Origin of the sequence: Pseudomonas sp. PDM28 (assembly GCF_019219115.1) — a bacterium.
GTDB lineage: Bacteria > Pseudomonadota > Gammaproteobacteria > Pseudomonadales > Pseudomonadaceae > Aquipseudomonas > Aquipseudomonas laurylsulfatiphila.
In genome coordinates, this window is record NZ_JAHUWG010000008.1 from 1 (window position 1) to 56,867 (window position 56,867).

Sequence of the window (56,867 nt, forward strand, 5' to 3'; positions counted from 1 at the left end):
TCAGCCAACACCGATGCTGGCTGTAATGACGCCATCGCGAGCAAGCTCGCTCCCACAGGGGGTGGTGGGTGTACGCAACATCTGCGAGCAACCGGGATTACTGTGGGAGCGAGCTTGCTCGCGATAGCGGTGGGTCAGCTGACATCAATGCTGGCTGTAATGACGCCATCGCGAGCAAGCTCGCTCCCAAAGGGGTTGGTGGGTGTACGCAAAATCTGCCAGCAACCGGGATTACTGTGGGAGCGAGCTTGCTCGCGATAGCGGTGGGTCAGCCAACATCAATGCTGGCTGTAATGACGCCATCGCGAGCAAGCTCGCTCCCACAGGGAAATGTGGTGGATTAGAGTTGAATATCTTTGGCCGGGACCACATCGATCCGCGTCACGGAACCGGTCAGCTTTGCCAAGTCCTTGTTGTGTTCGGCGATGATGTCTTTGGCCGTCAGGTTGCCGTTGTCGACGGTGGAATGTGCGTCGTTCGCCAACACCACGTCGTAGCCCAGTGTCAGGGCCTGGCGCACGGTGGCATTGATGCAGTAATCGGTTTGCAAGCCGCAGATGACCAGGCGCTCGAATTCTTGCACCGGCAACAGTTTTTGCAGGTTGGTCTTGTAGAACGAATCCGGGGTGGTCTTGCGCACGCGATGATCCTTCGGCGAGGTTTGCAGCCCTGCGGCCAGTTGCCAGCCGGGAACATCATGCGCCAGCGGGCTGCCCACTTCTTCGTGCTGGATCAGCACCACGGGCACGCCGGCCTTGCGCGCCCGGGCAGACAGGTCGTTGATGGTATCGATGACTCGTCCGATCTCGAAGCACTCGTACTCACCGGAACACAAGGCCTGCTGGACGTCGATGATTAACAACGCAGTGGTCATGATTTCCTTCCTTGAACGGTCGATGGTTCAGGGGACGAACATAAGCCCGTCCCCCTCCGGACACAACCCTCAGTAACCCAGCGACAACCCGGTGTTACGCCGTGGGTCGTTCGCCCCGTAGAAACGGTTCTTGCCCACTGGCTTGCCACCCAGGGACGGCGCGCCGACCAGGATCGCCGCCAGGTGGTTGGCGTCCTGTGGACCGGCAAACTTGTGCCCCCAGCTTTCGAGGATCTTCACTGTGTCCGGGCTGGTGGTGAAGGCTTCCAGGTTGGTCTCCTCCGGCAGCCACTGCTGGTGGAAACGCGGTGCATCCACCGCTTCCTGGATGTTCATGCCGTAGTCGATCACGTTGAGCATGGTCAGCAAGGTCGCGGTGATGATGCGGCTGCCACCCGGGGTGCCGACCACCATCACCACTTTGCCGTCCTTGGTGACGATGGTCGGGCTCATGGACGACAGCGGCGCCTTGCCGGGTGCGATGGCGTTGGCCTCGCCCTGCACCAGGCCGTACATGTTCGGCACGCCGATTTTCGAGGTGAAATCGTCCATTTCATCGTTGAGGATGACCCCGGTCTTGCTCGCCATCACGCCCGCGCCGAACCAGTCGTTGAGGGTGTAGGTCACCGACACCGCGTTGCCCCATTTGTCGACGATGGAGTAATGCGTGGTGTTGCTGCCTTCATGGGGGGCTACGCCGGGCTTGAGCTCACTCGACACCGCGGCTTTTTGTGGCTTGATCGCTTCGCGCAGCTTGGTCGCATAGTTTTTATCCAGCAGGTGGGCAATCGGGTTCTTCACGAAATCCGGGTCGCCCAGATAGCTGTTGCGGTCCACATAGGCGTGGCGCATCGCTTCGATCTGATAGTGCATGCCCTGGGCCGAGTGATAGCCCAGTTCCTTCATCGGATAGCCTTCGAGAATGTTCATGATCTCGCAGATCACCACGCCGCCGGAGCTCGGTGGCGGTGCCGAGACCACGTGGTAGCCACGGTAGTCGCACTCGATGGGCGCCAGTTCGCGGGTCTTGTATTTGTCGAGGTCGGCCTGGGTGATGATGCCCTTGTTGGCCTGGCTGGAGGTGACGATGGCGTCGGCCACCCAGCCCTTATAGAAACCGTCGGCGCCTTTCTCGGAGATTTCCCGCAGGGTCTTGCTCAGGTCCTTTTGCACCAGCTTCTGGCCGACCTGCATCGGCTCGCCGTTGCTGAGGAAGATCGAGCCGGAATCCTTCATGTCCTTCTTGAACATGTCGGTGGCGTAGTCCAGCAGATCGACGTCGCCTTGCTCCAGCACGAAACCGTCTTCGGCCAGCTTGATGGCCGGGGCGATGATTTCCTTGCGCGGCTTGGTGCCGTACTTGGACAGCGCCAGCTCCATGCCCGAAACGGTGCCCGGCACACCCACGGCCAGGTGGCCACGGGTACTCAGATCGGGAACGACGTTGCCGTCCTTGTCCAGGTACATGTTGGCGGTGGCGGCCAGCGGCGCTTTTTCACGGAAGTCTAGGAAGGTCTTGCGCCCGTCCGCCAACTGAATGGTCATGAAACCACCGCCGCCGAGGTTGCCTGCCGCGGGGTACACCACCGCCAGCGCATAGCCGACCGCGACCGCTGCGTCGACGGCGTTGCCGCCGTTCTTGAGCACATCCACGCCGACATGGCTGGCCAGGTGCTGGGCGGTGACCACCATGCCGTTTTCCCCCGTCGCCGGGGCCACGGAGGCGGCGTGAGCAGTCAGGCAGCTGAGAGCCAATGAGGTCGCAATCAGCGATTTGGCAAAAGGTTCGTACTTCATGAGTCGGTCTCTTCTTGTTATTAACCAGGGGAACGCTTCAAAAGCAGTGAGCAAGTATGGTCGGGATTACGTATTGCGCCTCCTCGTCGAGGCAGTATCCTTAACGCTTGTTCAGCAATTTCCTGCGAGCCCTGGCATGACCTATACCTGCATCACCGTGGCTTCCCCGGTCGGCCAGTTGAAGCTGGTGGCGAACGGTTCGCGACTGGCAGCCATCCTCTGGGAAAACGACAAACCCGGGCGGGTGCGCCTCGGCCCGATGAGCGAGGCGCCGGACAACCCGATCCTGGTGCGCACCGCCACGCAGCTACGCGAATATTTTTCCGGCACCCGCGATCGCTTCGAACTGGAACTGGACTTTGCCGGCACGCAATTTCAGAAAAAGGTCTGGGCGGCGCTGCTGACCATCCCGTTCGGCGAGACCCGCAGCTACAGCCAGATCGCCGAACAGATCGGCAACCCGGCGGCGGTCAGGGCGGTGGGTGCGGCGAATGGCAAGAACCCGATTTCGATCGTGGCGCCGTGTCACCGGGTGATTGGTGCGTCGGGCAAGCTCACCGGGTTTGCCGGTGGGCTGGAAGCGAAGGAGCTGTTGCTCACACTTGAAGGCGGGCAAACGCCCGGCACCGCGCGCCTGCCGGGCTTTTGACCTTGTAGGAGCTGCCGCAGGCTGCGATCTGTTGATCTTGCATTGAAAAGATCAAAAGATCGCAGCCTGCGGCAGCTCCTACGGGGAGATCAGGGTTGATTGAAGAGGTTTTTCATCGCCGCATACTGCAACAGCATGATGGTCTTGGCGTCGCAGATCTCGCCACGGTAGAACGCTTCGAGTGCGTCGTCGAACGCCCACTCCAGCACTTCCAGCTCTTCGGTTTCCGACTCAAGCCCGCCACCGTCGCTGACTTTCGACCTGGCGTCGTATTCGGCAATGAAGAAGTGCAGTTTTTCCGTCACCGAACCGGGGCTCATGTACGCCTCGAACACCTTCTGCACATGGTGCACGCGGTAACCCGTCTCCTCCTCCGCTTCATCGCGGATGCGGTCTTCAGGCGCCGCGCCTTCCAGCAGTCCCGCCGCCACCTCGATCAACAGCCCGTCGTGACCGTTGACGAACACCGGCAGGCGAAACTGGCGGGTCAGTACCACGGTTTTCTTTTCGCGGTTGTACAACAGAATCGCCGCACCGTTGCCACGGTCGTAGACCTCTCGCACCTGGCGTTGCCACTCGCCGTTGTTGCGTTGGTAATCGAAGGTGATTTTCTTCAGCAGGTACCAGTCGTGGGACAACACCTGGGACTCGAGGATGTTGACCCGCTCGGCTGTGTTCGACATGACAACGCGTCCTGTTATTTGTCAGAGAGTGCACATGTTAGGTGAAAACCTGCCTCCTCAAGCAAGCTGCGCCTTGTACTCCTTCTCGTATTGCCCGGCCAACGACTCTTTCTGTTTGTCGTCGAGCAGCTTGCCGGCCATCTGGAAGAACTTCTGCTCTTCTTCCTCGAGGTGGTGATGGACCTTCTCCGAGAGCTTCTTCGCGGTCACCAGCCAGGCGGGGCTGGACATTTCGGTGTCATCGAGCGCCTCCATCATTTCGTCCATTTCGTGGTGTTCGGCGATGCCATGCCGGCTGAGGTCGACGCCGTTGTCGAACTTCATCAGCGGAATGTAGAAATGCCGCTCTTCGGCCGTCGCGTGAGCCTGCAATTCTGACTTGAGTTGCTTGTACGCCTCGACCCGCTCAGGCGTATCGCCGCTGGTATGGATCAGCGCCTTGGCATAGGTCCGTTGGCGTTCGTGGCTTTCGCGCAAGGCTTCAAAAATGTTCACGGGGCGTTGTCCTCATCAGCGGCGTCAGGAGTGACGCGTCTTAAGGAATGACAGCTGTGCATTGGCGACGGTTCAACTTTTCCCGGGATGGAACAATCGCTGCAACCGGGATAGGCTGCGGCTTCACTGCCATATGGATATAGCCATGAACCTGCGTATCGAACGCAAGCACAACCCCAGCACCGAAGAGCGCGAGGCGATCCTCGTGCCGTTGCGCGCCTACAACGCCTCGAAGTCTGCAAGCCCGCCACCGGAACATATCGCATTGCTGATACGCGACGACAACGACGAAATCGTCGGCGGCGTTTACGCCCGGTTGTTTTATCAGTGGTTGTTCATAGACTTGCTGGCGGTGCCGGAACAGGCCCGGGGACAAGGCATGGGCACCAGGTTGATGCAGATGGCCGAAGACCTTGCGCGCGAAAAGGAATGCGTCGGCCTGTGGCTGGAAACCTTCGAATTCCAGGCGCCGGAGTTCTACAAGAAATGCGGCTACAGCGAGATCGGGCACATTGCCGATTACCCGCCGGGGCACAAGCACTTCTTCTTCCAGAAGCGCCTGAGCTAAAAGATCGCAGCCTGCGGCAGCTCCTACAGGTTTCGCGCCCTCTGTAGGAGCTGCCGCAGGCTGCGATCTTTTGATCCTGATTTGCCTACAGGCAAGTCGCCAACGCCGCCAAGCGGCGCTTGGCCACGAAATCATCCTTCTGTGCGTAGAAGCTCAGCACCGTGCCCGACGCATCGGTGGTCACGTCGACGAAGGACTCCGCCGAACGGGTATAAACGGTCGTGACACCCTTCTCGCCAAGCTCCAGATAGGCGGCGGCATCCACGCCGAACACGGCCTCGTCCTGCCAGGAAAACTGCACGCACTGGGCGACGTCCTTTCCCGGTTTATCCGAGTTCAGGGTCTTGTACGGGGCCCTGGCGCGGGCGTCGTTCATCGCCGAGCTGGCGCATCCGGCCAGCAACGTCACGGCCAGCGCCACCATCAGAATTCGCATTGCATTCACTCATCGGGAAAAAGCGGACTTTATCACCCCGGCAGCCCGTATCGTTCTGCTTTACTGCATTTATACCGCGACAGCGCACATCGATTCGCGCACCCTGTCGCGCCAATAACGCCCCATCGCACCCCTGACTGGAAATCCGATGACACCTAATGCCGAGTTCTACAAACCGAGCACTGAATATGCCGACAAGCTGATCAGCCAGATCGGGCAGACGCCGTCCTGGATCGCCAAGCGAATCGGCGTCACCGACAAGCGGATTCGCTACATCCTCGACGGCGAAAGAACCGTCAAAGGCGAAACCACGCCGATCCAGATGACCTACACCGAGCAGTTTGCCCTCGAATGCCTGGCGGCAGCGGCCAAGGCCAGCAAGCAGCAATCCTCGTAATCCGTTCTCAAGGAGCAACCATGGCGGCAACCGAGCAGCAACATGAACAGGCACTGAAGCGGTTTCTCGACGAACGCCCCGAGTTGCGCTACGACCTCGACAACCTCAACCCGTTGCAGGCCCAGGCCAAAGGCGAAACCCCGGCGCAGTACCGCGACGAGCGCTTGCACGAAGCCTTCGAAGCCGAGGCAGAACGGCAAGGATTGTTCGCCTGGGAGCTGACGCTGCAACTGACGGCTGCTACGGCCGAAGACTACGAAGCGCAGCGCCTGGAAGTGCACCGGGAAGTCGCGGAAATGGCCGGTATGGACTGGCTGGAGTATTGCGAGTTGAATGGGATAAAACCCTAAGCCTGTTCAAGGATGCCGTCGCCAATGCTGCCCAACACCGCCAGGACCCACGCCAGCCCCGGTCACTTGCACACGCAGAAATGGCGCGGGCGCATAGGCCTGAGCCTGGTGGCCATGCTCTCGGTACTCGCCGGCATGACCGACGCCATCGGCTTCATGGCCAGCGGCGACTTCGTCTCGTTCATGAGTGGCAATACCACCCGGATGGCTGTCGCCATCAGCGCTGGCGACCTTGGCTTGACCTTGCGCCTGGTGATACTCATCGCGACCTTCATCGTCGGCAACGCGCTGGGCATTATCGTCAGCCGCCTGGGTCGCCGTCGGGCCCTGCCGCTGCTGTTGTCCATCGCCACCCTGCTGTGCGCCGCCGCAGCCTGGCCTTATGAAGCGCAACTGCCGGCCCTGCTGGCGGCGATCATTGCAATGGGCATGCTCAACGCTGCGGTTGAAGAAGTGAACGGCCTGCCGGTGGGCCTGACTTACGTCACCGGCGCCCTGTCGCGTTTCGGCCGCGGACTGGGCCGCTATATGCTCGGCGAGCGCCGCAACGGCTGGCGCGTGCAGCTGATTCCCTGGACCGGCATGTTCGCCGGCGCGGTACTCGGTGCCGTGCTGGAACATCACCTGGGGCTCAAGGCGTTGTTTGCCAGTGGCCTGCTGGCTGCCGCGCTCGGGGTATTGTCGTTGAAGATCCCGCGGCGCTGGCAGTTGGGGTACATGCCGCGCTGAGTCTTGTGTTGTCTGTGCGGGCCTCTTCGCGGGCAAGCCCGCTCCCACAGTGATCTGTGCAATGCCAGAGATTACGGCATGACCACAAATCCCTTGTGGAAGCGGGCTTGCCCGCGAAGAGGCCCGTACAGACAACATCACTTTGGCCGCCCCGCCGATAAAGCATTATCATGGCCGCAGTTTCGCTGATCGAGTCTGTCATGAAGTTCGCCATCGCCGTGTTTTCCGCCGCCCACGCGCCCTCCTCGCGCCGCGCCCTGCTGTTCGCCCAAGCGGCGCTGGCCGGCGGGCATGAGATCGTCCGGCTGTTTTTCTATCAGGACGGCGTCTACAACGCGTCCGCCAGCGTGGTCACGCCCCAGGATGAAGCGGACTTGCCCAAGCAATGGCGCACCTTTGTCAGCGACCATCAACTCGATGGCGTGGTGTGCATCGCCGCCGCCCTGCGTCGTGGTGTCTTGAATGAGGAAGAGGCCCGGCGCTATCAGCGCGAGGCCGTTGCCGTCGGTGAGCCGTGGGAATTGTCCGGCCTCGGCCAATTGCATGACGCGGCGCAGGATGCCGACCGCCTGATCTGTTTCGGAGGCGCATGACGTGGCCAAATCCATATTGATCATCAGCCGCCAGTCGCCATGGTCCGGCCCGGGCGCGCGGGAAGCGCTGGATATCGTGCTGGCCGGCGGCGCCTTCGATCTGCCGATTGGCCTGTTGTTTCTCGATGACGGCGTGTTCCAGCTGGCCGCCAGCCAGAACGCCAGGACCTTGCAACAGAAAGACCTGAGCGCCAACCTGCAAGCCCTGCCGCTGTTCGGTGTCGAGGAACTGTTTGCCTGTGGCGACAGCATCAGCCGGCGCGGCCTCGACCCGAGCGGCCTGGCGCTGGAAGAAGCCCGGGTGTTGGCCGCCGACGAAATCACCGCCCTCATTGACCGTTACGACCAGGTGATCACCCTCTGATGTCGACTTTGCATGTATTGTCTCACTCCCCGTTCGGTGACGAACGCCTGACCAGTTGCCTGCGCGTGATCGGTGCCAACGACGGCTTGCTGCTGTCCGGCGATGCCGCCTATGCGTTGCAGCCAGGCACCGCGCCGTTCACGGCACTCAGCACCCGTGGCCTGAAGCTGTTCGTCCTGGCCGAAGATGCCCAGGCCCGCGCGCTGGTGGTTCCGGACTGGGCCCAGGCGATCGATTACCCGGCCTTCGTCGAACTGTCGATTCACTATGACAAGGTCAACAGTTGGCTATGAATGCATTGACGGTCGGCGCTCGCGCCATCGAGCTGGACAAGGACGGTTTCCTGGTCGAACTGAATGACTGGTCTGCCGATGTGGCCAGTGCCCTGGCCGCTGCCGAAGACATCGAGCTGACGCCCGAACACTGGGAAGTCCTCGACCTGCTGCGCAGTTTCTACGCCGAGTTCCAGCTGTCACCGGCCACCCGCCCATTGATCAAGTACACCGCATTGAAACTCGGCCCGGACAAAGGCAACAGCCTGCACCTGAACCGACTGTTCAAAGGCACCCCCGCCAAACTCGCCGCGAAGCTGGCGGGCCTGCCCAAACCGACGAATTGCTTATGACCGATTATCCAGCACTGACCCTCGAAACACCCGCCGAGCACCCGTTCGCCCAATTCGTGCGGATCCTTGGCAAAGGCAAGCGCGGCGCCCGTGACCTGACCCGGGCCGAAGCCCGCGAAGCCATGGGCATGGTGCTCGATGAAAAGATCGAGGAAACCCAGCTCGGCGCATTCCTGATGCTGTTGCGGCACAAGGAAGAAAGCGCCGAGGAAATGGCCGGGTTCACCGAAGCCTTGCGCGAACGCCTGAACCCTCCGGCGCTGGCGGTGGACCTGGACTGGCCGACCTACGCCGGCAAGAAGCGGCACTTGCCGTGGTACCTGTTGGCAGCCAAGTGCCTGGCGCAAAACGGCGTGCGGATTTTCATGCATGGCGGCGGCGCCCACACCGCCGGTCGCCTGTACAGCGAGCAACTGCTGGGTGAATTGAACATCCCGCTGTGCCGCAACTGGCAACAGGTCGGCTCGGCGCTGGATAACGACGGCCTGGCCTTCATGCCACTGGTGGACTGGGCACCGCAGCTGCAACGGATGATCGACCTGCGCAACACCCTCGGTCTGCGCTCGCCGATCCACTCGCTGGCGCGGATTCTCAATCCGCTGGGTGCGCGTTGCGGCCTGCAGAGCATTTTCCACCCCGGCTATCAGGCCGTGCATCGCGATGCCAGCGGCTTGCTTGGCGATACCGCGATTGTGATCAAGGGCGATGGCGGCGAGATCGAGATCAACCCGGACGCCGACAGCCATCTGTACGGCACCACTGGCGGCGAGAGTTGGGACGAGGAATGGCCGCAGTTGTCGGCGCAGCGTCACGTCAAACCCGCCTCGCTCGATCCCGAGCACCTGAAAGCGGTGTGGCGTGGCGACGTGGTCGACAGCTACCCGCAAATGGCCCTGATCTCGACCATGGCCCTGGCCCTGCGTGGACTCGGCCAGAGCCGCGAACAGGCCTTTGAAACCGCCGAACAATACTGGGCCGCGCGCAACAAATCGATTTAACCGATCATTCGCGCCCGATCTTTGCGCTTTTTGTTCGAACCCATGGGAATAGACTCGACTCCAACGAATATTGGCTTCTGGAGTCTTGAACATGGGTTTGTTAGTCGATGGCCGCTGGCAGGACAAGTGGTACGAAAGCAGCAAGGATGGCGCGTTCCAGCGTGAACAGGCGCAACGTCGGCACTGGCTGACCGCAGACGGCAAGCCGGGACCGACCGGCGTCGGCGGTTTTGCCGCAGAACCCGGTCGCTATCACCTGTACGTGTCCCTGGCCTGCCCGTGGGCCCATCGCACCCTGATCCTGCGCAAACTCAAAGGCCTCGAAAGCCTGATCGACGTTTCGGTGGTCAGTTGGCTGATGCTGGAAAACGGCTGGACCTTCGACAAAGCCCTCGGCTCCACCGGCGACAAGCTCGATCACTTCGACTTCATGCACCAGCGCTACACCGCCGATACCGCTGACTACACCGGCCGCGTCACCGTGCCGGTGCTGTGGGACAAACAGCACAAATGCATCGTCAACAATGAATCATCGGAAATCATCCGCATGTTCAATAGTGCCTTCGACGATCTGACCGGAAACGACCTGGACTTCTACCCAGCGCCGCTGCGCGGTGAGATCGATGCGTTGAACGAGCGGATTTATCCAGCGGTGAACAATGGCGTGTACCGCGCCGGGTTTGCCACGTCGCAACAGGCTTATGAACAAGCCTTCGACGAGGTGTTTGCCGAACTGGACCGCCTGGAGCTGCTGCTGGGCGCCAACCGCTATCTGGCAGGCGAATACCTGACCGAAGCGGACATCCGCCTGTTCACCACGCTGATTCGCTTCGATGCGGTGTACTACGGGCACTTCAAGTGCAACCTGCGGCGGATTGCGGATTATCCGAACCTGTCGAACTGGCTGCAGGAGATTTATCAGTGGCCGGGGATTGCCGAGACGGTGGATTTTGAGCACATCAAGAATCACTACTATGCCAGCCATCACACTATCAACCCGACGGGTGTGGTGCCCAAGGGGCCGGCGCAGGACTTTACCCTGGCTCATGACCGGGAGCGGTTGAGTGGGAAAGGGGTTTGGCGAAAGGCCTGAGTCTGAGCTGAGTTTTGCGGTGGATGTGAGGGCCTCTTCGCGGGCAAGCCCGCTCCCACAGGGGATTTGTGTCGTTCACGAATCCAATGTGGGAGCGGGCTTGCTCGCGAATGGAACAACTCGGTCTTCAGACCTGCCCCTGAGCCCCCTCGAACCACGCCAGTTTCTCGCGCAGTTGCACCACCTCACCGACGATCACCAGCGTCGGCGCATGCACTTCATGCTCCGCCACCAATCGTGGCAAGTCGGCCAGGGTTCCGGTGAAGACTCGCTGATTGACCGTCGTACCCTGCTGGATCAACGCCGCCGGGGTATCAGCGCCGCGACCGTGCTTGATCAGCTGCTCGCAGATGATCGGCAAGCCCACCAGGCCCATGTAGAACACCAGCGTCTGTGCCGGCGCGACCAGATCGGCCCACGGCAAATCGGTTGAGCCGTCCTTCAGGTGCCCGGTGACAAAGCGTACCGACTGCGCGTAATCGCGGTGGGTCAGCGGAATCCCGGCATAGGCCGCGCAACCACTGGCCGCCGTGATCCCCGGCACGACCTGGAACGGGATGCCATGGGCCGCCAGCTCTTCGATCTCCTCACCGCCACGACCGAAGATGAACGGATCGCCGCCCTTCAGTCGCACCACACGCTTGCCTTGCTTGGCCAGGTCCACCAATTGCTGGTTGATCTGATCCTGCGGCACCGCGTGATCGGCACGGCGCTTGCCGACGTAGACCCGCTCGGCGTCGCGACGGCACAGTTCGAGAATCGCCGGAGCCACCAGACGGTCGTACAGCACCACGTCGGCTTGCTGCATCAGGCGCAGTGCCTTGAACGTCAGCAGGTCGGGATCACCTGGCCCTGCGCCCACCAGATAGACCTCACCGGTCGCCACAGGGGCTTCACCATCGATTTTCGCCTGGAGCAAACGCTCGGCTTCAGCACCCTGCCCGGCCAGTTGCCGATCGGCAACCGGACCCTGGAAAACATCTTCCCAGAACGCCCGACGCTGCTGCACATCCGGAAACAGGCCTTTGACCTGATGACGAAAACGCGCCGCCAGGCCGGCCAGTTGACCGTAGGTGGAAGGAATCCAGGTTTCGATCTTGGCGCGGATCAAGCGTGCCAGCACTGGCGCATCGCCACCGCTGGACACGGCAATGATCAGCGGCGAGCGGTCGACGATGGCCGGGAAGATCACGCTGCACAGGGCCGGCGCGTCCACCACGTTGACCGGCACGCAACGCCGATGGGCATCGGCAGAGACTTGTGCATTCAGCGCTTCGTCGTCGGTGGCGGCAATGATCAGCCCGCAACCGTCCAGATCCGCCTCGGCGTAGCCACGCAACAGGCACTCGCCACCGCTGCCGGCAACCAGTTCGCGCAGTTGTGCTTCGATTTCAGGTGCAACCACCCGCAGCTGCGCACCGGCATCGGCCAGCAGGCGGGATTTGCGCAAGGCAATTTCCCCCCCGCCGACGACCAACACACGACTGCCGCGAAGGTTGTGAAACAGCGGCAGATATTTCATTTAGCCGATGACCTCAAGGCCACCCATGTACGGCTTGAGAACCTCCGGCACACGGATCGAACCGTCGGCCTGCTGATAGTTCTCCAGCACCGCCACCAGGGTGCGACCCACTGCCAGGCCGGAGCCGTTCAGGGTGTGTACCAGTTCCGGCTTGCCGGTTTCCGGGTTGCGGAAGCGCGCCTGCATGCGGCGGGCCTGGAAGTCGCCACAGTTGGAGCACGACGAGATTTCGCGGTACTTGTCCTGGCTCGGGATCCACACTTCCAGGTCGTAGGTCTTGACCGCGCTGAAACCCATGTCGCCGGTGCACAGCGCCAGGGTGCGGTAAGGCAGCTCCAGCAGTTGCAGGACTTTCTCGGCGTTGGCGGTCAGGCCTTCCAGCGCTTCCATCGATTTCGACGGCTCGACGATCTGCACCATTTCAACCTTGTCGAACTGGTGCTGACGGATCATGCCGCGGGTGTCGCGGCCCGAAGCGCCGGCTTCACTGCGGAAGCACGGGGTGTGAGCGACGAACTTGATCGGCAACAGTTTCGAATCGACGATTTCGCCGGCGACGATGTTGGTCAGCGACACTTCGGCGGTCGGGATCAGGTACAGGTCGGCCTCGCCTTCGCGAGCGATCTTGAACAGGTCTTCCTCGAACTTCGGCAGTTGGCCGGTGCCTTGCAGCGCCGGGGCCTGGACCAGGTAAGGCGTGTAGGCCTCTTCGTAGCCGTGCTCGGTGACGTGCAGGTTGATCATGAACTGCGCCAGGGCACGATGCAGACGGGCGATCGGGCCACGCAGCAGGGCGAAACGGGCGCCGGACAGCTTCGCGGCGGTTTCGAAGTCCAGCCAGCCGAACTTCTCGCCCAGGGCCACGTGGTCCTGAACCGGGAAATCGAAGGTAGTCGGCGTGCCCCAACGGCGCACTTCGACGTTGCCCTCTTCGTCTTCGCCAACCGGCACGGATTCGTGCGGCAAGTTGGGAATGCCCAGCAGGATCGAGTCCAGTTCGGTCTGGATCGCGTCCAGTTCGACTTTACCGGCGCTCAATTCACCCGCCATGCGCTCGACGTCTGCCATCAGCGGCGCGATGTCTTCGCCGCGCTGCTTGGCCTGACCGATGGATTTGGAACGCGCGTTACGGTCAGCCTGCAGTGCTTCGGTGCGGGTCTGGACGGTCTTGCGCTGTTCTTCCAGCGCTTCGATGCGCGCAACATCCAGCACAAAGCCACGGGATGCCAGGCGGTCCGCTACGTCCTGAAGGTTGCTACGTAACAGTTTGGAATCGAGCATGTCGGTTTCTCGTTTATCAAAGTTTGGTCAAGGACAGGCCGGCCCAGGTGGCAAGCAGCCCGCCGAATACGCTGAGTGCCGCATAACCCAGGGCCAGCGGCACTTGCCCGCTTTCCAGCAGGCGCACCGTATCCAGTGAAAAGGATGAAAAAGTCGTCAGCCCCCCGAGGAAGCCGACCATCAACCCGGCGCGCACCTCGATGGGCACTTCCGGGCGTATCAAAAACAGACCGTATAGAACGCCGATCAGCAAACAGCCCACGATATTAACGGCCAGCGTCGCGGTATAGAAGTGCCGCGGCCAATTCGCGTTGATCCAGTTACCCGTGGCAAAGCGCAACAGCGTGCCGGCCATCCCGCCGACGGAAACCGCAACGATCAAGGGAAGCACTATTTTCTCCGCTGCCGGGGGCTTAAACGGTCGAGTTTTGCCAGGTGGTTGAGTTTTTCGCCGATCTTCAACTCCAGGCCACGGGGCACGGGCTGATAGAACGGAATCGGGTCGAGTTCTTCGGGGAAATAGTCTTCCCCGGCAGCGTAAGCATCCGGTTCGTCGTGGGCATAGCGGTATTCGTCGCCATAGCCCAACTGCTTCATCAACTTGGTCGGCGCGTTGCGCAGGTGCAGCGGCACCTCCAGCGAGCCGTGTTCGGCGGCCGCGCGCAATGCAGTCTTGAAGCCCATGTACACCGCGTTGCTTTTCGGCGCGCAGGCCAGATAGGTGATGGCCTGGGCCACCGCCAGTTCACCTTCGGGGCTGCCGAGGCGCTCCTGCACTTCCCACGCCGCCAGGCACAGGCTCAGGGCGCGCGGATCGGCGTTGCCGATGTCTTCGCTGGCCATGCGCACCACACGCCGTGCCAGGTACAGCGGATCGCAACCGCCGTCGATCATGCGCGCGAACCAGTACAGCGCGCCGTCGGGGTTGGAGCCGCGCACCGATTTGTGCAGCGCGGATATCTGGTCGTAGAACGCTTCGCCACCCTTGTCGAAGCGTCGACGGGTGTCGCCGAGCAGGCTTTGCAGGAGTTCGGTGCCGATCTCGCTGTTGTCTTCGGCCAGGTCCGAGGCGTTTTCCAGCAGGTTGAGCAGGCGTCGACCATCGCCGTCCGCGGCCGACAGCAGCATCTGGAAGCCTTCATCGCTGAGGGTCAGGTTGCGCTTGCCCAGGCCCCGCTCTTCGGTCAGCGCGCGCTGCACCAGTTTGCGCAGGGCCGCTTCGTCGAGGCTTTTCAGCACGTAGACGCGGGCGCGGGACAGCAAGGCGTTGTTGAGTTCGAACGAAGGGTTTTCCGTGGTCGCGCCGATGAAAATCAGCGTGCCGTCTTCGACATAAGGCAGGAACGCGTCCTGTTGGGACTTGTTGAAACGATGCACTTCGTCGACGAACAGAATGGTGCGGCGACCGTACTGCGCGGCCTGCTGCTTGGCGATTTCCACCGCCTGACGGATCTCCTTGACCCCGGCCAGCACCGCCGAGACCGTTTCGAAGTGTGCGTCCGAGACTTCCGCGAGCAATCGCGCCAGGGTGGTTTTGCCCACACCCGGTGGGCCCCAGAAAATCATCGAATGCAGGGCACCCTGCTCCAGCGCTTCGCGCAAGGGCTTGCCGCGAGCGAGCACGTGTTCCTGACCGACGTACTCGTCCAGGTTGGCCGCGCGCAGGCGAGCAGCCAGGGGCTGGGCGATGGGGGTGCTGCGAAACAGGTCCATCACGTACGTTTAAAACCTCGTCTTGTTACGTAGCTTTCATGCCTGGCAAAAATTCTGTGGCGAGGGGGCTTGTCGGATCGCCGCACCGCCCCGTTCGGCTGCGAAGCAGTCGTAAAAACTCTGCATGCGGTGTGCCTGATACAACGCAATAGCAGGTTTTGGGGCCGCTTCGCGACCCAACGGGGGCAAGCCCCCTCGCCACACAAGCCCGTTCCCACAGGCTGCGTGGTTATTCCTGGATCACGTCCGCCCCTTTAGGGATGTCGAACTTGAACTTGGACGCCGGGATTGGCTCGTTGGCCTTCACCCCGGTGAACAGGATATTGGTGCGCTGGCCGACACTGTCGATCAGTTGCATGTCGTTGACCAGACCATTGCGGAACGACAGGCGCAGGCTGTCGAACAGGGTGTCCTTGGTCTTCGGTTTCAGAGTGAAGTCGATCACGCCGCCGGCTTCCTTGGCGCTGATGTCGAAGCTCTGGCTGATCTTGGACACGTCACCGGACAGCAGCAAGGCCGGCGTCTGGGTCAGGCGCTGGTCGAGGTTCTTGATGGTGGCCTGTTCCAGGTCCGGGTCCCACAGGGTGACCTTCTTGCCATCGGACACCATGGTCTGTTCGGCCGGTGCATCGGTGTGCCAGTAGAACAGGCCCGGACGCTGCAGGGACATGTCGCCGGCGGTTTCCTGCAACTGGGTGCCGGTGCCATCAAGGGTCAGTTGCGAGAAACGCGCAGTCAGGGTCTGGGATTTTTCCAGCAGTTGGGTCAGGCGTGCCACATCCTTGTCATCGGCGTTAGCCTGGAGCGTGGTCAAAGCCAGTACCGGCAGCAACAGCATGCGGATCAGACGCATGGGAGTCCTCATAACATTCGTGGGAGTGCGAGCGGCGCCAAAGGGCGCCACCCTTTCATATTCGGGTCAGTCGCGCACCGGGCCCGGGGCCAGGACTTCACGCGAACCGTTGGTGTTCATGGACGTCACGACCCCGGCCATTTCCATGGCTTCGATCATGCGCGCGGCGCGGTTGTAGCCGATCTTGAGCTTGCGCTGAACCGCGGAAATGGAGGCGCGACGGCTTTCCAGCACGAACTGGACCGCTTCGTCGTACAGCGCGTCGGCCTCGGGATCATCACCGTCGCCGCCCCCGCTGCTGCCTTCGAAGCCGCTGCCCGCCTCTTCGACGCCATTGAGGATGTCGTCGTTGTATTCCGGCGCGCCCCGCAGCTTCCAGGCCTCCACCACGCGGTGAACCTCATCGTCGGACACGAAGGCACCGTGGACACGAATCGGCAGACTGGTGCCCGGCGGCATGTACAGCATGTCACCGTGGCCCAGCAGTTGTTCGGCGCCGCCCTGGTCGATGATGGTCCGCGAGTCGATCTTGCTCGACACCTGGAACGCCATGCGCGTCGGAATGTTGGCCTTGATCAGACCGGTGATCACATCCACCGACGGACGCTGGGTCGCAAGGATCAAGTGGATGCCGGCCGCACGCGCCTTCTGGGCGATACGCGCGATCAGCTCTTCAACCTTCTTGCCGACGATCATCATCATGTCGGCGAATTCGTCGACCACCACCACAATGGTCGGCAGCTTTTGCAGGAGCGGCGCTTCGTCGTGGATGCTTTCGCGCTTGTACAGCGGATCGCTCAACGGCTCGCCAGCGTCCTGGGCTTCCTTGACCTTGGCGTTGAAGCCCGACAGGTTGCGCACGCCCATCTTGGCCATCAGCTTGTAGCGTCGCTCCATCTCGGCAACGCTCCAGCGCAGGGCGTTGGCGGCGTCCTTCATGTCGGTGACCACCGGGCACAGCAGATGCGGAATGCCCTCGTAGATCGACAGTTCCAACATTTTCGGGTCGATCATGATCAGCTTGGCGTCTTCCGGGCCGGACTTGAACAGGATCGACAGGATCATCGCGTTCACGCCCACCGACTTACCGGAACCGGTGGTACCGGCCACCAGCAGGTGTGGCATCTTCGCCAGGTCGGTGATGACCGGCTTGCCGCCGATGTCGTGGCCCAGGGCCAGGGTGACCGGGGATTTGAAGTTGTCGTACTCGGGGGTCGACAACACCTCGGAGAAACGCACGATCTGCCGGTCTTCGTTGGGAATCTCGATACCGACCGTGGTCTTGCCCGGAATCACTTCCACCACGCGCACGCTGGTCACGGCCAGGGAACGGGCCAGGTCCTTGGCCAGGTTGGCGATGCGGCTGACCTTGACGCCGGCGGCGGGCTGGATTTCGTAACGGGTAATCACCGGGCCCGGGTGGATCGAGTCCACGTTCACTTCGACGCCGAACTCCTTGAGCTTGATTTCCAGCAGGTGGCCGACCGCCGCCAGGGATTCGGGCGAGTAATTGAGCTGTTTCTTTTCCGCGGGATCGAGAATCGAGATCGGCGGCAAGGTGCCTTCCACGGCGCTGTCGACGAACAGTGGCGCCTGTTTCTCTTTTTCGACGCGTTTGCTCGGCGCGGCCGGTTTTGGCGGCGCGGGTGCAATCACCGGCGGCACCTGCTTCTCGCGCTCGGACATGTGCTTGCTCAGGGCCTGCTCACGCTCGATCAACCGCTCCTTGACCTTGGCCTGCTCGCGCTTGTCGGTGACGGTCGGCGCAACCACTTCATCCATGCGGTCATCGACTTCACGCAACTGGGCGACCAGTTGTTTGCGCTCGGTACGGGCCGCCCACCAGCGATTGGCCGCGCCCTGGAACAGTTCGAACAGGTCGAGGGTGATCTTGCCGGTGATGTCCATCACCTTGAACCACGACAGGTCGGTAAACACCGTCAGGCCAAACAGGAACAACGCGATGAACAGCAGCGTACTGCCCTGGATATTCAGGGCGTTCCTCGCCAGCTCGCCGAGGCTTTCCCCCAGCGCACCGCCCGCACCGGCCGGCAGACCGGTCGCGGCATGGAAATGGATATGGGCCAGCGCGGCCCCCGACAGCACCAGGAACACCAGGCCGATCAGGCGCCAGGAGAACAGCCAGCCGCTCCACTGCCACGGTTCGTGACGCTGGCGGAAGATCTGGTACGCCTTGACCGCCAGCAGCAACGGGAAGATGTAGGCGAAGTAACCCAGCACCATGAACAGGATATCGGCGCTGTAGGAGCCCGCGGGCCCGCCGAAATTCTGCACGTCGTCGATCTTGCTGTTATGGCTCCAGCCCGGATCATCCTTGCCATAGGTCAGCAAGGCCATCATCAGGAACAGGCACAGGGCACCGATGGCGATCAGCGCACCTTCCTTGAGTCGGTAGTGCAAGTGCTGGCGCCAGAGCGGAACGACGGCTGGTTTAGGTGCTGCGGTGGATTTCTTCAAAACGCTACTTTTCCTGCGCCAATGGCGCGTCCATCTGTTGAATGTCTAAAAAACTGCCCAATCCAGGCAGGTAAAAAAGTTAACACACGTAACCGGGACTACTTTTAACACTGCGTCCCGGTTTTTATAAACACGGTGCGCACTGAATATATGTAACACGCAGGGCATTGTACGGGTTTGTACGCACGACGCCATGCTTGAGACCCTTGGGTGTAGCATAGTCAACAGCACATGACATGCTATTCAATTTGAGCATGCATTGTCTTTTGTGACAAAGGCTTATGAGGTGTTTTTATGAGCGAAGCGAAGCATTCCCGCTTGATCATCCTGGGCTCCGGCCCTGCCGGTTACAGCGCAGCCGTTTATGCCGCCCGCGCCAACCTCAAGCCCGTTGTCATTACCGGCATACAGGCAGGTGGCCAGCTCACCACCACCGTCGAAGTCGATAACTGGCCAGGCGACGTCGAAGGCCTGACCGGCCCCGTGCTGATGGAGCGCATGCAAAAACACGCCGAGCGCTTTGCCACCGAGATCGTTTACGACCACATCCATACCGCCAAGTTGCAACAACGGCCATTCGAGCTGATCGGCGATGGCGGCACCTACACCTGCGACGCCCTGATCATTGCCACCGGCGCCTCCGCGCAATACCTGGGCCTGCCGTCGGAGGAAGCCTTTGCCGGCAAAGGGGTGTCGGCGTGTGCGACCTGTGACGGGTTCTTCTATCGCAACCAGGTGGTCGCCGTGGTCGGCGGTGGCAATACGGCGGTAGAGGAAGCGTTATACCTGTCGAACATCGCCAGGGAAGTGCACCTGATCCATCGACGCGACAAACTGCGCTCGGAGAAAATTCTCCAGGACAAACTCTTCGAAAAAGCCGCCAACGGCAATATCCGGCTGCATTGGAACCAGAACCTGGACGAAGTGCTCGGCGATGCCAGTGGCGTGACCGGTGCCCGCCTGCGGGACAGCCAAACGGGTGAAACCACTGAGCTGCCGCTGGCCGGGGTGTTTATCGCCATCGGCCACAAACCCAACACCGACCTGTTCATTGGGCAACTGGAAATGCGCGACGGCTATCTGCTGGTCAAGGGCGGCAGCGAAGGCGATGCTACCGCCACGGCGATTGCAGGCGTGTTTGCCGCCGGCGATGTGGCCGATCATGTTTATCGCCAGGCCGTTACGTCTGCCGGGGCCGGTTGCATGGCCGCGCTGGACGCCGAAAAATACCTCGACGACATTCCTGCCGTTTGAAGGCAAACTTTATGGCGGGCCAATGCCCGCCACTGCCCTCCCCTTCTGCAAGCCCGGATGCCATGCTGACTTGGTTACAACGCAACACCTTGCATTTCCCACCGCTGGAAAAGGCCATGCGCGACCCCAACGGGCTGCTGGCTGCCGGTGGCGACCTGTCCGCCGATCGGCTGATCTCGGCTTATCGCCATGGCTGCTTCCCATGGTTTTCCGAAGGCCAGCCGATTCTCTGGTGGTCGCCGGACCCGCGCACGGTTCTGTTTCCCGACGAATTGCACGTCTCGCGCAGCCTGAACAAACTGCTGCGCCAGAAACGCTATCAAGTGACCTTTGACCAGGACTTCGCCGCCGTCATTCGCGCTTGTGCGGCTCCCCGGGATTACGCCGACGGCACCTGGATCACCGAAGCGATGCAAGAGGCCTACATCGAGCTGCACAGGCGGGGTCACGCGCACTCGGTGGAAGTGTGGGACGGGGACGAACTGGTCGGCGGTCTGTATGGTCTGGCGATGGGGCAGTTATTTTTTGGCGAGTCCATGTTCAGCCGCGCTGACAACGCCTCGAAATTCGGCTTTGCCACCCTGGTCCGGCATCTGAAAGACTCGGGTTTTGTACTGATCGATTGCCAGATGCCCACCGATCACCTGCACAGCCTGGGCGCCCGAGCGATACCCCGCCGCGAATTTGCGAGCTATCTGGTCAGGCACCTGGACCAACCCAACACCGCCACCTGGGTTTGCTGAGCGACTTTCTCCCGTGTGGCTTACACTTATTCAAAAGCATTATCCCGAGGGTTGATCATGACCGAGTTGGCGCGTTTGAAGTTCTATGCCACTCAGCCGCACTCTTGCAGTTATCTGCCCGATGAGCAGGCCACAACCCTGTTCCTCGACCCTAGCCAGCCCATGGATGTGCATGTCTATGCAGACCTGTCGGAGATGGGGTTTCGTCGCAGTGGCGATCATCTCTACCGGCCGCATTGCCAGAATTGCAATGCCTGCGTTCCGGCGCGCATTCCCGTGGGGCCGTTCACGCCCAACCGGCAACAGAAACGCATCTTCAAGCGCAACGCGGACTTGCAGGTGCGTCCGGCCAAGCCCTGCTTCAACGAAGAGTACTTCGAGCTTTACCAGCGCTACATCGAACAGCGTCACGCCGATGGCGACATGTATCCGCCAAGTCGCGACCAGTTTTCGACCTTCCTGGTGCGGGACCTGCCGTTTTCACGGTTTTATGAGTTCCGCCTGAATGGCCAGCTGCTGGCCGTCGCCGTCACCGATTTACTGCCGAACGGTCTTTCGGCGGTCTACACCTTCTACGAACCAGCCGAAGAGCGTCGCAGCCTTGGGCGCTATGCAATCCTGTGGCAAATCGCCGAGGCCCGGCGGCTGGGGCTGGAAGCGGTCTACCTCGGCTACTGGATCAAAAACTGCAAAAAAATGAATTACAAGACTCAATATCGCCCCATTGAGTTGCTGATTAATCAGCGCTGGGTGGTTCTAAACTAGAGCCGGCCCTAAACCCCTTGGCTTAAACCCCACTTTTCGGGCACAATGCACGCCGCTTTTGCCTGGCGCAGTTGCACCGGGCCATTCATTGGACACCGAGGGCTTTACTGCATGTCGAAAGAAGACAGCTTCGAAATGGAAGGCACTGTCGTCGACACCCTGCCCAACACCATGTTTCGTGTGGAGTTGGAAAATGGGCACGTCGTAACCGCGCACATCTCCGGCAAGATGCGCAAGAACTACATCCGTATTCTTACCGGCGACAAAGTGCGCGTAGAGCTGACTCCCTATGACTTGAGCAAAGGGCGCATCACTTACCGCGCCCGCTAATCTGGTCAATACAAGACGCCCGGCTTATGCCGGGCGTTTTTGTTTGTCTGGGATTTAGCGACCACAACACAAAACCCTGTGGGAGCGAGCTTGCTCGCGATGGCGTCAGTTGATCCAACATTGCTGCAAGCTGATGCACCGCTATCGCGAGCAAGCTCGCTCCCACAGGTTTTGATGTGCATTTTGCAGACAACAAAAAGGCGCCTTTCGGCGCCTTTTTGCATTGCTTCCAAACGTCAGGCCATCTCGGCCGTGGTCTCGAACTCGAAGGTCAGCTCGCCATCCTTGATGTCGATGTGCACCACACCGCCATGTTCGGCCAGTTCGCCAAAGAGAATCTCCTCCGCCAGTGGACGCTTGATCTTGTCCTGGATCAGGCGAGCCATTGGGCGAGCACCCATCGCTGCATCGTAGCCACCTTCGGCCAGCCAGCTGCGGGCCGCATCGGTGACCTCCAGCAACACTCGCTTGTCTTCCAGCTGCGCCTGAAGCTCGGTAAGGAACTTGTCCACCACGCTCTTGATGACCTCATGGCTGAGGCGACCAAACTGGATGATGGTGTCCAGACGGTTGCGGAATTCCGGCGTGAAGCTCTTCTTGATCACTTCCATCGCATCGGACGAGTGGTCCTGGAAGGTGAAACCGATCGAAGCACGAGCCGCTGTCTCGGCACCGGCGTTGGTCGTCATGATGACGATCACGTTACGGAAATCCGCCTTGCGCCCGTTGTTATCGGTCAAGGTACCGTGGTCCATGACCTGCAGCAGCAGGTTGAAGACTTCCGGATGCGCTTTCTCGATTTCATCGAGCAACAGCACGCAGTGTGGTTGCTTGGTGATGGCTTCGGTCAGCAGACCGCCCTGATCGAACCCGACATAGCCCGGAGGCGCACCGATCAGACGCGATACGGTGTGGCGCTCCATGTACTCGGACATGTCGAAGCGAATCAGCTCGACACCCAGCGCCTTGGCCAACTGACGCGCCGCTTCGGTTTTACCGACACCGGTAGGTCCTGCGAACAGGAACGAACCGACAGGCTTGTCAGGGGACTTGAGGCCGGCACGGGACAACTTGATCGCGGTTGCCAGCGAGTCGATCGCGGCATCCTGACCAAACACGGTCAACTTCAGGTCACGCTCGAGATTACGCAGCAGCTCCTTGTCGGAGCTGGTGACGTGTTTTGGTGGAATCCGCGCGATTTTCGCGACGATGTCTTCGACCTGAGGCACTTCGATGCGTTTAACCCGCATCTCGACCGGCTGCAGGCGCTGGTAGGCACCCGCTTCGTCGATCACATCGATCGCCTTGTCCGGCATGTGACGATCGTTGATGTAACGCGAAGCCAGTTCGGCAGCTGCGCGCAGGGCTTCATCGCTGTATTCGATATTGTGATGGCTTTCGAAACGCCCCTTCAGGCCGCGCAGAATGCCAATGGTGTCTTCCACCGAAGGCTCCGACACATCGACCTTCTGGAAACGCCGGGCCAAGGCACGGTCCTTCTCGAAGATGCCGCGGAATTCCTGGAAGGTGGTCGATCCGATGCAACGGATATCACCCGAGGACAGCAGCGGCTTGAGCAGGTTCGAGGCATCCATGACGCCACCGGACGCAGCACCCGCACCAATGATGGTGTGGATCTCGTCGATGAACAGGATCGCCTGCGGCCGTTTCTTCAGCTCATTGAGCAACGCCTTGAAGCGCTTCTCGAAATCGCCACGGTATTTGGTACCGGCCAGCAAGGCCCCCAGGTCGAGGGAGTAAACCACGCTGTTGGCCAGCAGGTCCGGCACCTGGTTGTCGACAATGCGCTTGGCCAGGCCTTCGGCAATCGCGGTTTTACCCACGCCCGCCTCGCCCACCAGCAGCGGGTTGTTTTTGCGGCGGCGCGCCAGGATCTGTGCGACACGCTCGACTTCCAGCTCACGCCCCACCAACGGATCGATGCGACCCTGGCGCGCGAGTTCGTTGAGGTTGCTGGCATAAGCATCCAGGGGATTGCCCGAGGAAGAAGACTCACCGCCCTCGTCGTCCTGCATATCTTGCTCACCTTCAGAGTGATCGCCATGCCCCGGCACCTTGGAAATGCCGTGGGCGATGTAGTTGACGACATCTATGCGGGCAACGCTCTGCTGTTTCAGCAGGAACACCGCCTGACTCTCTTGCTCACTGAAGATCGCGACCAGCACGTTGGCACCAGTCACTTCGCGTTTGCCCGAGCTCTGTACGTGAAACACAGCACGTTGCAGGACACGCTGGAAGCCCAGGGTTGGCTGGGTTTCGCGATCCTCGTCATGCACGGGGATCAATGGCGTGGTGGAGTCGATGAACTCCTGCAGGTCATGCTTGAGTTTGTCGAGGTTTGCGCCGCACGCACGCAAAACGGTGGCGGCAGCCTCATTGTCCAATAGGGCCAGCAGGAGGTGTTCGACGGTCATGAACTCATGACGTTTCGAACGGGCTTCCTTGAAGGCAAGATTGAGGGTGACTTCGAGCTCGCGGTTTAACATAGCTTCACCTCATACCCAAGTGGTCGGCGATTAACCGTCCTTCTCGATTTCACAGAGTAGCGGATGCTGGCTTTCCCTGGCGTACTGGTTGACCTGCATGGCCTTGGTCTCCGCGATGTCGCGGGTAAACACTCCACATACTGCCCGCCCTTCTGTATGGACGGCCAGCATGACCTTGGTCGCCAGCTCGCGATTCAGGTTAAAAAACACCTCGAGCACTTCGACGACGAAATCCATCGGTGTGTAGTCATCGTTGAACAAAACCACCTTGTACATCGGCGGCGCCTGTAGAGCAGGCTTTGCCTCCTGAACAGCAATGCCTGCGGAATCGTCGTCGTGTAAATCAGGGCGATCCTGATTGAATGTTAGTCGAATCTGGCTGATTGCATGCATGGAAAGAAAGGTTCGTCAGTTGTTCAAATACAGTGGTGGGGGCGGCTATCAGCGATTTCAACTCCGACTGCCGGTCAGCTTGACTATCGGCAAAAGGGTGTTACAACCAATAGAGCCCACAGTGGGTAAAAAAGGTCCGCGGAGTCAAACTTATTTACAGGTTCGACTGCGGATGTAGTGGATGATACTCCAGTGATGGAGTCTGTTGCAGAGGGAGTTGGGTATGGCAGTCGGCAAGGTGAAGTGGTTCAACAACGCCAAGGGTTACGGTTTCATCAACGAGGAAGGCAAGACAGAAGATCTGTTTGCCCACTACTCGGCCATTAAAATGGAAGGTTATAAAACCCTGAAAGCCGGGCAAGCTGTCGTATTCGACATCATCCAGGGCCCCAAAGGTCTTCACGCGGTCAACATCGGCAACCCGGTGGATGCCTCGAAAGTCGCGACACAGTTACCTGAACAGACCGTTTCGGTTTAATACCGCCGCGTCATCCAGTCATAAAAAAACCGCCTGACTCAACTTCTTGAATCAGGCGGTTTTTGTGTACCTGCGTTTTCTTACATGTGCGAGATCAGCGCATCACCGAAACCGGAAGACGACACCAGTTTCGCCCCTTCCATCAGACGCTCGAAATCATAGGTCACGGTCTTGGCGGAAATCGCGCCATTGGTGCCCTTGATGATGAGGTCGGCCGCTTCGGTCCAGCCCATGTGGCGCAGCATCATTTCAGCGGAGAGGATCAGCGAACCCGGGTTGACCTGGTCCTTGCCGGCGTACTTCGGCGCCGTACCGTGGGTGGCTTCGAACATGGCCACGGTGTCGGACAGGTTGGCCCCTGGTGCGATACCGATACCGCCCACTTCCGCCGCCAGGGCGTCGGAGAGGTAGTCACCGTTCAGATTCAGGGTCGCGATCACATCGTATTCGGCCGGGCGCAGCAGGATCTGCTGGAGCATGGCGTCGGCGATGGCATCCTTGACGATGACGTTCTTGCCGGTTTTCGGGTTCTTGAACTGCATCCACGGACCGCCGTCGAGCAGGGTCGCGCCGAATTCTTCAGCTGCCACTTCGTAGGCCCACTCCTTGAAGGCACCTTCGGTGAACTTCATGATGTTGCCTTTGTGCACGATAGTCAGCGAATCGCGATCGTTGTCGACCACATATTGCAGGGCCTTGCGCGCCAGACGCTTGGTGCCTTGCAGCGAAACCGGCTTGACACCGATGCCGCAGTTCTCGTCGAAACGGATCTTGGTGACACCCATTTCTTCCTTGAGGAACTTGATGACCTTGGTGGCCTCCGGCGTACCAGCCTTCCACTCGATGCCGGCGTAGATGTCTTCGGAGTTCTCGCGGAAGATAGTCATGTCGACATCGCCCGGCTTCTTGACCGGGCTAGGCACGCCTTCAAACCAGCGCACCGGGCGCAGGCAGACGTACAGATCGAGTTGCTGACGCAGGGCCACGTTCAGCGAACGGATGCCGCCACCGACCGGAGTGGTCAGCGGGCCCTTGATGGAAACCACGTAATCCTTGACCGCGTCCAGGGTCTCCTGAGGCAGCCAGGTGTCCTGATCGTAGACCTGAGTCGCTTTTTCCCCGGCGTACACTTCCATCCAGGAAATCTTGCGCTCGCCACCGTAAGCCTTCTTAACAGCAGCATCGACAACCTTGATCATGACCGGGCTGATGTCGACGCCAATGCCGTCGCCTTCGATGAAGGGGATGATCGGGTTATTAGGAACATTGAGAGAATGGTCTGCATTGACGGTGATTTTGTCGCCGACGGCTGGAACCTGAATCTTCTTGTAACCCATGCTGAACTCCATTGATTGGATTGAACATCTGGCTTGGTTCGAGCGTAACCCAGTTGAATCGGCGCGCAAACCCTATGTTCTATCCATATGCCGCAAAGCCGCACAACCAGCGGCCTACAAGCCTGAAAGCAAAGGGAAAAACGCCAAACTCAAGCACGACGAATGACCTTACGCCCTCCTCGCCCCTGCGACCTTTAGACCAATGGACGACATTCGTTGCGTATGAACCATCGGCAGATTGCCAGCTACCTATGTATAATGCCGCCGCTGACTAAAGGGTCACGACGGACTGAGCAGCCTGCCGCTTGATAAATAGCGACGAGTGTTTACGCCCAAAGTCGGTCTGTTACCGCAGCCCGACTGCATGACGCCCTACTGATGCACCCAACATCACAGCAACGAAACCTCGATATTCGGCTCATGGATGACTTTGAACGAACGCGCTTACCCGGCGCCCTCGAGTTTCTGCGCACGCTTTAGCAAAGAAGAGAGAGTTAATCCGAATATGCCCACCCGCTCGAAGATCATCTATACCTTCACCGACGAAGCTCCTGCCCTCGCCACCTATTCACTGCTGCCTATCGTAGAGGCGTTCACCGCCTCGGCTGATATCGCCGTTGAAACCCGCGATATCTCTCTTGCAGGGCGCATCCTGGCCAGCTTCCCCGAGCAACTGGGTGACAAAGCCGTAGCCGACCACCTCGCCGAACTGGGCGCCCTGGCCGTTACGCCTGAAGCCAACATCATCAAGCTGCCGAACATCAGTGCTTCGGTTCCACAACTGCAAGCCGCGATCAAAGAGCTGCAAGCCCAGGGCTACAACCTGCCGGACTACCCGGAAACCGTGACCTGCGACGCCGACAAAGAAGCCAAGGCACGCTACGACAAGGTCAAGGGCAGCGCCGTTAACCCGGTTCTGCGTGAAGGCAACTCCGACCGCCGCGCTCCGCTGTCGGTCAAGAACTACGCGCGCAAGCACCCGCACAAAATGGGCGCCTGGGCCAAGGACTCCAAGTCCCACATTGCGCACATGAGCACCGGCGATTTCTACGGCAGCGAAAAAGCCGCCCTGATCGACGCCGCTGACGCCGTGAAAATCGAACTGATCGCTCAAGACGGCACCGCCACCGTCCTGAAAGAAAAGACCAGCGTACAAGCCGGTGAGATCCTCGATTGCGCGGTCATGAGCAAAAACGCCCTGCGCAGCTTCATCGCCGCTGAAATCGAAGACGCCAAGGCACAAGGCGTGCTGCTGTCGGTTCACCTGAAAGCCACCATGATGAAGGTCTCCGACCCGATCATGTTCGGCCAGATCGTTGCCGAGTTCTATAAAGACGCACTGGCCAAGCACGCTGACGTGCTGGCACAGATCGGCTTCAACCTGAACAACGGCATCGGCGACCTGTACGCTCGCATCAAGGCCCTGCCTGCTGAACAGCAAGCGGCCATCGAAGCTGACATCCAGGCGGTCTACGCCGCTCGCCCTTCCCTGGCGATGGTCAACTCCGACAAAGGCATCACCAACCTGCACGTGCCGAGCGACGTGATCGTCGACGCCTCGATGCCAGCGATGATCCGCGACTCCGGCAAGATGTGGGGCACCGACGGCCAGTTGCACGACACCAAGGCCGTGATCCCGGATCGTTGCTACGCGACCATCTACCAGGCCGTGATCGAAGATTGCAAAGCCAACGGCGCATTCGATCCGACCACCATGGGCAGCGTACCGAACGTTGGCCTGATGGCGAAGAAAGCCGAAGAATACGGCTCCCACGACAAGACCTTCCAGATCAAGGCTGACGGCGTTGTTCGCGTCACCGACAGCAAGGGCAACCTGCTGCTGGAGCAGTCGGTCGAAGCCGGCGACATCTTCCGCATGTGCCAGACCAAAGATGCGCCGATCCAGGACTGGGTCAAACTGGCCGTCAACCGTGCTCGCGCCAGCAGCACGCCGGCGATTTTCTGGCTGGACCCAATGCGCGCCCACGACGGCGTGGTGATCGAGAAAGTTCAGGCCTACCTGAAGGATCACGACACTGCCGGCCTGGACATCCAGATCATGTCGCCTGTCGACGCGATGAAGTACACCCTGCAGCGCACCCGCGAAGGCAAGGACACCATCTCGGTAACCGGCAACGTACTGCGCGACTACCTGACCGACCTGTTCCCGATCATGGAACTGGGCACCAGCGCCAAGATGCTGTCGATCGTGCCGCTGATGAACGGCGGTGGTCTGTTCGAAACCGGCGCCGGCGGTTCGGCGCCGAAGCACGTTCAGCAACTGCTGGAAGAGAACTTCCTGCGCTGGGATTCGCTGGGTGAATTCCTGGCCCTGGCCGCGTCCCTGGAACACCTGGGCGTGACCTACAACAATCCAAAGGCGCTGGTACTGGCCAAGACCCTGGACCAGGCCACCGGCCAGTTCCTGGACAACAACAAGTCGCCATCGCGCAAAGTCGGCAACATCGACAACCGCGGCAGCCACTTCTACCTGGCGCTGTACTGGGCTCAAGCCCTGGCCACCCAGACCGAAGACGCTGCACTGCAAGCGCAGTTCGCGACCCTGGCCAAAACCCTGACCGAGAACGAGGCAACCATCGTTGCCGAACTCAACGCCGTTCAGGGCAAGCCAGTGGACATCGGCGGTTACTACCACGCCGACGCCGAGCTGATCAGCAAGGCCATGCGTCCAAGCGCAACCTTCAACGCGGCGGTTGCAGCGTTGGTTTAAGGTTGTAAGGAAGCACCACAAACCCCGGCCATGTGCCGGGGTTTGTGTTTGTGGATTCACCCAAATTTATCTGTGGGAACCCGCCCCTGTGGGAGCTGGCTTGCCAGCGATGACGGTTTACCATTCAACAGCAATATTGGCTGACTCACCGCTATCGCTGGCAAGCCTGCTCCCACAGGGGTCGGGTTTCAATGCTCAAAACCGAGGACAACTCATGGATTGGCTACCCCACATCACCGTCGCCACCATCGTCGAAGACAACGGCCGCTTCCTGATGGTCGAAGAACTCAAGCACGGTCGCGTGGTGCTCAACCAGCCCGCCGGTCACCTGGACCCGAACGAAACCCTGACCGAAGCCGCCGTGCGCGAAACCCTCGAGGAAACCGGCTGGGACGTCGAACCGACCGGCGTACTGGGCATTTACCTCTACACCGCCCCGAGCAACGGCGTGACCTACCAGCGGGTCTGCTTCATCGCCAAAGCGCTGAAACACCACCCGGAATATCAACTGGACGACGGCATCGTCGGCGCCAAGTGGTTGACCCGCGACGAATTAATGGAACAACGCGACAACTGGCGCAGCGAGCTGATCATGCGCTGCATCGACGACTATCTGACAGGCATTCACTTCGACCTTGAATTGATCCGTCCTTCTCTTTAGCCATGCAGGCTCCGGCCTGTTAGAATCGCGTCCTTTTTCAAGACACTCATTGAATCCCTATGCGTGATCCAGCCCCTTCTGACACACAAAAGAAGCGCGTCATTGTCGGCATGTCCGGCGGCGTGGACTCTTCCGTTTCCGCCCTCCTGCTGATCGAGCAGGGTTATGAGGTGGAAGGCCTGTTCATGAAGAACTGGGAAGAAGACGATGGAACGGAATACTGCACCGCCATGGATGACCTGGCGGACGCCCAGGCCGTGTGCGACAAGATCGGCATCAAGCTGCACACCGCCAACTTCGCCGCCGAGTACTGGGACAACGTGTTCGAGCATTTCCTGGCCGAATACAAGGCCGGACGCACGCCGAACCCGGACATCCTGTGCAACCGCGAAATCAAGTTCAAGGCGTTCCTCGACTACGCCATGATGCTTGGCGCCGACCTGATCGCCACCGGCCACTACGTGCGTCGCCGCGACATCGATGGCCGCACCGAACTGCTCAAGGGCCTGGACCCGAACAAGGACCAGAGCTACTTCCTGCACGCCGTCGGCGGCGAACAGATCGCCAAGACCCTGTTCCCGGTCGGCGAGCTGGAAAAACCGCAAGTGCGCGCGATTGCCGAGAAATACGAGCTGGCGACCGCGAAGAAGAAGGACTCCACCGGGATCTGCTTCATCGGCGAGCGCCGTTTCAGCGACTTCCTCAAACAGTACCTGCCGGCACAACCGGGCGAGATCAAGACCACCGAAGGTGAAATCATCGGCCGTCATCACGGCCTGATGTATCACACCATCGGCCAGCGCCAGGGCCTGGGCATCGGCGGCCTGAAAGATGCCAGTGACGAGCCGTGGTACGTGCTGATCAAGGACCTGGAGCACAACGAGCTGATCGTCGGCCAGGGCAATGACCACCCGTGGCTGTTCTCCCGCGCCCTGCTCGCCTCCGATATCTACTGGGTCAACCCGATCGACCTGAGCCAGCCACGCAAGCTGACCGCCAAGGTTCGTTATCGTCAGAGCGACCAGCCCTGCACCCTGGAAAAAACCGCCACCGGTTATCGCGCGACCTTCGATGATCCGCAACGCGCGGTCACTCCGGGCCAGTCCGTGGTGTTCTATGACGGTGAGATCTGCCTCGGCGGCGGCGTGATTGAAGTCGCCGAGCCGTGGACGAGCAAGGGCCAGGCCCTATGAACCCGATTCAGGAGCAACTGACAGCACTGGGCGGCGTGTTTCTCGCCGCGGTGCTGGTGGACAGGATTGCCAAGAGCGGCCAGACCAACGAGGCTGGCCTGAGCTGCATGCTCGGCAGCCTGCTGATCCGCGACCCCAAGGACACCCTGGAAGTCTATGGCGGCGATGACATCAACCTGCGTGAAGGCTATCGCGCCCTGATCGGCGCCCTCGAGCGCGACCCGAGCGCCCTGCAGCGCGAGCCGCTGCGCTATGCCCTGGCGATGCTCGGTCTTGAGCGCCAACTGGCAAAACGTGGCGACATGCTCGAGGTGATCGGCAAGCGCTTGCCGCAGATTCAGTCCCAGGTCGAACACTTCGGCCCGGCGCACGAAAACGTGATCGCCGCCTGCGGCGCGCTGTACCAGGACACGTTGAGCACCCTGCGCCAACGCATCCAGGTGCACGGCGACATGCGCAACCTGCAACAACCAAGCAACGCCTCGAAAATTCGTGCCCTGCTGCTGGCCGGCATCCGCTCTGCACGCCTGTGGCGGCAATTGGGCGGTCATCGCTGGCAGCTGGTGATCAGCCGTCGCAAATTGCTCAAAGAGCTTTACCCCTTGATGCGTAACGAATAACCCGCATCGACAGAACAGAACTTAGCAATACGCGTAATACGCCGGTCAGTTGGCGACGGACCGGCGGATTTTTTCATGTATGATACGCGCCCCATTTCGTTGCCCGACTGTCCGAGAACACCCCATGCAGCTCTCTTCGCTCACTGCGGTTTCCCCTGTTGACGGCCGCTACGCCGGCAAAACCCAGGCCCTGCGCCCAATTTTCAGCGAGTACGGCCTGATCCGTGCCCGCGTTCTGGTTGAAGTGCGCTGGCTCCAGCGCCTGGCCGCTCACCCTGCCATCAGCGAAGTGCCGGCGTTCTCCGCCGAAGCCAACGCTGTGCTCAACACCCTGGCGGAAAACTTCTCTCTGGAGCACGCCGAGCGCGTCAAAGAGATCGAGCGCACCACCAACCACGACGTCAAGGCCATCGAGTACCTGCTCAAAGAGCAAGCGGCCAAGCTGCCGGAACTGGCCAAGGTCAGCGAGTTCATCCACTTTGCCTGCACCAGCGAGGACATCAACAACCTGTCCCACGCCCTGATGCTGCGCGAAGGCCGTGATGACGTGATGCTGCCGCTGATGCGCCAGACCGCCAATGCCATCCGCGAACTGGCCATCCGCTTCGCCGACGTGCCGATGCTGTCGCGCACCCACGGTCAACCGGCCTCGCCGACCACCCTGGGCAAAGAACTGGCGAACGTGGTTTACCGCCTTGAGCGCCAGATCGCTCAAGTCGCTGCCGTTCCGCTGCTGGGCAAGATCAACGGCGCTGTTGGCAACTACAACGCCCACCTGTCGGCCTACCCTGAGATCGACTGGGAAGCCAATGCCCGCGCCTTCATCGAAGACGAGCTGGGCCTGGGCTTCAACCCGTACACCACACAGATCGAACCGCACGACTACATTGCCGAGCTGTTCGACGCGATCGCCCGCTTCAACACCATCCTGATCGACTTCGACCGCGACATCTGGGGCTACATCTCCCTGGGTTACTTCAAACAGCGCACCATCGCTGGCGAAATCGGTTCGTCGACCATGCCGCACAAGGTCAACCCGATCGACTTCGAAAACTCCGAAGGCAACCTGGGCATCGCCAACGCACTGTTCCAGCACCTGGCGAGCAAGCTGCCGATCTCCCGCTGGCAGCGCGACCTGACCGACTCCACCGTACTGCGCAACCTCGGCGTCGGCTTCGCCCACAGCGTGATCGCGTACGAAGCCAGCCTCAAGGGCATCAGCAAACTTGAGCTCAACGAGCAGAAGATTGCCGCCGACCTGGACGCTTGCTGGGAAGTATTGGCCGAGCCGATCCAGACCGTGATGCGTCGCTACAACATCGAAAACCCGTACGAAAAACTGAAAGAATTGACGCGCGGCAAGGGCATCAGCCCTGAAGCGCTGCAGACTTTCATCGACGGCCTGGACATGCCAGCCGCCGCCAAGGCCGAGCTGAAACTGCTCACCCCGGCGAACTACATCGGCAACGCTGTAGAGCAAGCCAAACGCATCTGATCGATCGCTAGACCCTTTGAAGACGCCCGGCCGCGCCGGGCGTTTTTATTCCCGTCTGAAAAGTGCATTTTTTCAATAGGTTACACATGAATCCTGATATTCCTCTTCAACTTCTGGGCGGCATCACGGCACGGGAATTCCTGCGCGATTACTGGCAGAAAAAGCCGCTGTTGATCCGTCAGGCGATTCCTGATTTCGAAAGCCCGATCGACGCCGACGAACTGGCCGGCCTGGCGCTGGAAGAAGAAGTCGAATCGCGCCTGATCATCGAGAATGGCGAGCGTCCATGGGAGTTGCGTCGCGGCCCGTTCGCCGAAGATGAATTCAGCAAGCTGCCTGAGCGTGACTGGACCCTGCTGGTTCAGGCCGTGGATCAGTTCGTCCCGGAAGTCAGCGAACTGCTGGAAAATTTCCGCTTCCTGCCGAGCTGGCGCATCGACGACGTGATGATCAGCTACGCCGCGCCGGGCGGCAGCGTGGGTCCACACTTCGACAACTACGACGTGTTCCTGCTGCAAGGCCACGGCAAGCGCAACTGGAAGATCGGCCAGATGTGCAACGCCGAGAGCCCGATGCTGGCCCACGCCGACCTGCGCATCCTCTCCGAATTCGAAGCCACCGATGAATGGGTGCTGGAACCGGGCGACATGCTCTACCTGCCGCCGCGCCTGGCCCATTGTGGCGTCGCTGTGGATGACTGCATGACCTACTCGGTGGGCTTCCGCGCGCCGAGCGCCGCTGAAGTGCTGACCCACTTCACCGACTTCCTCAGCCAGTTCCTGTCGGACGAAGAACGCTACACCGACGCCGACGCCTTGCCGACTGCCGACCCTCACCAGATCCAGCGCGATGCACTCGATCGCCTCAAAGGCCTGCTGGCCGAGCACATGAGCGACGAGCGCCTGCTGCTGACCTGGTTCGGCCAGTTCATGACCGAGCCACGCTACCCGGAACTGGTGGTGGGTCCGGAAGACGTCGAAGAAGAGGACTTCATGTCCGCCCTGGAGCAAGGCGCGATCCTGATTCGCAACCCGAGCGCGCGCCTGGCATGGTCCGAAGTCGATGACGACCTGCTGCTGTTCGCCAGCGGCCAGAGCCGTTACCTGCCGGGCAAACTGCGCGAACTGCTGAAGATGATCTGCGCCGCCGACGCGCTGCACGCCGACAACCTCGGTGAATGGCTGAGCGATGAAGACGGCCGCGGCCTGTTGTGCGAACTGGTCAAGCAAGGAAGCCTGGGGTTTGCCGATGAATAAGATTCACGTACGTGTCGCAGACTGGCAAAAGGACAACGCCGAGATCCGGCGCATTCGTGAGACGGTGTTCGTCGCCGAGCAATCCGTTCCGCCAGAACTGGAATGGGACGCCGATGACATTGATGCCGTGCATTTCCTTGCTTACGAAGGCGACTTTCCGATTGGTACCGCGCGCCTGCTGCCCGATGGACATGTCGGCCGGGTGTCGGTACTCAAGGACTGGCGCGGGCTGAAAGTCGGCGACGCGCTGATGCAAGCGGTCATCGGCGAAGCCGAAGAGCGCGGACTCAAGCAGCAGATGCTCAGCGCCCAGGTACAAGCCACGGCGTTCTATGAGCGCCTGGGCTTTAACCTGGTCAGTGAGGAGTTCCTGGAAGCCGGGATTCCGCATGTGGACATGGTTCGGCATTCGGCCTGAGACCGAGCAGACTTCATCGCGGGCAAGTCGGATCGCCGCACCGCCGCCCCCACAAGGATCGCGCAAAACCTGTGGGAGCGGGCTTGCCCGCGATGGGGCCCTGAAGAACACCACAAAACGCCCTGACATCACACGATGCCGGGGCGTTTTGCTGTCTACGATTCAACTAGCGCCACTACAGGCCGACAAACTGGCAATATCAACACATGCAACTTGTAGGAGCGAGCTTGCTCCGGGCGGCGTTCCGACGATGGACTTGAGAACGCCGCGGGGTGTCAGGCTTCCAGCATTTTCGTTCACGACCATCGCGAGCAAGCTCGCTCCTACACAAATCACGAAGCCGGAGATAACGGATATGTCCCTACGCACCCTGCTCACCACACTGCTGCTGGGCTGCAGTTTTTCGGTGATGGCAGCCACAGAAATCGTCCCCCTCAAGTACCACACCAGCGCCGATCTTCTGCCGGTGGCGCAGGATTTCGTCGGCAAGGACGGACAGGTCAGCGCCTACGGCAATCAACTCATTGTCAACGCCGATCAGCGCAAGATCGACGAACTTAAAGCCATTCTTTCCCAACTCGACACGGCACCCAAACGCCTGCTGATCACTGTCGATACCAGCGACAACAACTTCCAGGGTGACCAGGGTTCTTCAGCCAACGGCGCCAAGACCCGCATCATCAACTACAGCACCGACAGCCGCGACGGCGGTATTCAGCAAGTGCAGGCCAGCGAAGGCGCACCGGCGCTGATCCAGGTCGGCCAGAGCGTGCCGCTGACCAGTTCGCAGACCGATGGCTATGGCGACCTGCGCAGCCAGACCGAATACCGCAACGTCACCCAGGGCTTTTACGTCACCGCAAACGTCACCGGCGACATCGTTCACCTCTCGATCAGTACCAATCGTGACCGCATGAGTCAGGAGCGTCCCGATGTAGTGAACGTACAAAGTACCGACACAACCGTCACTGGCCACCTCGGTGAGTGGATCCTGCTGGCCGGGGTCAATGGCCAGACCCAGGCCGACAAACAGGGCCAGACCCGCAGCTACTCAACCCAGGGCCGCAACGACATGACTTTGCGGGTGAAAGTCGACACCTTGGACTAAATCACCAAAAACTGACTGACGAGTCGTATTAGACCAAAGATGTAGTGCTTGAAAAAAAGCACTACAAAACGTTTGACGGGCCAAAAAAGCGAAGGCATGATGGCCTCGCTCCCGCTAATCAGGGGCCCTGGCAAGGGCCTTCGAGGCGACGTTCGCACCTACCCCGCGAACCGCTTCGTGTCTGTACCGCCCACAAGGTGTGTTTGACGAGGTTGTCGACTGGAACGAAGTTGTCCCGAGGGACGGAAGCGTAATAGGTAACCCGGCACCACACTGATGTTCGTACCAAGGCCCACGACGCCCGAATGCGCCCGCAGTTCGCCTTTACCTGCTCACTTCCCCTCGAGCCCATCGTTCATCCCGTCGCCCTCCCCGCCGAATCCGACTTGACCGCTTAAGCTTCTGGTCAGCGAGCGCAGGAATTTTCCACCGCAGAACAACTTTTCATAAAGACGCGACGAGGTTTATCTCCCATGGCACTGACACGCGAACAGCAAATTGCAGCCCTCGAAAAAGACTGGGCTGAAAACCCGCGCTGGAAAGGCGTGACACGCACTTACTCCGCTGCTGACGTCGTCCGCCTGCGTGGCTCGGTTCAACCTGAGCACACCTTTGCAAAAATGGGCGCCGAGAAGCTGTGGAACCTGGTCACCCAGGGTGCCAAGCCAGCCTTCCGTCCTGAGAAAGATTTCGTCAACTGCATGGGCGCCCTGACCGGCGGCCAGGCCGTACAACAAGTCAAAGCCGGTATCCAGGCGATCTACCTGTCGGGCTGGCAGGTTGCTGCGGACAACAACTCCGCCGAATCGATGTACCCGGACCAGTCGCTGTACCCGGTGGACTCGGTTCCAACCGTGGTCAAGCGCATCAACAACTCGTTCCGTCGTGCCGACCAGATCCAGTGGAAAGCCGGCAAGAACCCGGGCGACGCTGGCTACATCGACTACTTCGCGCCGATCGTGGCTGACGCTGAAGCCGGTTTCGGTGGCGTACTGAACGCCTACGAGCTGATGAAGAGCATGATCGAAGCAGGCGCCGCCGGCGTTCACTTCGAAGACCAGCTGGCTTCCGTGAAGAAATGCGGCCACATGGGCGGCAAGGTGCTGGTTCCTACCCAGGAAGCCGTACAGAAGCTGACCGCTGCCCGTCTGGCAGCTGACGTAGCCGGTACGCCGACCATCATCCTGGCCCGTACCGACGCCAACGCCGCTGACCTGCTGACGTCCGACTGCGATCCGTACGACCAGCCATTCGTGACTGGCGAACGCACCCAGGAAGGCTTCTACAAAGTGCGCGCCGGCCTGGACCAGGCCATCGCTCGCGGCCTGGCCTACGCGCCGTACGCCGACCTGATCTGGTGCGAAACCGCCAAGCCGGACCTGGACGAGGCTCGTCGCTTCGCTGAAGCGATCAAGAAGGAATACCCGGACCAACTGCTGTCGTACAACTGCTCGCCTTCCTTCAACTGGAAGAAAAACCTGGACGACGCCACCATCGCCAAGTTCCAGCGCGAACTGTCCGCCATGGGCTACAAGCACCAGTTCATCACCCTGGCCGGCATTCACAACATGTGGCACAGCATGTTCAACCTGGCGCACGACTACGCCCGCAACGACATGACTGCCTACGTGAAGCTGCAGGAGCAGGAGTTCGCTGACGCTGCCAAGGGTTACACCTTCGTGGCTCACCAGCAGGAAGTGGGCACCGGCTACTTCGACGACATGACCACCGTGATCCAGGGTGGCTCGTCTTCGGTAACCGCACTGACCGGTTCGACTGAAGAAGAACAGTTCCACTGATCTGCTTCTTGAGTAAACAGCCGCTGCGCACTGAATAGAAAGCTAACCGCAGCGCTGCACATCTGACGCCCCGACCGCCTGGTTCGGGGCGTTTTTTTTTGCGTGAGATTTCACCAACACCACACTCCCTGCAGGAGCGAGCCTGCTCGCGAAAAACTCAAGGACGCCGCTGGGGAATCTGGTTCCCCGCGTTATCGTTCACGACCATCGCGAGCTCGCTCCTACAAGTAACGCGCATCTAAGGCAACTTCCTGAGCGCTAGATCATTAAACAGTTTAAAAACCAACTCAAACAATATTGATTATCATTTAGAAAAAATTATGTTCGTTACGTTCTCTACAAAACATAATTGACGAAATGCCGGCTAATGCCCGCAGACCAAGGGCCACAGGGCTTTTAGGCTTTGCTATGTCCTTATTCCTATAAATAATTTCGCTATAGGAATTTTACTTGCCGGGTGTTTAGCCATAAAATCAGCGGGATTGATTGCTGCGACATATCGTCACTGCTTTTGTTTCTTTTCAAGCTCAGAGACCTTTGCTCTCTGTTAAGGATTACCAGCATGCCCGAAGCGACAGGACTCATGGCCCACAACTGGGGCTTTGCCATTTTCCTTCTAGGCGTCATCGGCCTCTGCGCCTTTATGCTGGGCGTCTCCAGCCTCCTCGGGTCAAAAGCCTGGGGCCGCAGCAAAAACGAACCGTTCGAGTCCGGCATGCTACCTACAGGTGGCGCCCGCTTGCGGCTCTCAGCCAAATTCTATCTGGTCGCGATGCTCTTCGTGATCTTCGATATCGAAGCCCTCTTTCTCTTTGCATGGTCTGTGTCCGTCCGCGAAAGCGGCTGGACCGGATTCGTCGAAGCTCTCGTTTTCATAGCAATTCTGTTGGCAGGCCTTGTCTACCTATTCCGAGTGGGCGCCCTTGACTGGGCTCCGGAAGCTCGGCGCAAGCGGCAAGCGAAGCTGAAACAATGAGGCTTTGGCAATGCAATACAATCTCACCAGGATCGACCCCGATGCTCCTAACGAGCAGTATCCGATTGGCCAGCGGGAAACCGTTTCCGATCCGTTAGAAGATCAAGTCCACAAAAACATTTTCATGGGCAAGCTCGAAGACGTGCTCAACGGCACGATCAACTGGGGGCGCAAGAACTCCCTGTGGCCGTATAACTTCGGTCTTTCGTGCTGCTACGTGGAAATGACCACCGCCTTCACGGCGCCCCACGACATCGCGCGCTTTGGCGCCGAGGTTATCCGGGCATCGCCGCGCCAGGCGGATTTCATGGTTATCGCCGGTACCTGCTTCATCAAGATGGCGCCGATCATTCAGCGTCTCTACGAGCAAATGCTCGAGCCTAAATGGGTCATTTCCATGGGTTCGTGCGCCAACTCCGGTGGCATGTACGACATCTACTCCGTCGTTCAAGGGGTGGACAAGTTCCTGCCCGTGGACGTCTACGTGCCTGGCTGCCCGCCCCGCCCTGAAGCTTTCCTGCAAGGCCTGATGCTGTTGCAGGAGTCGATTGGCCAGGAGCGTCGCCCACTTTCCTGGGTCGTTGGCGATCAAGGCGTGTATCGCGCCGAGATGCCTTCCGAGAAGGAAAAGCGCCGCGAACAGCGTATTCAGGTAACCAACCTGCGCAGCCCCGACGAGGTCTGATCCAGTTCTGCTGTTTCAAAGAAACGAGAAGCTGGCTTCATTCTTTACGTTGACCGAAAGCGATAAATAACCATGACTACAGGCAGTGCTCTGTACATCCCGCCTTACAAGGCAGACGACCAGGATGTGGTCGTCGAACTGAACAACCGTTTTGGCCCGGAGGCGTTCACCGCCCAGCCTACCCGCACCGGCATGCCGGTGCTTTGGGTTGCCCGCGCCAAACTCGTGGAAGTCCTGACTTTCCTGCGTAACCTGCCCAAGCCGTACGTCATGCTCTATGACCTGCACGGCGTGGACGAGCGTCTGCGCACCAAGCGTCAAGGGCTGCCAAGCGGCGCCGACTTCTCCGTGTTCTACCACTTGATGTCGATCGAACGTAATAGTGACGTAATGATCAAGGTCGCCTTGTCCGAGAGCGACCTCAGCTTGCCGACTGTCACCAGCATCTGGCCGAACGCCAACTGGTACGAGCGTGAAGTCTGGGACATGTACGGCATCGACTTCAAAGGCCACCCGCACCTGTCGCGCATCATGATGCCGCCGACCTGGGAAGGTCACCCGCTGCGCAAGGACTTCCCGGCGCGCGCCACCGAGTTCGACCCGTTCACCCTGAACCTGGCCAAGCAGCAGCTCGAAGAAGAGTCTGCGCGTTTCAAGCCGGAAGACTGGGGCATGAAGCGCTCCGGCCCGAACGAGGACTACATGTTCCTCAACCTCGGCCCGAACCACCCTTCGGCGCACGGTGCATTCCGCATCATCCTGCAGCTGGACGGTGAAGAGATCGTCGATTGCGTACCGGACATCGGCTACCACCACCGTGGTGCCGAGAAGATGGCCGAGCGTCAGTCGTGGCACAGCTTCATCCCGTACACCGACCGTATCGATTACCTCGGCGGCGTGATGAACAACCTGCCGTACGTGCTCTCGGTCGAGAAGCTGGCCGGCATCAAGGTGCCCGAGAAGGTCGACGTCATCCGCATCATGATGGCCGAGTTCTTCCGGATCACCAGCCACCTGCTGTTCCTGGGTACCTACATCCAGGACGTCGGCGCCATGACCCCGGTGTTCTTCACGTTCACCGACCGCCAGCGCGCGTACACGGTGATCGAGGCCATTACCGGTTTCCGCCTGCACCCGGCCTGGTACCGCATCGGTGGCGTCGCCCACGACCTGCCGCGCGGCTGGGAAAAGCTGGTCAAGGACTTCGTCGAGTGGATGCCCAAGCGTCTGGACGAATACCAGAAAGCCGCCCTGGACAACAGCATCCTGCGTGGCCGGACCATCGGCGTTGCCGACTACAACACCAAAGAGGCCCTGGAATGGGGTGTCACCGGTGCCGGCCTGCGTTCGACCGGTTGCGATTTCGACCTGCGTAAAGCGCGCCCGTACTCGGGCTACGAGAACTTCGAATTCGAAGTGCCGCTGGCCGCCAACGGCGATGCCTACGACCGCTGCATCGTGCGCGTCGAGGAGATGCGCCAGAGCATCAGGATCATCGACCAGTGCCTGCGCAACATGCCGGAAGGCCCGTACAAGGCGGATCACCCGCTGACCACGCCGCCGCCGAAAGAGCGCACCCTGCAGCACATCGAAACCTTGATCACGCACTTCCTGCAAGTTTCGTGGGGCCCGGTCATGCCGGCCAACGAATCCTTCCAGATGATCGAAGCGACCAAGGGCATCAACAGTTATTACCTGACGAGCGATGGCGGCACCATGAGCTACCGCACCCGGATTCGTACCCCAAGCTTCCCGCACCTGCAGCAGATCCCTTCGGTGATCAAAGGCAGCATGGTCGCGGACTTGATCGCGTACCTGGGTAGTATCGATTTCGTTATGGCCGACGTGGACCGCTAAGCATGAACAGCACGCTTATCCAGACAGACCGTTTCGCCCTGAGCGAAACCGAGCGCTCGGCCATCGAGCACGAGTTGCATCACTACGAAGACCCGCGCGCGGCGTCGATCGAAGCCTTGAAGATCGTCCAGAAGGAACGTGGCTGGGTGCCGGACGGCGCCCTGTACGCCATCGGCGAGATCCTCGGCATCCCGGCCAGCGACGTTGAAGGCGTGGCGACGTTCTACAGCCAGATCTTCCGTCAGCCGGTCGGCCGTCACATCATTCGCGTCTGCGACAGCATGGTCTGCTACATCGGCGGCCACGAGTCCGTGGTCAGCGAAATCCAGAGCAAGCTCGGCATCGGCCTGGGTCAGACCACCGCCGACGGTCGTTTCACCCTGCTGCCGGTCTGCTGCCTCGGCAACTGCGACAAGGCGCCGGCGCTGATGATCGACGACGACACGTTCGGTGATGTGCAGCCAGCAGGCGTTGCCAAATTGCTCGAGGGCTACGTATGACCCTGACTTCCTTCGGTCCAGCCAACCGCATCAAGCGTTCGGCCGAGACTCACCCGCTCACCTGGCGTCTGCGCGATGACGGCGAAGCCGTATGGCTCGACGAGTACCAGGCCAAGAACGGTTACGCCGCTGCGCGCAAGGCCTTCGCCGACATGGCTCAGGACGACATCGTCCAGACCGTGAAAGATTCCGGCCTCAAGGGTCGCGGCGGTGCAGGCTTCCCCACTGGCGTGAAGTGGGGCCTGATGCCCAAGGACGAATCCATCAACATCCGCTACCTGCTGTGCAACGCGGATGAAATGGAGCCGAACACCTGGAAAGACCGCATGCTGATGGAGCAACTGCCCCATCTGCTGATCGAAGGCATGCTGATCAGCGCCCGCGCGCTGAAAACCTACCGTGGCTACATCTTCCTGCGCGGCGAGTACACCACCGCCGCCAAGCACCTGAACCGTGCCGTGGAAGAAGCCAAGGCAGCGGGCCTTTTGGGCAAGAACATCCTGGGCAGCGGTTTCGATTTCGAGCTGTTCGTCCACACCGGTGCCGGGCGTTACATCTGCGGTGAAGAAACCGCACTGATCAACTCCCTCGAAGGCCGCCGCGCCAACCCGCGCTCCAAGCCGCCCTTCCCTGCCGCCGTTGGTGTGTGGGGCAAGCCGACTTGCGTGAACAACGTCGAGACCCTGTGCAACGTGCCGGCGATCATTGCCGACGGCGTGGACTGGTACAAATCGTTGGCCCGTGAAGGTAGCGAAGACATGGGCACCAAGCTCATGGGCTTCTCCGGCAAGGTCAAGAACCCGGGCCTGTGGGAACTGCCGTTCGGCGTCACCGGTCGCGAGCTGTTCGAAGACTACGCCGGTGGCATGCGCGACGGTTACAAGCTCAAGGCCTGGCAGCCAGGCGGCGCCGGTACCGGCTTCCTGTTGCCGGAACACCTGGACGCACAAATGTATGCCGGCGGCATCGCCAAAGTGGGCACCCGCATGGGTACCGGCCTGGCCATGGCGGTGGACGACAGCGTCAACATGGTGTCCCTGCTGCGCAACATGGAGCAGTTCTTCGCCCGCGAATCCTGTGGCTTCTGCACCCCGTGCCGCGATGGCTTGCCATGGAGCGTCAAGCTCCTGATGGCCATCGAGAACGGTGAAGGCCAGCCAGGCGACATCGAGACCCTGCTGGGTCTGGTCGGTTTCCTCGGCCCGGGCAAGACCTTCTGTGCTCACGCACCGGGCGCCGTGGAGCCGTTGGGCAGCGCAATCAAATACTTCCGCCATGAGTTCGAAGCCGGTATCGCGCCTGTCAGCGCCGCCGTCCCGCCTCTGGCAAGGCCGATCGTAGTCGGCGCGTAACCGCTTAAAAAGGCGAAGGGTCCGTGCCCTTCGCTTTTCGTGTGATGACGCCGTAAGCGGCTGTGTTGATTCACACGGATAACAAGATTCCATTAGCCACGCCCGCTGACACCGGGCCAACGAAGAACTTTGAACCATGGCCACTATCCACGTAGACGGCAAAGCGCTCGAAGTCGATGGGGCAGACAACCTGTTACAGGCATGTCTGTCTCTGGGCCTCGATATTCCGTATTTCTGCTGGCACCCTGCCCTGGGCAGCGTTGGCGCTTGCCGCCAGTGCGCGGTCAAGCAGTACACCGACGAGAACGACACCCGTGGTCGTATCGTCATGTCCTGCATGACCCCTGCCACCGACAACACCTGGATCTCCATCGACGATGAAGAATCCAAGGCTTTCCGTGCCAGTGTTGTTGAATGGCTGATGACCAACCACCCTCACGACTGCCCGGTCTGTGAAGAAGGCGGTCACTGCCACCTGCAAGACATGACGGTAATGACCGGCCACAACGAGCGCCGTTACCGCTTCACCAAGCGTACCCACCAGAACCAGCAACTGGGCCCGTTCATTTCCCACGAAATGAACCGCTGCATCGCTTGCTACCGCTGCGTGCGCTTCTACAAGGACTACGCCGGCGGCACCGATCTGGGTGTGTTCGGCGCCCACGACAACGTGTATTTCGGTCGCGTTGAAGACGGCACCCTGGAAAGCGAGTTCTCCGGCAACCTCACCGAGGTCTGCCCGACCGGTGTGTTCACCGACAAGACTCACTCCGAGCGCTACAACCGCAAGTGGGACATGCAGTTCTCGCCGAGCATCTGCCATGGCTGCTCCAGCGGTTGCAACATCTCCCCGGGCGAGCGTTACGGTGAACTGCGCCGCATCGAAAACCGTTTCAACGGTTCGGTGAACCAGTACTTCCTGTGCGACCGTGGCCGTTTCGGCTATGGCTACGTCAACCGCGAAGACCGTCCACGTCAGCCGCTGCTGGCCAACGGCACCAAGCTGGGTCTCGACGAAGCGTTGGATAAAGCCGCCGACCTGCTGCGCGGACGCAACATCGTCGGCATCGGTTCGCCTCGCGCCAGCCTCGAAAGCAACTACGCGTTGCGCGAACTGGTCGGTGCCGAGCACTTCTACTCGGGTATCGAAGCGTCCGAACTGGAACGCATCCGCCTGGTCCTGCAAGTGCTCAAGGACAGCCCGCTGCCAGTGCCGAACATGCGCGACATCGAAGACCACGACGCCGTGTTCGTCCTCGGTGAAGACCTGACCCAGACGGCTGCGCGCATGGCCCTGTCCCTGCGTCAATCGGTCAAGGGCAAGGCCGAAGACATGGCCGACGCCATGCGCGTCCAGCCTTGGCTCGACGCCGCGGTGAAGAACATCGGCCAGCACGCGCTGAACCCGTTGTTCATCGCCAGCCTGGCTGAAACCAAACTCGACGACATCGCCGAAGAGTGCGTTCACGCCGCTCCCGACGACCTGGCCCGCATCGGTTTCGCCGTGGCCCACGCCCTCGACGCCAGCGCGCCTGCCGTTGAAGGCCTGGACGCTGAAGCCCTCGAACTGGCCAAGCGCATCGCCGACGCCCTGCTCGCGGCCAAGCGCCCACTGATCATCGCCGGTACTTCCCTGGGCTCCAAAGCCCTGATCGAAGCTGCCGCGAACATCGCCAAGGCCCTGAAGCTGCGCGAGAAGAACGGTTCCATCAGCCTGATCGTGCCGGAGGCCAACAGCCTCGGCCTGGCCATGCTCGGTGGCGAATCGGTCGACGCCGCGCTGCAAGCTGTGATCGACGGCAAGGCCGACGCCATTGTCGTGCTGGAAAACGATCTGTACACCCGTACCGACAAAGCCCGTGTCGATGCCGCCCTGACTGCCGCGAAAGTGGTGATCGTGGCCGACCATCAGAAGACTGCCACCAGCGATCGCGCGCACCTGGTGCTGCCAGCTGCCAGCTTCGCTGAAGGCGACGGTACCCTGGTCAGCCAGGAAGGTCGCGCCCAGCGCTTCTTCCAGGTCTTCGATCCGAAGTACATGGACGCCAGCATCCTGGTTCACGAAGGCTGGCGCTGGCTGCATGCCCTGCGCGCCACCCTGCTGAACCAGCCGATCGACTGGACCCAGCTGGACCACGTCACCGCCGCTGTCGCTTCCAGCACACCGGTCCTGAACCGCATTGTCGACGCCGCACCGTCCGCCGCGTTCCGCATCAAGGGCATGAAACTGGCCCGTGAACCGCTGCGCTACTCCGGTCGTACCGCCATGCGCGCCGACATCAGCGTGCACGAACCGCGTACCCCGCAGGACAAGGACACCGCGTTCGCCTTCTCCATGGAAGGTTACTCGGGTTCGGCCGAACCGCGTCAGCAAGTGCCATTCGCCTGGTCTCCGGGCTGGAACTCGCCGCAAGCCTGGAACAAGTTCCAGGACGAAGTCGGTGGTCACATCCGCGCTGGCGACCCGGGCACCCGCCTGATCGAAAGCACCGGTGACTCGCTGAACTGGTTCGCCAGCGTTCCGCGCGCGTTCAACCCGGCTTCAGGCACCTGGCAGGTCGTACCGTTCTTCCACCTGTTCGGCAGCGAAGAAAACTCTTCGAAAGCCGCTCCGGTCCAGGAACGCATTCCGGCGGCCTACGTTGCACTGGCCAAGTCCGAAGCCGACCGCCTGGGCGTCAACGACGGTGCCATGCTGAGCCTGAACGTGGCCGGCCAGACCCTGCGTCTGCCGCTGCGCATCAATGCAGAGCTGGGCGCAGGCCTGGTGGCATTGCCTGCGGGCATTGCCGGTATTCCGCCAGCAATCTTTGGCAAATCCGTTGACGGTCTGCAGGAGGCAGCTCAATGACCTGGTTCACTCCTGAAGTGATCGACGTGATCATCGCGGTCCTCAAGGCCGTGGTGATTCTGCTCGCCGTGGTGGTTTGCGGCGCCCTGCTGAGCTGGGTCGAGCGTCGTTTGCTCGCCCTCTGGCAGGACCGTTACGGTCCGAACCGCGTCGGCCCGTTCGGCGCGTTCCAGATCGCCGCCGACATGATCAAGATGTTCTTCAAGGAAGACTGGACGCCTCCATTCGCCGACAAGATGATCTTCACCCTGGCACCGGTCGTGGCCATGAGCGCCCTGCTGATTGCCTTCGCGATCATCCCGATCACCCCGACCTGGGGCGTGGCGGACATCAACATCGGCATCCTGTTCTTCTTCGCCATGGCTGGCCTCTCGGTCTACGCGGTGCTGTTCGCCGGCTGGTCGAGCAACAACAAGTTCGCCCTGCTGGGCAGCTTGCGTGCCTCGGCGCAAACCGTGTCGTACGAAGTGTTCATGGGCCTGTCGCTGATGGGCATCGTGATCCAGGTCGGCTCGTTCAACATGCGCGACATCGTTGAATATCAAGCGCAGAACCTGTGGTTCATCATTCCGCAGATCTTCGGGTTCCTGACCTTCTTCATCGCTGGCGTGGCCGTGACTCACCGTCACCCGTTCGACCAGCCGGAAGCGGAGCAGGAACTGGCCGACGGTTACCACATTGAATACGCCGGCATGAAATGGGGCATGTTCTTCGTCGGCGAGTACATCGGCATCGTGTTGATTTCGGCGCTGCTGGTGACCTTGTTCTTCGGTGGCTGGCACGGTCCGTTCGGTCTCCTGCCGCAGATCCCGTTCATCTGGTTCGCACTGAAAACCGCGTTCTTCATCATGATGTTCATCCTGCTGCGCGCGTCGATTCCGCGTCCACGGTATGACCAGGTGATGGATTTCAGCTGGAAGTTCTGCCTGCCGCTGACCCTCGTCAACATGCTGGTGACCGCTGCGATCGTGTTGCTCAACACGCCCGCCGTCGCGGCTCAGTGAGGATAGAGAATCATGAAGTACATATTTGACATCGTGCATGGCTTCTACACCCAGCTTCGCAGCCTGGTGATGATTTTCGGCCACGCCTTCCGCAAGCGCGACACGCTGCAGTACCCGGAAGAACCGGTCTACCTGCCGCCGCGCTACCGTGGACGCATCGTCCTGACCCGCGACCCCGATGGCGAAGAGCGTTGCGTAGCCTGCAACCTGTGCGCCGTGGCCTGCCCGGTCGGTTGCATCTCGCTGCAGAAAGCTGAAACCGAAGACGGTCGCTGGTACCCGGACTTCTTCCGCATCAACTTCTCGCGCTGCATTTTCTGTGGCCTCTGCGAGGAAGCCTGCCCGACCACCGCGATCCAGCTGACACCGGATTTCGAGATGGCCGAGTTCAAACGTCAGGACCTGGTCTACGAGAAAGAAGATCTGCTGATCTCCGGCCCCGGCAAAAACCCTGATTACAACTTCTATCGTGTTGCAGGTATGGCGATTGCCGGGAAGCCGAAAGGCTCCGCGCAGAACGAAGCCCAGCCGATCAACGTGAAGAGCTTGCTGCCTTAAGGAAGAAAGATGGAATTCGCTTTCTATTTCGCATCGGGTATCGCTGTGGTGTCCACGCTTCGCGTGATCACCCACACCAACCCTGTGCACGCCCTGCTCTACCTGATCATTTCGCTGATCGCCGTGGCCATGACGTTCTTCGCCCTCGGCGCACCGTTTGCCGGTGTCCTGGAAGTGATCGCCTACGCTGGCGCCATCATGGTGCTGTTCGTGTTCGTGGTGATGATGCTGAACCTGGGCCCGGCCTCGGTTCAGCAAGAGCGCGCCTGGCTCAAGCCTGGCATATGGGGCGGCCCGGTCCTCCTCGCCACGCTGCTGCTGGTGGAACTGCTGTACGTGCTGTTCTCCCACCAGACCGGTGAAGCCATCGGCCACACCACCGTAGACGCCAAGGCCGTGGGCATCAGCCTGTTCGGTCCTTACCTGCTGGTGGTTGAACTCGCCTCGATGCTGCTGCTCGCCGCAGCCGTCACGGCGTTCCACTTGGGCCGCAACGAAGCCAAGGAGCAATGACGATGCCTGCTATCCCCATGGAGCATGGTCTGGCGGTCGCCGGCATCCTGTTCTGCCTCGGTCTGGTCGGCCTGATGGTCCGCCGCAACATCCTTTTCGTGCTGATGAGCCTGGAGGTCATGATGAATGCCTCCGCCTTGGCGTTCATCGTTGCCGGTAGCCGCTGGGCGCAGCCGGATGGACAGATCATGTTCATCCTGGTGATCAGCCTGGCAGCCGCCGAGGCCAGTATCGGCCTGGCGATCCTGCTGCAACTGTATCGCCGCTTCCACACGCTCGATATCGACGCTGCCAGTGAGATGCGCGGATGAACCTTCTCTATCTGACTTTCGTATTCCCTCTCATCGGTTTCCTGCTGCTGTCGTTCTCCCGTGGACGCATCTCGGAAAACCTGGCCGCGCTGATTGGCGTCGGCTCCATCGGTCTGTCGGCGATCGTTACCGCCTACGTGATCTGGCAATTCAACGTCGCACCGCCGGAAGGCGGCCACTACACCCAGGTGTTGTGGCAGTGGATGGCGGTGGAAGGCTTCACGCCTAACTTCGCCCTGTACCTGGACGGCCTGTCCGTGACCATGCTCGGCGTGGTCGTCGGCGTCGGCTTCCTGATCCACCTGTTCGCGTCCTGGTACATGCGCGGTGAAGCCGGTTACTCGCGTTTCTTCGCCTACACCAACCTGTTCATCGCCAGCATGCTGTTCCTCGTGCTGGGCGATAACCTGTTGTTCCTGTACTTCGGCTGGGAAGGCGTGGGCCTGTGCTCGTACCTGTTGATCGGTTTCTACTACAGCAACCGCAACAACGGTAACGCCGCACTCAAAGCCTTCATCGTGACCCGCATCGGTGACGTGTTCATGGCCATCGGCCTGTTCATTCTGTTTGCCCAACTGGGCACGCTGAACGTCCAGGAACTGCTGGTGCTGGCACCGCAGAAATTCCAGGCCGGCGACTTCTGGATGGTCATGGCCACCTTGATGCTGCTGGGCGGCGCTGTCGGTAAATCCGCGCAACTGCCACTGCAAACCTGGCTGGCGGACGCGATGGCCGGCCCTACTCCGGTTTCGGCACTGATCCACGCCGCAACCATGGTGACCGCCGGTGTCTACCTGATCGCCCGTACCCACGGCCTGTTCACCCTGGCGCCAGAAATCCTGCACCTGGTAGGCATTGTCGGGGGCGTGACCCTGGTCCTGGCAGGTTTTGCAGCCCTGGTTCAGACCGACATCAAGCGTATCCTCGCCTACTCGACCATGAGCCAGATCGGCTACATGTTCCTGGCCCTGGGCGTCGGTGCCTGGGATGGCGCGATCTTCCACCTGATGACCCACGCCTTCTTCAAGGCCCTGCTGTTCCTTGCATCCGGTGCGGTGATCGTTGCCTGCCACCACGAGCAGGACATCTTCAAGATGGGCGGTCTGTGGAAGAAACTGCCACTGGCCTACGCCAGCTTCATCGTCGGCGGCGCGGCCCTGGCGGCCCTGCCACTGGTCACCGCGGGCTTCTACTCCAAGGACGAAATCCTCTGGGAAGCGTTTGCCAGCGGTAACGAAGGTCTGCTGTATGCAGGTCTGGTCGGTGCGTTCATGACCTCGCTCTACACCTTCCGCCTGATCTTCATCGCGTTCCATGGTGAAGCGAAGACCGAAGCCCACGCCGGTCACGGCATTGCCCACTGGCTGCCACTGTCGGTGCTGATCGTATTGTCCACCGCCATCGGCGCGATGATCGTTCCACCGCTGCACGGCGTACTGCCTGAGAGCGTCGGCCATGCCGGCGGCGAAGCCAAGCACAGCCTGGAAATCGCCTCGGGCGCCATCGCCCTGGCCGGTATCCTGCTGTCCGCGCTGCTGTTCCTCGGCAAGCGTCGCTTCGTGACGGCCATCGCCAACAGCAGTATCGGCCGTGTCCTCTCGGCCTGGTGGTTCGCTGCCTGGGGCTTCGACTGGATCTACGACAAACTGTTCGTCAAGCCGTACCTGGCGATCAGCCACATCCTGCGCAAAGACCCGCTCGACCAGACCATCGGTCTGATCCCGCGCATGGCCAAAGGCGGTCACACCGCCCTGAGCCGTACCGAGACCGGTCAACTGCGTTGGTATGCCGCTTCGATGGCTGCTGGTGCCGTGCTGGTCATCGGCGCCGTCGTGCTGGTAGCGGTCTGATATGAACCTTGCGAATTTGCGAAAGGAAACGAACCCGTCATGATTCTGCCTTGGCTAATCCTGATCCCCTTCATCGGCGGCCTGCTGTGCTGGATGGGTGAGCGCTTCGGCGCCACCCTCCCCCGCTGGATTGCGCTGATCACCATGTCCCTGCTGCTTTCCCTCGGCCTCTGGCTGTGGGCCAACGGTGACTATTCATTTGCTCCGGCGCCTGGCGCCGACCCGACCTGGGCGCTTGAGTTCAAGCATGTCTGGATCCAGCGCTTCGGCATCAATGTGCACCTGGCCCTCGACGGCCTGTCGCTGTTGATGATCATGCTGACCGGCCTGCTGGGTGTCCTCTCGGTACTCTGCTCGTGGAAAGAGATCCAGCGTCACGTGGGCTTCTTCCACCTGAACCTGATGTGGATCCTGGGCGGTGTCGTTGGCGTGTTCCTCGCCCTCGACCTGTTCATGTTCTTCTTCTTCTGGGAAATGATGCTGGTGCCGATGTACTTCCTCATCGCGCTCTGGGGTCACAGTTCTTCGGACGGCAAGAAAACCCGGATCTACGCGGCGACCAAGTTCTTCATCTTCACTCAGGCTTCCGGCCTGATCATGCTGGTGGCGATCCTGGGCCTGGTACTGGTCAACTTCAACGACACCGGCGTGATTACCTTCAACTACGCCGACCTGTTGAAGACCAAGATGTCGACGACCACCGAGTACATCCTGATGCTCGGCTTCTTCATCGCCTTCGCGGTCAAGCTGCCAGTCGTACCGTTCCACTCCTGGCTGCCTGATGCTCACGCCCAGGCGCCGACCGCAGGTTCCGTCGACCTCGCCGGTATCTTGCTGAAGACCGCGGCCTACGGCCTGCTGCGTTTCGCCCTGCCGCTGTTCCCGAATGCCTCGGCCGAGTTTGCGCCGATCGCCATGACCCTGGGTCTGATCGGGATCTTCTACGGTGCGTTCCTGGCGTTCGCGCAAACCGACATCAAGCGTCTGATCGCCTTCTCGTCCGTTTCCCACATGGGCTTCGTACTGATCGGCATCTACTCCGGCAGCCAACTGGCGCTGCAGGGCGCGGTGATGCAGATGCTGGCCCACGGCCTGTCGGCGGCGGCACTCTTTATCCTGAGTGGCCAGCTGTACGAACGCACCCACACCCGCGACATGCGTGAAATGGGTGGCCTGTGGTCGAAGATCGCTTACCTGCCGGCCCTCAGCCTGTTCTTCGCGGCGGCGTCCCTGGGCTTGCCAGGTACCGGTAACTTCGTCGGTGAGTTCCTGATCCTGATCGGCACCTTCCCGATCGCCCCATGGGTCACCATCATCGCCACGTCCGGCCTGGTGTTCGGTTCGGTCTACTCGTTGATCATGATCCATCGTGCCTACTTCGGCCCGGCCAAATCGGACGCGGTACTGCATGGCATGGACGGTCGCGAAATGATCATGGTGGTCGGTCTGGCTGCACTGCTGATCTACATCGGCGTGTACCCACAACCGTTCCTCGATACCTCTGCCGCGACGATGCATGGCGTGCAGCAGTGGCTCGGCACCGCCTTCACTCAACTCGCTTCGGCCCGGTAAGAGCGCTATGGAATTCACGACTCAACACTTTATCGCGCTAGCGCCGCTGTTGATTACCAGCGCCACGATCATCGTGGTGATGCTGGCAATTGCCTGGCGCCGCAATCACTCCCAGACCTTCCTGCTGTCCGTGGCGGGTCTGAACCTGGCGTTGCTGTCGATCCTGCCAGCCTTGAAAGTCGCGCCATTGGCTGTGACCCCACTGCTGCAAATCGATAGCTTCGCTTGCTTGTACATGGCACTGATCCTGGTCGCCACCCTCGCTTGTGTCACCCTCGCCCACGCCTACCTCGGCGATGGCGGCACGGGTTACCCGGGCAACCGTGAAGAACTGTACCTGCTGATCCTGATGGCCGCCGCCGGTGGCCTGGTGCTGGTCAGCGCGCAGCACCTGGCCGGGTTGTTCATCGGTCTGGAACTGCTGTCGGTGCCGGTCTACGGTCTGGTGGCCTATGCCTTCTTCAACAAGCGTTCGCTGGAAGCCGGTATCAAGTACATGGTGCTGTCGGCTGCCGGCTCCGCGTTCCTGTTGTTCGGTATGGCCCTGCTGTACGCAGACTCCGGCTCCCTGAGCTTCGTCGGCATCGGTCAGGCGCTGGCGGCTACTGGCCTGCCAAGCTCGCTGGCACAGCTGGGCCTGGGCATGATGCTGATCGGCCTGGCGTTCAAGCTGTCGCTGGTGCCCTTCCACCTCTGGACTCCAGACGTCTACGAGGGTGCTCCGGCACCGGTCGCAGCGTTCCTGGCCACCGCTTCCAAAGTGGCCGTGTTCGCAGTGATGGTGCGCCTGTTCCAGATCTCGCCAGCGGCCAGCAGCGGCGTGCTGAGCGACGTGCTGACCATCATCGCCATTGCGTCGATCCTGTTCGGTAACCTGCTGGCACTGACCCAGAGCAACCTCAAGCGTCTGCTGGGTTACTCGTCCATCGCTCACTTCGGCTACCTGCTGATCGCCCTGGTGGCGAGCAAGGGCCTGGCCGTGGAAGCCATCGGCGTGTACCTGGTCACCTACGTGATCACCAGCCTCGGCGCCTTCGGCGTGATCACCCTGATGTCCTCGCCGTACAAAGGCCGTGACGCAGACGCCCTGTACGAATACCGCGGCCTGTTCTGGCGCCGTCCGTACCTGACCGCCGTACTGACCGTGATGATGCTGTCCCTGGCCGGTATCCCGCTGACCGCGGGCTTCATCGGCAAGTTCTACATCATCGCCACCGGTGTCGAGTCGCACCAATGGTGGCTGGTCGGCTCCCTGGTACTGGGCAGCGCCATCGGCGTGTTCTATTACCTGCGTGTGATGGTCACCCTGTACCTGATCGAACCGAACCTGCGTCGCGTCGACGCCCAGCTGCATTGGGAACAACGTGCAGGCGGCGTGATGCTGCTGGCCATCGCGGTACTGGCCTTCTTCCTCGGCCTGTACCCACAACCGCTGCTGAACCTGGTTCAACAGTCGGGTCTGGCGGGTTGATCGCTTAGGCGTTATCGGTAGCAAACAAAAACGGCACCTTCGGGTGCCGTTTTTGCGTTAGGGGGTTCAAGGCTGCGATCTTTTGATCTTAATGCCCTCCCCTTTTCAAGAAGCAGCCTATGCGATGATAGGTGATGGCTGACAAGTTTTCGGGTTTCGTTTTTGTGGCAAGTGAGCTTGCTCCCGCTGGACTGCGCAGCAGGCCCAATTCCATTAAATCCGGTGTACCTGATGAACTTCTTGGGGTTTGGAAGTTTGGCGTCTGCTTCGCAGCCGAGCGGGAGCAAGCTCCCTCGCCACAGGTCAGCTGTTGTATTGATAAGTGTTGTTCTGGGTGGAGAAAGTGGTTGTCTGGGATGACCTCTTCGACTTGCTCGCGAAGGCAGTGGCACAGACACAGATGCTGACCCTGGCCGGTATCCCGCTAACTGCGGACTTCATCGGCAAGTTCTACATCATCGCTACCGGCGTCGAATCGCATCAATGGTGGCTGGTCGGCTCCCTGGTACTAGGCATCGGCGTGTTCTACTACCTGCGTGTGATGGTAAACCTGTACCTGATCGAACCGAACCTGTGTCGCCACGATGCGCAACTGCATTGGGAACAGAAAGCAGGCGGTGCGATGCTGCTGGCCATTGCACTGGTCGCGCTCTTCCTCGGCGTCTACCCACAACCGCTGCTGACTCTAGTCCAGCAATCGGGTCTGGCGGGTTGGTCGCTTAAGCGATACTCGGCAACAAACAGAAACGGCACCTTCGGGTGCCGTTTTTGCGTTTTTTGGACTTATTACTGCCCTACCCTTTTGAGTCCACCCACAAACCACTCGAATTAGTTCGGTCTAAAAAGTTGATCGGCCTGTCATCTCTGACAGGTTACACCGTGCTTGTTTATTGCTAGTTTGAATCGTGCCATAGACTTGATCTGGAACGGGCGCATGAATTCAAGTATTGACTCGCGAACCCCACGCATCGCGGTCACTGACAGCCGTGGCTTGCCGGTGCGTCAGGTTGCCTACTGGCGCCAGGACTCCAGCGAGTTCGAGACTCGGGTCACTGTGCAGCAGCATGACATCGTCGGACGACTGGTGACACAGCGGGATCCGCGACGGTCGACAGACGCATCTGCTCCCGCCAACCTCTCCACGACGTACTCCCTGTCCGGCCGGGTATTTAGCACGATCAGCGTCGATGCAGGGTGGCATGTCAGCTTGTTAAGTGCGCCGGATCGGCCCGTGCACAGTTGGGATAGCCGGGGCAATCAGCGCTGGGCTGACTACGACGAGCAAATGCGAACGCTGGCGGTGTTCGAACAGACGGCTGATGGCCAGCCGTTGTGTACCGAGCGATGTGGTTATGGCGGAGCTGACCCAGCATTCGCCGAGCGCAACCAGTGTGGGCGACTGATTCGTCACGATGATCCGGCAGGCACGCAGCTATTTTCGGCATTCGGATTGACCGGTGGGGTTTCAGAGCTGACTCGATATTTTCTGTGCTCCGTGGAACTCCCCGACTGGCCCCAATTTGTGACCGAGTGCGACAAATTGCTTGAGTCCGGCCAGGGGGCAACGAGCCGCTCACACTTCAACTCGTTGGGCGAAATCATTGAGCAGACCGACGCCAAAGGCCACCGACAGTTTCTTGGCCAAACCCTCGAAGGCCAATTGCGCGAGGTTAGTCTGCAATTGGCGAAGGAGATCGAGCCGAAAATCCTGGTCAGTGCCATCCAGTACAACGCCCATTCTCAGACGGTCCAGGAAATAGCTGGCAACGGCGCAATCACCACACTGCAATACGCGCCTGACAGCGGCCGCCTGATTCGGCTTCAAACCAAACGGAGCAACAGCGTTGTGCAAGACTTGCATTATGCCTACGACCCGGTCGGCAATGTGCTCAGCATCGAAGACGCTGCCTTGCCGATCCGCTACTTCGCCAATCAGCGGGTCGAACCGATCAACCACTACGTGTATGACAGCCTCTATCAGTTGATAAAGGCGACGGGGTGGGAGGCTGGTAGACCCAATCAGGGCCCGCAGGTATTGGTGTTCGACGATCCTGCACCGTGCGCCAATTACACCCAGACCTACCGCTACGACCGGGGTGGCAATCTACTGGAATTAACTCACCAAGGTGTGCAAAACCACGGCCATCGCCTGGTTGCAGCCGCGCATAGCAACCGTTGTTTACCAGTGCGCAATGGTGTGGAACCGACCGAGGAAGACTTTCGCAATGACTTCGATGCCAACGGCAATTTGCTCAACCTGCAACCCGGACAGTCTCTGCGTTGGGACCTGCGCAACCAATTACGCGAAGTCCGGCCGGTTGAGCGAGCCTCTGGTCCTGACGATAGCGAGCGCTACGTTTACGGCGCCGATGGAATGCGTGTGCGTAAAGTCCGGCAGATGCAAACCAATACCCGAACGCTGTTCTCTGAAGTCCGTTATCTTCCAAATCTGGAAATCCGCACCCACAGTGGTACGGGGGACGTGTTGCAGGTGATCAGCGTTCAGGCGGGACGCAGCACCGTGCGGGTCCTGCACTGGGAATCCGAGCCACCCAAAGATACTCCCAACGATCAATATCGTTACAACCTCAATGATCATCTGGGTTCCTGCGCCTTGGAGCTCGACAGTTCAGGCTACGTGATCAGCCAGGAGCGATATCACCCCTTTGGCACAACTGCGTGGTTCGCCGGCTGCGGGGACGTCGAGGCGAGTCATAAAACAGTGCGGTACTCGGGGAAAGAGCGGGATGCAACGGGGCTTTATTACTTTGGTTTCAGATATTACGTGGCGTGGTTGCAGCGTTGGCTCAATCCGGATCCGGCGGGGACAGAGGATGGATTGAATTTGTTTGCTATCGTGAAAAACAATCCGATCACTTACTTCGATGTTGATGGGCGAGTACGCGAGGGGATTAATAGAGAGCATCTGAAAGAAGAGGCCTTAGAGTACTTGCCTCCGTCGTTATCAGGAACACCGTCTTCAGCAAACATTGTGAGTACCGACAGCCAACAACTCAATTTCCCTGATACGCCTCCAAGCCCTCCAGAAAGCACCAGAAAAACGGATCCTTTTGACGAATTAATGGAAAAGCTTCATCTGACGCCAGAAAAAACCAGGAGTAGTTTCATTTCTGTTGCAGAGGATATTGGTGGTCGCCCCCGTATAGCAGGAGGCGGCGAGGGGGAAATCTACGAGAGTTCTGACGGAAAACATGTTTACAAGAAGTTCAAGGGCATGAATCAAGAAACCAGCATTCCCGGTTCTATCGAGTCCGAAGCAGAGAGTTTTAACGCTTATTACGGAGCCGGATCCGCAACAGCACTCCTGGAGGACAATCAGGTATATCTCAAGATGATCAAACTGGATGGCATCCCCCTCAACGAGATTGAAAAAGGTTCTATACCGCAGCACGCCGCCAGGGCTTTGCTAGATATGTTCGATGAAATGGAGAAAAAAGATCTGTTCCACAAGGATGTGCAAGGCATAAATTTTCTTTATTCCAAGAGGGACAATAAAGTTTTTCCCGTGGACATGGCGGCGGATCCGTACCAGCTAGCTCAGTACTCAATCGACGTATACGACAGGAATAAAATAAAACTGCTTACAGAATTTGCAAGTAACGTACAACGCTGATTTTTACCTATGAGTTTAATGATGTTCGCGAAATCAGCAGACATACCGTGAAACCGCGAGAGTGAGATTGCTCGCGATGTCGGCGGAGTGGGCAGCAAAAAACGGCACCTTTCGGTGCCGTTCGCCTTTCAAACCTCCAAACACTTA

General features: G+C 60.2%; 55 protein-coding genes and 1 pseudogene (1 of these 56 running past the window's edge). 41 read left to right on the forward strand and 15 right to left on the reverse strand.

Translation table 11 applies throughout. The annotated features are described in order from the left end of the window. Positions 1–340 precede the first annotated feature (340 nt). The gene (locus KW841_RS18760) at positions 341–874 is read right to left on the reverse strand and encodes a cysteine hydrolase family protein (protein ID WP_218479015.1); all 534 of its coding nucleotides are present in this window, start codon (positions 872–874) and stop codon (positions 341–343) included. Between the two features lie 69 nt (positions 875–943). Next, complete coding sequence (ggt, locus tag KW841_RS18765; protein ID WP_095966479.1) at positions 944–2,671, reverse strand: gamma-glutamyltransferase; 1,728 nt, start codon at positions 2,669–2,671, stop codon at positions 944–946. 136 nt (positions 2,672–2,807) lie between these two features. On the opposite strand from ggt, the gene KW841_RS18770 reads away from it, so the two are divergent. After that, complete coding sequence (locus KW841_RS18770; RefSeq protein WP_218479017.1) at positions 2,808–3,320, forward strand: methylated-DNA--[protein]-cysteine S-methyltransferase; 513 nt, start codon at positions 2,808–2,810, stop codon at positions 3,318–3,320. Positions 3,321–3,409: 89 nt separating this feature from the next. Here KW841_RS18770 and KW841_RS18775 read toward each other — a convergent pair whose 3' ends face one another. Together KW841_RS18775 and KW841_RS18780 are read right to left on the reverse strand one after the other, a co-directional pair. Beyond that, a complete protein-coding gene (locus KW841_RS18775) occupies positions 3,410–4,003 on the reverse strand; it encodes an NUDIX domain-containing protein (protein WP_218479019.1) in 594 nt (197 codons plus the stop codon). Between the two features lie 57 nt (positions 4,004–4,060). After that, positions 4,061–4,498 (reverse strand): hemerythrin domain-containing protein, encoded by a 438-nt coding sequence (locus KW841_RS18780; RefSeq protein ID WP_015094413.1) that lies wholly within the window; start codon positions 4,496–4,498, stop codon positions 4,061–4,063. 145 nt (positions 4,499–4,643) lie between these two features. Between KW841_RS18780 and KW841_RS18785 the strand changes: the two genes are divergently transcribed. Next, on the forward strand, positions 4,644–5,066 hold the full coding sequence (locus tag KW841_RS18785; RefSeq protein WP_218479021.1) for a GNAT family N-acetyltransferase: 423 nt from the start codon (positions 4,644–4,646) through the stop codon (positions 5,064–5,066). Between the two features lie 85 nt (positions 5,067–5,151). Here the strand turns inward: KW841_RS18785 and KW841_RS18790 are convergent, their stop codons facing one another. After that, entirely contained in the window at positions 5,152–5,502 is a 351-nt protein-coding gene (locus KW841_RS18790) for a hypothetical protein (RefSeq protein ID WP_218479023.1), read from the reverse strand. A 148-nt stretch (positions 5,503–5,650) separates the two neighbouring features. Here KW841_RS18790 and KW841_RS18795 point away from each other — a divergent pair, with 148 nt between their 5' ends. The 9 genes from KW841_RS18795 (at position 5,651) to KW841_RS18835 (ending at position 10,651) form a co-directional block, all read left to right on the forward strand. Next, positions 5,651–5,899, forward strand: a complete 249-nt coding sequence (locus tag KW841_RS18795; RefSeq protein WP_095966482.1) for a hypothetical protein — start codon at positions 5,651–5,653, stop codon at positions 5,897–5,899. A gap of 20 nt (positions 5,900–5,919) precedes the next feature. After that, positions 5,920–6,249 (forward strand): DUF6388 family protein, encoded by a 330-nt coding sequence (locus tag KW841_RS18800; RefSeq protein ID WP_218479025.1) that lies wholly within the window; start codon positions 5,920–5,922, stop codon positions 6,247–6,249. Between the two features lie 24 nt (positions 6,250–6,273). Further along, positions 6,274–6,978, forward strand: a complete 705-nt coding sequence (locus KW841_RS18805; protein WP_218479027.1) for a YoaK family protein — start codon at positions 6,274–6,276, stop codon at positions 6,976–6,978. A gap of 200 nt (positions 6,979–7,178) precedes the next feature. Continuing rightward, complete coding sequence (tusD, locus tag KW841_RS18810) at positions 7,179–7,571, forward strand: sulfurtransferase complex subunit TusD (RefSeq protein ID WP_218479029.1); 393 nt, start codon at positions 7,179–7,181, stop codon at positions 7,569–7,571. Between the two features lies 1 nt (position 7,572). Further along, positions 7,573–7,935, forward strand: coding sequence for a sulfurtransferase complex subunit TusC (gene tusC / locus KW841_RS18815; RefSeq protein WP_218479031.1), 363 nt, complete (start codon positions 7,573–7,575; stop codon positions 7,933–7,935). Further along, complete coding sequence (tusB, locus tag KW841_RS18820) at positions 7,935–8,228, forward strand: sulfurtransferase complex subunit TusB (protein WP_102673990.1); 294 nt, start codon at positions 7,935–7,937, stop codon at positions 8,226–8,228. The genes tusC and tusB overlap by 1 nt, the downstream gene beginning before the upstream one ends. Beyond that, positions 8,225–8,560, forward strand: coding sequence for a TusE/DsrC/DsvC family sulfur relay protein (locus KW841_RS18825; protein WP_218479034.1), 336 nt, complete (start codon positions 8,225–8,227; stop codon positions 8,558–8,560). Before tusB ends, KW841_RS18825 begins: the two co-directional genes overlap by 4 nt. Beyond that, positions 8,557–9,558 carry a glycosyl transferase family protein gene (locus KW841_RS18830; RefSeq protein WP_218479036.1) on the forward strand — a complete coding sequence of 334 codons (1,002 nt, stop codon included), beginning with the start codon at positions 8,557–8,559 and terminating at the stop codon, positions 9,556–9,558. The genes KW841_RS18825 and KW841_RS18830 overlap by 4 nt, the downstream gene beginning before the upstream one ends. A gap of 91 nt (positions 9,559–9,649) precedes the next feature. Then, a complete protein-coding gene (locus KW841_RS18835; protein WP_218479038.1) occupies positions 9,650–10,651 on the forward strand; it encodes a glutathione S-transferase family protein in 1,002 nt (333 codons plus the stop codon). Positions 10,652–10,778: 127 nt separating this feature from the next. Here KW841_RS18835 and cysG read toward each other — a convergent pair whose 3' ends face one another. The 6 genes from cysG to KW841_RS18865 form a co-directional block, all read right to left on the reverse strand. Continuing rightward, complete coding sequence (cysG, locus tag KW841_RS18840; protein ID WP_095966489.1) at positions 10,779–12,173, reverse strand: siroheme synthase CysG; 1,395 nt, start codon at positions 12,171–12,173, stop codon at positions 10,779–10,781. After that, the gene (gene serS, locus KW841_RS18845) at positions 12,174–13,454 is read right to left on the reverse strand and encodes a serine--tRNA ligase (protein ID WP_218479040.1); all 1,281 of its coding nucleotides are present in this window, start codon (positions 13,452–13,454) and stop codon (positions 12,174–12,176) included. A gap of 16 nt (positions 13,455–13,470) precedes the next feature. Next, positions 13,471–13,845, reverse strand: coding sequence for a fluoride efflux transporter CrcB (gene crcB, locus KW841_RS18850; RefSeq protein WP_008049383.1), 375 nt, complete (start codon positions 13,843–13,845; stop codon positions 13,471–13,473). Then, the gene (locus KW841_RS18855) at positions 13,845–15,167 is read right to left on the reverse strand and encodes a replication-associated recombination protein A (protein WP_015094400.1); all 1,323 of its coding nucleotides are present in this window, start codon (positions 15,165–15,167) and stop codon (positions 13,845–13,847) included. The genes crcB and KW841_RS18855 overlap by 1 nt, the downstream gene beginning before the upstream one ends. Before the next feature lie 229 nt (positions 15,168–15,396). Further along, positions 15,397–16,020, reverse strand: coding sequence for an outer membrane lipoprotein chaperone LolA (lolA, locus tag KW841_RS18860; protein WP_095966491.1), 624 nt, complete (start codon positions 16,018–16,020; stop codon positions 15,397–15,399). Between the two features lie 66 nt (positions 16,021–16,086). Then, positions 16,087–18,498, reverse strand: coding sequence for a DNA translocase FtsK (locus tag KW841_RS18865; protein ID WP_102699193.1), 2,412 nt, complete (start codon positions 18,496–18,498; stop codon positions 16,087–16,089). Positions 18,499–18,792: 294 nt separating this feature from the next. Between KW841_RS18865 and trxB the strand changes: the two genes are divergently transcribed. From trxB to infA, 4 genes are all read left to right on the forward strand, one after another. After that, complete coding sequence (gene trxB, locus KW841_RS18870) at positions 18,793–19,752, forward strand: thioredoxin-disulfide reductase (protein ID WP_007972075.1); 960 nt, start codon at positions 18,793–18,795, stop codon at positions 19,750–19,752. Between the two features lie 62 nt (positions 19,753–19,814). After that, the gene (gene aat / locus KW841_RS18875) at positions 19,815–20,495 is read left to right on the forward strand and encodes a leucyl/phenylalanyl-tRNA--protein transferase (RefSeq protein ID WP_218479042.1); all 681 of its coding nucleotides are present in this window, start codon (positions 19,815–19,817) and stop codon (positions 20,493–20,495) included. A gap of 57 nt (positions 20,496–20,552) precedes the next feature. Continuing rightward, entirely contained in the window at positions 20,553–21,260 is a 708-nt protein-coding gene (locus tag KW841_RS18880) for an arginyltransferase (protein WP_218479044.1), read from the forward strand. 111 nt (positions 21,261–21,371) lie between these two features. Next, complete coding sequence (gene infA / locus KW841_RS18885) at positions 21,372–21,590, forward strand: translation initiation factor IF-1 (protein ID WP_002553999.1); 219 nt, start codon at positions 21,372–21,374, stop codon at positions 21,588–21,590. 236 nt (positions 21,591–21,826) lie between these two features. On the opposite strand, the gene clpA is transcribed toward infA, so the two are convergent. Then, on the reverse strand, positions 21,827–24,097 hold the full coding sequence (gene clpA, locus KW841_RS18890; protein WP_007972069.1) for an ATP-dependent Clp protease ATP-binding subunit ClpA: 2,271 nt from the start codon (positions 24,095–24,097) through the stop codon (positions 21,827–21,829). Between the two features lie 30 nt (positions 24,098–24,127). Then, a complete protein-coding gene (clpS, locus tag KW841_RS18895; RefSeq protein WP_015094394.1) occupies positions 24,128–24,490 on the reverse strand; it encodes an ATP-dependent Clp protease adapter ClpS in 363 nt (120 codons plus the stop codon). 223 nt (positions 24,491–24,713) lie between these two features. Between clpS and cspD the strand changes: the two genes are divergently transcribed. Continuing rightward, a complete protein-coding gene (cspD, locus tag KW841_RS18900) occupies positions 24,714–24,968 on the forward strand; it encodes a cold shock domain-containing protein CspD (protein WP_218479047.1) in 255 nt (84 codons plus the stop codon). Positions 24,969–25,048: 80 nt separating this feature from the next. Here the strand turns inward: cspD and icd are convergent, their stop codons facing one another. Further along, positions 25,049–26,305 (reverse strand): NADP-dependent isocitrate dehydrogenase, encoded by a 1,257-nt coding sequence (icd, locus tag KW841_RS18905; RefSeq protein WP_007972065.1) that lies wholly within the window; start codon positions 26,303–26,305, stop codon positions 25,049–25,051. Between icd and KW841_RS18910 the strand changes: the two genes are divergently transcribed. The 25 genes and pseudogenes from KW841_RS18910 to KW841_RS19030 all read left to right on the forward strand — a co-directional run bounded on the left by KW841_RS18910 (position 26,304) and on the right by KW841_RS19030 (position 56,720). After that, positions 26,304–26,471, forward strand: a complete 168-nt coding sequence (locus KW841_RS18910; RefSeq protein WP_162831814.1) for a hypothetical protein — start codon at positions 26,304–26,306, stop codon at positions 26,469–26,471. The two genes, icd and KW841_RS18910, sit on opposite strands and share 2 nt — an antisense overlap. Positions 26,472–26,810: 339 nt before the next feature. Then, positions 26,811–29,036, forward strand: coding sequence for an NADP-dependent isocitrate dehydrogenase (locus tag KW841_RS18915; RefSeq protein WP_218479049.1), 2,226 nt, complete (start codon positions 26,811–26,813; stop codon positions 29,034–29,036). A 214-nt stretch (positions 29,037–29,250) separates the two neighbouring features. After that, complete coding sequence (locus KW841_RS18920) at positions 29,251–29,697, forward strand: NUDIX hydrolase (protein WP_218479052.1); 447 nt, start codon at positions 29,251–29,253, stop codon at positions 29,695–29,697. 59 nt (positions 29,698–29,756) lie between these two features. Continuing rightward, positions 29,757–30,890 carry a tRNA 2-thiouridine(34) synthase MnmA gene (mnmA, locus tag KW841_RS18925; RefSeq protein WP_007972086.1) on the forward strand — a complete coding sequence of 378 codons (1,134 nt, stop codon included), beginning with the start codon at positions 29,757–29,759 and terminating at the stop codon, positions 30,888–30,890. Continuing rightward, positions 30,887–31,510, forward strand: coding sequence for a high frequency lysogenization protein HflD (hflD, locus tag KW841_RS18930; protein WP_007972088.1), 624 nt, complete (start codon positions 30,887–30,889; stop codon positions 31,508–31,510). Before mnmA ends, hflD begins: the two co-directional genes overlap by 4 nt. Before the next feature lie 124 nt (positions 31,511–31,634). Further along, the gene (gene purB / locus KW841_RS18935) at positions 31,635–33,005 is read left to right on the forward strand and encodes an adenylosuccinate lyase (RefSeq protein WP_007972090.1); all 1,371 of its coding nucleotides are present in this window, start codon (positions 31,635–31,637) and stop codon (positions 33,003–33,005) included. An 86-nt stretch (positions 33,006–33,091) separates the two neighbouring features. Beyond that, positions 33,092–34,261: a cupin domain-containing protein gene (locus KW841_RS18940; RefSeq protein ID WP_104447782.1), complete on the forward strand. Its 1,170-nt coding sequence runs from the start codon at positions 33,092–33,094 to the stop codon at positions 34,259–34,261. Continuing rightward, entirely contained in the window at positions 34,254–34,679 is a 426-nt protein-coding gene (locus KW841_RS18945) for a GNAT family N-acetyltransferase (RefSeq protein ID WP_218479055.1), read from the forward strand. The genes KW841_RS18940 and KW841_RS18945 overlap by 8 nt, the downstream gene beginning before the upstream one ends. Positions 34,680–35,034: 355 nt before the next feature. Next, complete coding sequence (locus tag KW841_RS18950; protein WP_218479058.1) at positions 35,035–35,787, forward strand: secretin N-terminal domain-containing protein; 753 nt, start codon at positions 35,035–35,037, stop codon at positions 35,785–35,787. A gap of 473 nt (positions 35,788–36,260) precedes the next feature. Next, positions 36,261–37,586, forward strand: a complete 1,326-nt coding sequence (gene aceA / locus KW841_RS18955; protein ID WP_007970439.1) for an isocitrate lyase — start codon at positions 36,261–36,263, stop codon at positions 37,584–37,586. Positions 37,587–38,148: 562 nt separating this feature from the next. Beyond that, the gene (locus tag KW841_RS18960) at positions 38,149–38,562 is read left to right on the forward strand and encodes an NADH-quinone oxidoreductase subunit A (protein WP_077045930.1); all 414 of its coding nucleotides are present in this window, start codon (positions 38,149–38,151) and stop codon (positions 38,560–38,562) included. A 10-nt stretch (positions 38,563–38,572) separates the two neighbouring features. Beyond that, positions 38,573–39,247 carry an NADH-quinone oxidoreductase subunit B family protein gene (locus tag KW841_RS18965; protein ID WP_007970441.1) on the forward strand — a complete coding sequence of 225 codons (675 nt, stop codon included), beginning with the start codon at positions 38,573–38,575 and terminating at the stop codon, positions 39,245–39,247. A 72-nt stretch (positions 39,248–39,319) separates the two neighbouring features. Beyond that, positions 39,320–41,104, forward strand: coding sequence for an NADH-quinone oxidoreductase subunit C/D (gene nuoC, locus KW841_RS18970; RefSeq protein WP_116581354.1), 1,785 nt, complete (start codon positions 39,320–39,322; stop codon positions 41,102–41,104). A gap of 2 nt (positions 41,105–41,106) precedes the next feature. Beyond that, entirely contained in the window at positions 41,107–41,604 is a 498-nt protein-coding gene (nuoE, locus tag KW841_RS18975; protein WP_007970445.1) for an NADH-quinone oxidoreductase subunit NuoE, read from the forward strand. Further along, entirely contained in the window at positions 41,601–42,956 is a 1,356-nt protein-coding gene (gene nuoF / locus KW841_RS18980) for an NADH-quinone oxidoreductase subunit NuoF (RefSeq protein ID WP_057714158.1), read from the forward strand. Before nuoE ends, nuoF begins: the two co-directional genes overlap by 4 nt. Positions 42,957–43,092: 136 nt before the next feature. Continuing rightward, positions 43,093–45,807 carry an NADH-quinone oxidoreductase subunit NuoG gene (gene nuoG, locus KW841_RS18985; RefSeq protein WP_218479060.1) on the forward strand — a complete coding sequence of 905 codons (2,715 nt, stop codon included), beginning with the start codon at positions 43,093–43,095 and terminating at the stop codon, positions 45,805–45,807. Further along, positions 45,804–46,811, forward strand: coding sequence for an NADH-quinone oxidoreductase subunit NuoH (gene nuoH, locus KW841_RS18990; RefSeq protein ID WP_007970448.1), 1,008 nt, complete (start codon positions 45,804–45,806; stop codon positions 46,809–46,811). Before nuoG ends, nuoH begins: the two co-directional genes overlap by 4 nt. A 12-nt stretch (positions 46,812–46,823) precedes the next feature. After that, entirely contained in the window at positions 46,824–47,369 is a 546-nt protein-coding gene (gene nuoI, locus KW841_RS18995; protein ID WP_015094374.1) for an NADH-quinone oxidoreductase subunit NuoI, read from the forward strand. 9 nt (positions 47,370–47,378) lie between these two features. After that, a complete protein-coding gene (nuoJ, locus tag KW841_RS19000) occupies positions 47,379–47,882 on the forward strand; it encodes an NADH-quinone oxidoreductase subunit J (protein ID WP_015094373.1) in 504 nt (167 codons plus the stop codon). A 2-nt stretch (positions 47,883–47,884) separates the two neighbouring features. Then, entirely contained in the window at positions 47,885–48,193 is a 309-nt protein-coding gene (gene nuoK / locus KW841_RS19005) for an NADH-quinone oxidoreductase subunit NuoK (protein WP_007946416.1), read from the forward strand. Then, positions 48,190–50,043: an NADH-quinone oxidoreductase subunit L gene (nuoL, locus tag KW841_RS19010; RefSeq protein WP_218479062.1), complete on the forward strand. Its 1,854-nt coding sequence runs from the start codon at positions 48,190–48,192 to the stop codon at positions 50,041–50,043. Before nuoK ends, nuoL begins: the two co-directional genes overlap by 4 nt. A 39-nt stretch (positions 50,044–50,082) precedes the next feature. Continuing rightward, positions 50,083–51,615 (forward strand): NADH-quinone oxidoreductase subunit M, encoded by a 1,533-nt coding sequence (gene nuoM, locus KW841_RS19015; RefSeq protein ID WP_007970452.1) that lies wholly within the window; start codon positions 50,083–50,085, stop codon positions 51,613–51,615. Positions 51,616–51,622: 7 nt separating this feature from the next. Next, positions 51,623–53,086 (forward strand): NADH-quinone oxidoreductase subunit NuoN, encoded by a 1,464-nt coding sequence (gene nuoN, locus KW841_RS19020; RefSeq protein ID WP_015094370.1) that lies wholly within the window; start codon positions 51,623–51,625, stop codon positions 53,084–53,086. Between the two features lie 382 nt (positions 53,087–53,468). Next, positions 53,469–53,798: pseudogene (locus tag KW841_RS19025) on the forward strand (proton-conducting transporter membrane subunit); the annotation flags it as partial. Positions 53,799–54,020: 222 nt separating this feature from the next. Beyond that, positions 54,021–56,720, forward strand: coding sequence for an RHS repeat domain-containing protein (locus KW841_RS19030; protein WP_218479064.1), 2,700 nt, complete (start codon positions 54,021–54,023; stop codon positions 56,718–56,720). 144 nt (positions 56,721–56,864) lie between these two features. On the opposite strand, the gene KW841_RS19035 is transcribed toward KW841_RS19030, so the two are convergent. Beyond that, positions 56,865–56,867, reverse strand: partial view of an ABC transporter substrate-binding protein gene (locus KW841_RS19035; protein ID WP_095966507.1) — the 3' portion only. 1,740 nt of this gene lie beyond the right edge of the window; only the last 3 of its 1,743 coding nucleotides appear in the window; its start codon lies beyond the right edge, outside the window; it ends in the stop codon at positions 56,865–56,867.

What these genes read in the sequence shown, in the direction of transcription:
- KW841_RS18760 (WP_218479015.1), bottom strand. Translation starts at nt 874, where the DNA reads ATGACCACTGCGTTGTTAATCATCGACGTCCAGCAGGCCTTGTGTTCC.
- ggt (WP_095966479.1), bottom strand. Translation starts at nt 2,671, where the DNA reads ATGAAGTACGAACCTTTTGCCAAATCGCTGATTGCGACCTCATTGGCT.
- KW841_RS18770 (WP_218479017.1), top strand. Translation starts at nt 2,808, where the DNA reads ATGACCTATACCTGCATCACCGTGGCTTCCCCGGTCGGCCAGTTGAAG.
- KW841_RS18775 (WP_218479019.1), bottom strand. Translation starts at nt 4,003, where the DNA reads ATGTCGAACACAGCCGAGCGGGTCAACATCCTCGAGTCCCAGGTGTTG.
- KW841_RS18785 (WP_218479021.1), top strand. Translation starts at nt 4,644, where the DNA reads ATGAACCTGCGTATCGAACGCAAGCACAACCCCAGCACCGAAGAGCGC.
- KW841_RS18790 (WP_218479023.1), bottom strand. Translation starts at nt 5,502, where the DNA reads ATGCGAATTCTGATGGTGGCGCTGGCCGTGACGTTGCTGGCCGGATGC.
- KW841_RS18795 (WP_095966482.1), top strand. Translation starts at nt 5,651, where the DNA reads ATGACACCTAATGCCGAGTTCTACAAACCGAGCACTGAATATGCCGAC.
- KW841_RS18800 (WP_218479025.1), top strand. Translation starts at nt 5,920, where the DNA reads ATGGCGGCAACCGAGCAGCAACATGAACAGGCACTGAAGCGGTTTCTC.
- KW841_RS18805 (WP_218479027.1), top strand. Translation starts at nt 6,274, where the DNA reads ATGCTGCCCAACACCGCCAGGACCCACGCCAGCCCCGGTCACTTGCAC.
- tusD (WP_218479029.1), top strand. Translation starts at nt 7,179, where the DNA reads ATGAAGTTCGCCATCGCCGTGTTTTCCGCCGCCCACGCGCCCTCCTCG.
- tusB (WP_102673990.1), top strand. Translation starts at nt 7,935, where the DNA reads ATGTCGACTTTGCATGTATTGTCTCACTCCCCGTTCGGTGACGAACGC.
- KW841_RS18825 (WP_218479034.1), top strand. Translation starts at nt 8,225, where the DNA reads ATGAATGCATTGACGGTCGGCGCTCGCGCCATCGAGCTGGACAAGGAC.
- KW841_RS18830 (WP_218479036.1), top strand. Translation starts at nt 8,557, where the DNA reads ATGACCGATTATCCAGCACTGACCCTCGAAACACCCGCCGAGCACCCG.
- KW841_RS18835 (WP_218479038.1), top strand. Translation starts at nt 9,650, where the DNA reads ATGGGTTTGTTAGTCGATGGCCGCTGGCAGGACAAGTGGTACGAAAGC.
- cysG (WP_095966489.1), bottom strand. Translation starts at nt 12,173, where the DNA reads ATGAAATATCTGCCGCTGTTTCACAACCTTCGCGGCAGTCGTGTGTTG.
- serS (WP_218479040.1), bottom strand. Translation starts at nt 13,454, where the DNA reads ATGCTCGATTCCAAACTGTTACGTAGCAACCTTCAGGACGTAGCGGAC.
- KW841_RS18855 (WP_015094400.1), bottom strand. Translation starts at nt 15,167, where the DNA reads ATGGACCTGTTTCGCAGCACCCCCATCGCCCAGCCCCTGGCTGCTCGC.
- lolA (WP_095966491.1), bottom strand. Translation starts at nt 16,020, where the DNA reads ATGCGTCTGATCCGCATGCTGTTGCTGCCGGTACTGGCTTTGACCACG.
- trxB (WP_007972075.1), top strand. Translation starts at nt 18,793, where the DNA reads ATGAGCGAAGCGAAGCATTCCCGCTTGATCATCCTGGGCTCCGGCCCT.
- aat (WP_218479042.1), top strand. Translation starts at nt 19,815, where the DNA reads ATGCTGACTTGGTTACAACGCAACACCTTGCATTTCCCACCGCTGGAA.
- KW841_RS18880 (WP_218479044.1), top strand. Translation starts at nt 20,553, where the DNA reads ATGACCGAGTTGGCGCGTTTGAAGTTCTATGCCACTCAGCCGCACTCT.
- infA (WP_002553999.1), top strand. Translation starts at nt 21,372, where the DNA reads ATGTCGAAAGAAGACAGCTTCGAAATGGAAGGCACTGTCGTCGACACC.
- clpA (WP_007972069.1), bottom strand. Translation starts at nt 24,097, where the DNA reads ATGTTAAACCGCGAGCTCGAAGTCACCCTCAATCTTGCCTTCAAGGAA.
- clpS (WP_015094394.1), bottom strand. Translation starts at nt 24,490, where the DNA reads ATGCATGCAATCAGCCAGATTCGACTAACATTCAATCAGGATCGCCCT.
- cspD (WP_218479047.1), top strand. Translation starts at nt 24,714, where the DNA reads ATGGCAGTCGGCAAGGTGAAGTGGTTCAACAACGCCAAGGGTTACGGT.
- KW841_RS18910 (WP_162831814.1), top strand. Translation starts at nt 26,304, where the DNA reads ATGCTGAACTCCATTGATTGGATTGAACATCTGGCTTGGTTCGAGCGT.
- icd (WP_007972065.1), bottom strand. Translation starts at nt 26,305, where the DNA reads ATGGGTTACAAGAAGATTCAGGTTCCAGCCGTCGGCGACAAAATCACC.
- KW841_RS18915 (WP_218479049.1), top strand. Translation starts at nt 26,811, where the DNA reads ATGCCCACCCGCTCGAAGATCATCTATACCTTCACCGACGAAGCTCCT.
- KW841_RS18920 (WP_218479052.1), top strand. Translation starts at nt 29,251, where the DNA reads ATGGATTGGCTACCCCACATCACCGTCGCCACCATCGTCGAAGACAAC.
- mnmA (WP_007972086.1), top strand. Translation starts at nt 29,757, where the DNA reads ATGCGTGATCCAGCCCCTTCTGACACACAAAAGAAGCGCGTCATTGTC.
- hflD (WP_007972088.1), top strand. Translation starts at nt 30,887, where the DNA reads ATGAACCCGATTCAGGAGCAACTGACAGCACTGGGCGGCGTGTTTCTC.
- purB (WP_007972090.1), top strand. Translation starts at nt 31,635, where the DNA reads ATGCAGCTCTCTTCGCTCACTGCGGTTTCCCCTGTTGACGGCCGCTAC.
- KW841_RS18940 (WP_104447782.1), top strand. Translation starts at nt 33,092, where the DNA reads ATGAATCCTGATATTCCTCTTCAACTTCTGGGCGGCATCACGGCACGG.
- KW841_RS18945 (WP_218479055.1), top strand. Translation starts at nt 34,254, where the DNA reads ATGAATAAGATTCACGTACGTGTCGCAGACTGGCAAAAGGACAACGCC.
- KW841_RS18950 (WP_218479058.1), top strand. Translation starts at nt 35,035, where the DNA reads ATGTCCCTACGCACCCTGCTCACCACACTGCTGCTGGGCTGCAGTTTT.
- aceA (WP_007970439.1), top strand. Translation starts at nt 36,261, where the DNA reads ATGGCACTGACACGCGAACAGCAAATTGCAGCCCTCGAAAAAGACTGG.
- KW841_RS18960 (WP_077045930.1), top strand. Translation starts at nt 38,149, where the DNA reads ATGCCCGAAGCGACAGGACTCATGGCCCACAACTGGGGCTTTGCCATT.
- KW841_RS18965 (WP_007970441.1), top strand. Translation starts at nt 38,573, where the DNA reads ATGCAATACAATCTCACCAGGATCGACCCCGATGCTCCTAACGAGCAG.
- nuoC (WP_116581354.1), top strand. Translation starts at nt 39,320, where the DNA reads ATGACTACAGGCAGTGCTCTGTACATCCCGCCTTACAAGGCAGACGAC.
- nuoE (WP_007970445.1), top strand. Translation starts at nt 41,107, where the DNA reads ATGAACAGCACGCTTATCCAGACAGACCGTTTCGCCCTGAGCGAAACC.
- nuoF (WP_057714158.1), top strand. Translation starts at nt 41,601, where the DNA reads ATGACCCTGACTTCCTTCGGTCCAGCCAACCGCATCAAGCGTTCGGCC.
- nuoG (WP_218479060.1), top strand. Translation starts at nt 43,093, where the DNA reads ATGGCCACTATCCACGTAGACGGCAAAGCGCTCGAAGTCGATGGGGCA.
- nuoH (WP_007970448.1), top strand. Translation starts at nt 45,804, where the DNA reads ATGACCTGGTTCACTCCTGAAGTGATCGACGTGATCATCGCGGTCCTC.
- nuoI (WP_015094374.1), top strand. Translation starts at nt 46,824, where the DNA reads ATGAAGTACATATTTGACATCGTGCATGGCTTCTACACCCAGCTTCGC.
- nuoJ (WP_015094373.1), top strand. Translation starts at nt 47,379, where the DNA reads ATGGAATTCGCTTTCTATTTCGCATCGGGTATCGCTGTGGTGTCCACG.
- nuoK (WP_007946416.1), top strand. Translation starts at nt 47,885, where the DNA reads ATGCCTGCTATCCCCATGGAGCATGGTCTGGCGGTCGCCGGCATCCTG.
- nuoL (WP_218479062.1), top strand. Translation starts at nt 48,190, where the DNA reads ATGAACCTTCTCTATCTGACTTTCGTATTCCCTCTCATCGGTTTCCTG.
- nuoM (WP_007970452.1), top strand. Translation starts at nt 50,083, where the DNA reads ATGATTCTGCCTTGGCTAATCCTGATCCCCTTCATCGGCGGCCTGCTG.
- nuoN (WP_015094370.1), top strand. Translation starts at nt 51,623, where the DNA reads ATGGAATTCACGACTCAACACTTTATCGCGCTAGCGCCGCTGTTGATT.
- KW841_RS19030 (WP_218479064.1), top strand. Translation starts at nt 54,021, where the DNA reads ATGAATTCAAGTATTGACTCGCGAACCCCACGCATCGCGGTCACTGAC.